We start from the raw sequence: 57,671 nt of genomic DNA, 5'->3' as shown, positions 1-57,671 counted from the left end.
ACGCCCACCGGCCGGTGGCTCAGTCGAGCGCGGCCACCGGTACGGGCGCACTCCGCTCCGGGAGGTCGGTCGTCGTGTCGCGTGCGCCGCGCTCCGTGGGCGCCGGTGCCGGTACCGGCTCTCCGGCGAGTGCGGCCTTGGCGCGGCCGATGTCCAGCAGACCCTCCCAGCGGGCCACGACGAAGGTCGCGACGCAGTTGCCGAGCAGGTTGGTGACCACGCGCATGGTGTCCATCAGGCGGTCCGCCGCGAGCAGCAGAGCCACCGCGCCCGCGGGGAAGGCGTGCACGGCGGCGGCGGTCGCCGACAGGGCCAGGAACGCGGAGCCCGGGACGCCGGCCATGCCCTTGCTGGTGAGCATGAGCATCAGCACGATGGTGACCTGCTGGCCCAGCGACAGGTGCACGTCGAGCGCCTGCGCCATGAACAGGGTGGCCACGGAGAGGTAGATCGACGCCCCGTCGAGGTTGAAGGAGTAGCCGGTCGGCAGCACCAGCCCGGTCGGCGCCTCGCCGGCGCCCGCGTCGCGCAGCTTCTGCATCATCCTCGGCAGCACGACCTCGCTGGACGCCGTCGCCACCGCGAGTGAGAACTCGGACCGGGTGTAGAGGAGGAAGCGCCACAGGCTGAGCCCGGTGAACACCTTGAGCAGCACGGCCAGGCCCACCACGAACAGCAGCGCGGCACCGTAGCAGCAGGCGATGAGGGCGCCGTACGAGGAGAGCGCCGACATGCCGTACTGGCCGATCAGGTAGGCGGCGGAGCCGAACGCGGCGAGGGGCGCGAGCTTCATCACGTACCCGACGACCCGGAAGATCACCTGACCGGCCTGGTCGACCAGTTGCAGGACCAGCGGGGTGCGGGTGTGGCCCAGGTGTCCGATCGCCGTCCCGCAGAGCACGGCCAGCAACAGCACCTGCAGCAGCTGGTTGTTGGCGAAGGCCCCGACCGCGCTGGTCGGCACCAGGTTCAGCAGGAAGCCGGTGAAACCGGGGAGTTGGGCGCCTGCGGTCTTCTGGTCCACGGCCGCGGCGTCGAGTTTCGGGTGGCCGCCGGCGAAGCCCTGCCCGGGTTCGAGGAGGTTGCCGGCGGCCAGGCCGACCAGCAGGGCGACCGTGCTGACGACCTCGAACCAGATCAGTGCCTTGACGCCGATCCGTCCGACGGTCTTGATGTCGCCGGCCTTGGCGATCCCGAGCACCACCACGCAGAAGACCAGCGGCGAGATGACGGCCTTGATCGCGTTGAGGAAGGCGTCACCGATCAGCTTGAGGTGGTGAGCGCCGTCCGGCCACAGGTTCCCCACCGCGATCCCGAGCCCGATAGCGGCGATGACCTGGGCGAACGGTGAGAGCAGCACGGCCACGGCCCGGTTTCGGGCCGGCGCGGATGCGTCGGTCATGCGAATCCCCTTCCCGGAAGAATTCCGTACAGCGGAATGAATCTTCCGCATCGATGGGCGTGTGGTGGATTCTGCTGGCCGTTCGTCACACCCCCACGTCCCCGGCGTTAAGGCCGGGTGTCGTGCGGGCCGCCGGGGTCTCGACTCCTCCCGAGGAGCCCGGCGGCCGCCGCCGCGGCAGCGACGGTCAGGAGGCGCCGGTCGCGAGGTAGGTGCGCCAGTCGCCGTGGTGGGTGATGTCCGTTCCGGTGGACGCGGTGTGCGGGTCGCACTGGAAGCCCAGCACCCAGGTGCCGTCGGCGAGTTCGATCCGCCCCAGCGACATGGGGGAGGGCAGGGCGGCCAGGAAGCGGCCGAGGGCCGCGGGTGAGAGGGTCCAGCGTTCTCCGGCGATCGGGCCTCCGGCGCCCGGGCCGACGCGGACCAGGCCGGGCTTCGGCGGGACGGTGGTCAGCGCGGTGAGGCGGTAGGCCGCGCTCGTGGTGACCTCGCCCGCGTAGCGTGCGCCGGTGTCGGTGAGCTGGTGGTTGAGGGGCTGGCCGCGCAGGTGGGCGCCGAAGACGGCGAGGTCGAGTCCCGTGCCGGGCAGGGGAGTCGGGGCCTGTTCGTCGGTGAGGCGGGCGGCGATGTCGAGGGCGGGCTGGTCCTCGAAGGCGCGGGTGATGACGCTGACGCCGAAGGGGCTGCCGTCGGCCTCGCCGGCCGGCACGGCGACGGCGGCGAGGTCGAGGAGGTTGACGAAGTTGGTGTAGGTGCCCAGGCGGGAGTTGACGGCCACGGGGTCGGCCTGGACGGCGGCGATGTCGGGGTGCTCGGTGGTGGTCGGCAGCAGCAGCGCGTCGTAGCCGGACAGGAGGCGGCGGGCGAGCGCCTTGTACCCGTCGAGGCGTTCCTGGTCGGCGGCCAGGGCGTGGGCGGGCAGTCCGCCGGCGGCGAGGATGATCCCGGCCACGGTCGGGTCGGCGGCCGACGGGTCACCGGCGATGAACTCGCCCACGGCGGCGTAGCGTTCGGCGACGAGCGCGCCGTCGTAGAGGAGGCGTGCCGCCTGCAGCAGGGGTGAGACGTCGATGACGGTGGCCTCGGCGCCGGCGGCCTCCAGGCGCTTGACGGCCGTACGGAACGCGGCCCGCGCCTCCGGCGAGAGCGGCGCGAGGTCCTCGTCCCGGGGGACCGCGAGGCGGGGGTGCTCCGGGGCCGACAGCCGTACGTCCTCCGGCCAGGCGCGGCTGAGCGGATCGCCCTCGTCGGGGCCGATCATCACGGCCAGGGCCCGCTGGGCCTCGGTGAGGGTACGGGCGAAGACGGTGACGGCGTCGTAGGAGCGGGCGGCGGGGACGACTCCGGTGGTGGGGACCAGTCCGAGCGTGGGCTTGATGCCGACGATGTCGTTGAGGGCGGCGGGGACGCGGCCGGAGCCGGCGGTGTCGGTGCCGAGGGCGATGTCGGCGATGCCCAGGGCGACGGCGACCGCCGAACCGGAGCTGGAGCCGCCGGAGATCTTCTCGGGGCGCAGCGCGTTGCGGACGGGGCCGTAGGGGCTGCGGGTGCCGACCAGACCGGTGGCGAACTGGTCCAGGTTCGTCTTGCCGAGGACGAGCGCGCCCGCGTCCACCAGCCGTTGCACGGCGGGCGCCGAGCGCCCCGGCGGGTAGGCGTAGTCGGGGCAGGCGGCGGTGGTGGGCAGGCCGGCCACGTCGATGTTGTCCTTGACGGCCACCAGGGTGCCGGCCAGGGGCAGTTCGGCCCCCGCGGCGATGCGCCGGTCCAGCTCGCGGGCCTCGGCCAGGACGTCGGTCTCGGGGCGCAAGGTGATCCAGACCTCGGGCCGGTCGGCTTCGGCGATGCGCCGGTAGGCGTCGGTGACGCGCTCGGCGCAGCTGACGGTCGGGGCCTGGGTCATGCGGTCTCCTCTTCCAGGACGGATTCAACGACGGATTCAACGACGGATTCCATGGTGGACTCCCTGACGACGGCCAGCGGGGTGCCGCCGTCGATCTGCTGGCCGGGGGTGACGAGCACGTCGGCGATGACGCCGCCGGCGGGGGCCCGGACCACCACCTCCATCTTCATGGCCTCCAGAACGAGGAGCGGCTGGCCGGCTTCGACCCGGTCTCCCGGCTGGGCCTCGACCTTCCACACGGTCGAACTGAGCGGCGCCTCGACCAGGACACTGCCCGGTTCGAGGGTCAAGGAAGCGGCGTCCTGGACGACCGCCTCCGGTGCCTCACGGGGGGCGAACTCGCCCGCCTTCTCCCACGCCTGGCGTTCCGCCTCGAAGGCGGCCGCCTGGCGGGTGCGGAAGGCCGCGATGCTGTCGGCGTTCTCGCGCAGGAACCTCTCGTGCTCGCCGAGGGAGAAGGTGCCGGGCCGGATGTCCAGGGCGGTGCGTCCGGCGGTGAGGTCGGCGCGGATGTCGAGGAGTTCCTCCGGGCTCACCGGGTGCCAGATGATCCGGTCGAAGAAGCGCAGCAGCCAGGGTTGGCCGTCGGCGAAGGAGCGGGGCGGGCGCAGGCCGCCCCAGACGGGGACGGTGCGGCCGATGAGCTGGTACCCGCCGGGGCTCTCCATGCCGTAGACGCACAGGTAGGCGCCGCCGATGCCGACCCCGCCCTCGGCGGTCCAGGTGCGGGCCGGGTTGTACTTGGTGGTGACCAGGCGGTGGCGCGGGTCGAGCGGGGTGGCGGCGGGGGCGCCGAGGTAGACGTCGCCCAGGCCGAGCACGAGGTACTGGGCGTCGAAGACCGTCCGTCGTACGTCCTCCACGCTGTCCAGGCCGTTGATGCGGCGGATGAAGTCGAGGTTCGACGGGTTCCACGGCGCGTCGTCGCGGACCGAGGCCGTGTAGCGGGCGATGGCCTCCTCGACGGTCGGGTCGTCCCAGGAGAGCGGGAGGTGGACCGCCCGGCTGGGCACGGTCAGGTCGGCGGTCGCGGGGAGCTGGTCCTCCGCCTCCTGGAGCAGACCGAGGAGGGTGCGCAGGGGGAGCACGTCGGGGTCGGTGTGCAGGTGCAGGGAGCGCACGCCCGGTGTGATGTCGACGAGCCCCGAGGGGCGCAGCGCGTGCAGGTGCTGGGCGAGGGCGTGGACGCGCATGCGCAGCGACAGGTCGAGCGTCATCGGGCCGTACTCGACCAGGATGTTGTCCTCGGCACCGCGCCGGTACGTCACCTCGGGGGTGGTGTCGGTGGCCGGGCGGCGGGCGATGACACCGTCGTCGCCGTCCGGGCCGGCGTTCGTCGGGAGGGTGAGCAGGGCGGGGGAGCGGCGCAGGGCGTCGGCGGTCGTCTCGCCGACGGGGACGAAGCGCACGGTGTCGCCGGGGCGCAGCTGTCCGGTCTTCCAGCGGTCGGCGCGGACGATGGTGACGGGACAGGCGAAGCCGCCGAGGCTGGGGCCGTCGGGGCCGAGGATGGCGGGCGTGTCACCGGTGAAGTTGACCGCGCCGACGGAGTACGCGGTGTCGTGGACGTTGGAGGGGTGCAGGCCGGCCTCGCCGCCGTCCGGCCGGGCCCATTCGGGACGCGGGCCGATGAGCCGTACGCCGGTGCGGGCGGACTGGGCGGAGACCTTCCAGTCCGTCTCGTAGACGGTGCGCAGGCCGTCGCGGGTGAGGAAGTCCGGTGCGGGGTGCGGTCCTTCGCTGACCGCGATCCGCCAGTGGGTGGTGAGGTGCGGGCGGTCCGCGGCCGGCACCGCCGAGGGGGCGGGGGCGTCGGCGGCGGGCGCGGCCGGGCGCAGGACGTCTCCGGCGCGCAGCGCCCGTCCGGCGTGCCCGCCGAAGGCGCCGAGCGTGAAGGTGGCGGTGCTGCCGAGGTAGTCGGGAAGGTCGAGGCCGCCGCGGACGAGGACGTAGGTCCGCATGCCGGGGCCCTTCGGGGTGCCCACGTCCAGGACCTGGCCGGCCGCCAGTTCCAGCGGCTGCCACTGCTCGACGGGCCGTCCGTCGACCCGGACCTCGGCCGGGGCGCCGGTCACGCAGACGACCGTCGGGTGGGAGAAGCGCAGGGCCGCTCCTTCCAGGGTGCACTCCAGGCCCGGCGCGCCCTCGGGGTTGCCGACGGCGGTGTTCCCGAGGCGGAAGGAGAGGTCGTCCATCGGGCCGCCGGGCGGGATGCCGACCTCCCAGTAGCCGGTGCGCCCGGGCCAGTCCTGCACGGTGGTCTGCGCGCCGCCGCGTACGACGTCTATGCGCGGTCGCGGATCGGTGATGCCCGCGAGGGTGGCGGTGGTGTGCCGGGCGGCCCGCACGTCGGGCGCCTGGCAGACCGCGCGGAGCAGGCCGAGGTTGGTCTCCACGCCGTCGATCCTGGTGTCGGCCAGGGCCCGCGCGAGGCGGTCGAGGGCCTCGGCGCGGGTGTCGCCGGTCGCGATGATCTTGGCGATCATGGGGTCGTACGCCGTGGAGATCAGCTGCCCGGTCTCGGCCCAGCCGTCGACGCGGACGCCGTCGGGGAAGCGGACCCGGGTCAGCAGGCCGGAGCTGGGCCGGTGGTCGAGGGAGGGGTCCTCGGCGTAGATCCGGGCCTCGACCGCGTGGCCGCGGGGGACCGGCTCGTGGAGGAAACCGGTCTCGCCGCGGGCCAGCCGCAGCATCCAGGCGACGAGGTCGACGCCGTGGGTCTCCTCGGTGACCGGGTGTTCGACCTGGAGGCGGGTGTTGACCTCCAGGAAGTACGCCTCCTGGCGCGCGGCGTCGTAGACGAACTCCACGGTACCGGCGGAGCGGTAGTCGACCGACGCGCACAACTCCCGTGCCGTCGTGTGGAGTCGGGCTCGGACGTCGGAGGGGAGGTCCGGTGCCGGGGCTTCCTCCAGGACCTTCTGGTTGCGGCGCTGGAGGGAGCAGTCGCGGTCGCCGAGCACGGCGATCCCGCCGGCGCCGTCGCCGAAGACCTGCACCTCGACGTGGCGGGCGCTGTCGACGTACCGCTCCAGGAAGACCCCGCCGTCACCGAAGCTGCCCTGGGCCAGGCGGGTGACCTGGGTGAACGCCTCCCGCAGCTCCAGCGGTCCGGCACAGGCCCGCATGCCGATGCCGCCTCCGCCGCCGGTGGCCTTGAGCATGACCGGGTAGCCGACCGTCTCCGCCGCGCCCAGGGCCTCCGCCTCGTCGGCGAGCAGGCCGCTGCCGGGCAGCAGGGGGACTCCGGCCGCCAGCGCGGCGGCCCGGGCGGTGTGCTTGGCGCCGAAGACCTCCAGCTGGGCCGGGGTGGGGCCGATGAACACCAGGCCGGCCGCCTCCACCGCGGCGGCGAAGGAGGCGTTCTCGGAGAGGAAGCCGTAGCCGGGGTGGATCGCCCCCGCGCCGGTGGCGAGGGCCGCCTCCAGCACCAGGTCGGCGCGCAGGTAGCTGTCGGCGGCGGGCGCCGGGCCGAGTCGTACGGCCTCGTCGGCCATCCGGACGTGCGGGGCGGTGCGGTCGGCGTCGGAGTACACCGCCACCGTGCGCAACCCGAGGGCGTGTGCGCTGCGCAGGATGCGGCAGGCGATCTCGCCGCGGTTGGCTACGAGCAAGGTGTCGAACACGATGGCGGCTCCTCCGGAGCGGGCGGCGGGGCGGTGGGGGCGGTGCTTGACGGGCTGCCGGTGTCGCGAGGTGTGTCTCTGGGCGTGTCGGGGTGTCTGTGGGTCAGACGGTGACCGGCTGTGCGGGCAGTACGTGGTCGCCGACCTTGTCGGTGCTCAGGCACAGCGAGCAGACGACCGCTTCGTGGGTCGCGCAGGCGGTCAGGTCGGGGCGCTCGTAGGGCTGGCGGCAGACGTGGCAGTCGAGGGTGACGGCGCTGGGGTTGCCCGCGGCGTCGAGCAGGGGCTCGTCGATGCCGTCGCCGGTGCGGCGCAGGTAGTACCGGCCCTTGGTGACGATCGCCATCAGCGGGGTGAGGACGAAGGCGATGACGGCGGCGGCCACGGGGGAGTACGGCTGCAGGGTGTCGCCGAGGGCGTGGAAGTACATGGCGATCGACAGGCCCGAGGCGGCGGTGAAGGCCACCACGCCGACCGGGTTGACGGCGTGGAGCATCCCGCGGCGGAACTCCGGCTGGAGCGGGGAGAGCTTCAGCAGGTACTTGTTGACGCCGATGTCGGTGGCGACGGTGACGACCCAGGCGATCGCGCAGTTCGAGTAGAAGCCCAGGATGCTGTTGAGGAAGCTGAACATGTCGGCCTCCATCAGGACGAGCGCGAAGCCGAGGTTGACCAGGACGAAGACCATCCGGCCGGGGTAGTGCTTGGTGACCCGGGTGAAGGAGTTCGTCCAGGCCAGCGAGCCGGAGTAGGCGTTGGTGACGTTGATCTTGATCTGGCTGATCACGACGAGGGCCACGGCGAGCGGGACGACGAGCCAGGACGGCATCATCGCGTCGAAGGCGCCCTTGAACTGCTGGATCGGCTCCGGGGCGGCGGCCGCGCCGACCTTGGTGATGATGTAGACGGCGAGGAAGACGCCGATGGCCTGCTTCAGGGCGCCGAGGACCACCCAGCCGGGGCCGGCCATGATCACGGCGGTCCACCAACCGCGCTTGTTGGCCTCGGTCTTGGGCGGCATGAAGCGCAGGTAGTCGATCTGCTCGCCGATCTGTGCGATCAGGGACAGGCAGACGCCGGCGCCGAGCAGCACGGAGGCGGGGTTGACGCCGCCCTCGCCGCCGGTGCCGGCGTAGGAGAGGAAGCGGTCGACGCTGCCGGGGTCGTCGGCGATCAGGTAGACCAGCGGGGCGACCATCAGCACCAGCCAGACCGGCGTCGTCCACACCTGGAGCTTGCTGAGCGCCTTCATGCCGAAGATCACCAGGGGGATCACCATCAGCGTGGAGACCGCGTAGCCCAGCCACAGCGGCAGCCCGAGGCCGAGCTTGAGGCCCTGGGCCATGATCGAGCCTTCGAGGGCGAAGAAGATGAAGGTGAAGCTGGCGAAGATGACGCTGGTCAGTACCGAGCCGTAGTAGCCGAAGCCGGAGCCGCGGGTGATCAGGTCGAGGTCGACGTTGTAGCGGGCGCCGTAGTAGGCGAGCGGGAAGCCGGTGACGAAGATGACCACGGCGGCCACGGCGATCGCCACGAGCGCGTTGCCGGTGCCGTGGGCCAGGCCGATGCCGGCACCGATGGAGAAGTCGGCCATGTAGGCGATGCCGCCGAGCGCGGTGGTCGCCACGACCATCGGGGTCCAGCGGCGGTAACTGCGGGGCGCGAAGCGGAGGGTGTAGTCCTCCAGGGTCTCCTTCGTCGCCTGGCTCTTCGCGGTGCCGGGTGGTGCGGTCGTCGTCAGCCGTGACTCGGCGGTGCTCATGGTCAGCCCTTCCGGCGTGCGGGTGTGTGTGGGGGATTCAGAGACGGTCGGCGTGCATGGCCATCTGGGTGATGGCGCGCTGGGCACGTTCCAGCACCACGGCCATCGAGTCGCCGACATGGGCGTGCAGGGCCCGGTAGCCCTCGTCGAGCCGTCCGTCGCGGACGAGTTCCATGATCTCGATGTGTTCGGCGATGGTCGTCTCGACCCGGTCCTGGGTGAGGAAGTCGTACATTCGCACTTGGCGGATCCGCTCGCTGACGGCCACCAGGGCGTCGGTGAGCGCGGGGTTGCCGGAGGCGCGGGAGAGCTCGGCGTGGAAACGCTCGTCCTGCACGACGAACCGCGGGTCGGGCGCCGGGGGGCACTTCCGCATCGCGTACCAGCGGTCCAGCTCGACGGTGATGACCGCCGGGTCGTGCCTGAGGGAGGGGTCCTCGATCGCCCGTGCGACACCGCGCAGCTCCAGGGTGACCCGGAGCTCGTAGAAGTCCTTCAGCTGCCTGAGGTTGGGGATCGTGACGAAGAAGCCGCCGTCCCCCCGCTCGATCAGCCCGTCGGACGCCAGCCGCGCCAGTGCCTCCCGCACCGGGGTCCGCGACACCCCGAACCGCGCCGCCAGCCGCACCTCGGCCAGCCGCTCGCGGGCACCGAACTCGCCGTCGAGCACGGCCGCGCGGAGCTTCGCGTAGACCGTCTCGCGCAGTGAGGGCGTGGGCGGCGCTCCCGCCGCCGGCGCGGCATCCGCCGGCACGGCATCCGAGGGCGTATACAGCTTCGCATCCATGAGCGGAGACACTAGGAACCGCGTGTTTCCCCAGGAGCCCGCGCGGGGTGAACGGCTCGTTACCGGAATCTCACCTGCACTCGCGCCCCCGGCCTGCCGACCGCTCCGAACTCCCGCAAGGCCTGCGGTCCCTGAGAAGCCGCTGGGGACGTGGTCGAGACACGCGTGAGGGCCGGGGCGCGTCAGCATCGATCCGATCGATGCTGATGCGCCCCGGCCCTCGGGGTGTGCGGGGTGTCCGGCTCAGCCGGTGTAGTACCAGAACTCCGGCTGGTAGCCCTCGAAGGGGTCCTGGACCGGCATGTGGAGGCCGTTGGCCACCTCGAAGATGGCCACGACGTCGTCGGTGTAGATCACCGGCTGGTGGTCGTTGACGTAGTCCTCGTAGGCGTACATGTCCTGGATGTCGTTGCTGGTGATCGTCTTGGCGATCAGTTCGTCCAGGTGCGGGTCCGAGTAGCCCCAGACGTTCGCTGCGGCGCCGGTGGCGAAGAGGGAGTCGCCGGTCGGGTAGAGCTGGGGGGAGTAGACCCAGCCGCCGTACATGACGGCGTCCCAGGCGCAGCCGTCCGGGTTGGCGGGGGTGCAGAGGGAGGCTTCGGTCTGGAGGTGGTCGACGGGCACCTCGGCGAGGTTCACGGAGATCCCCGACTGCGCGAGGTTCGTCCGGTAGGAGGCCATGATCCCCGGGAGGTCGGCGTTGCCGCCCTGGTAGTCCAGGTCGAACTCCGCCTTGTCGCCGGCGGCGATGTCGGCACCGCACTGCCCCGGGCCCGTCCCCGGGTTCCGGCACACGGCGGGCGTGGTGGTCAGGTCCCAGCCGTTGGCGGCCATCAGGCCGCGGGCCTCGGCGAGGTCGAACTTGATGGTGTGCTGCTGGGCGTTGGGGGACAGCGGGTTCCCGGCGGGGATCGCCGGCACGGCGCCGATCGTCGGGTGGCCCCAGCCCTTGCGGGCGCCGTCGATGACGCTCTGCTGGTCGTAGGAGTCCTGGAGCGCCTTGGTGAAGTAGGGCTGCCGGAACAGCTTGCCGTGCCGGGTGCTCCGGAAGTTGAGCTGGTAGTAGTCGATGGAGTTCAGGTAGGTCAGCGGTGCGATGTGGTAGCCCTGCCCGGCCAGCGGGTTGCCGGCCTGGAGGTCGTTCGGGTCGTACCGGGCCGCGTGGGACTTGGGCAGGATGCCGATCTGCAGGGCGTTCGGGCTGGACGTGCCGGCCTTCAGATCCGCGTACTGGGTCTCGGCGTCCTTGTACGGGACGAAGTCGACCTCGTCCAGGTACGGCTTGTGGACGCCGGAGTAGGCCTTGTTGCGGACGATGGCGTAGGCGCCGGACGCCGCGTCGTAGGACTTGAGCTTCCAGGGGCCGTCCGAGATCTGCCAGAGCGGGTTGGTCGCGAAGGTCTTCTTGTCGACCGAGGCCGCGCTCAGGTAGCGGAAGACCGGATCGCAGTCGGCCTTCAGCGTCGGGGCGTCCACCGCGTCGGCCGCGCATCTGCCGCGCGCGCCGTCGGGGCCGGTCACGTCCCAGGCCCGGGGCATCGGCGTGATCGTGGTCAGGACGTTCTGCAGCACCCAGGTCCGGTTGTAGGCCTGGTCGAAGGTGATCGAGATGCCGTGCTCGGAGACCGCCGTGGAGACCACGTTGTCCGGGAAGTAGTTGGTCGTCGTCCCCGCGATGGTCATCGGCGGCGTGTAGTAGCCGTCGTGCTCCTTCTCGGCCTTGGACATGTTGATCCAGAACTGGATGTCGCGGCCGGTGAGCGGTTCGCCGTTGCTCCACTTCCACTTCTTGAGCCCGACGGTGACGGTCCGTCCGTCGGCGCTCCAGACCGGGGCCTTGGCCGGCGACAGGTCGTCGTCGATGGCGATCCGGTCGTCCCGTCCGGCGAAGTACAGCGGACGGAAGAAGAACTGCTGGAACTCCCCGATGTTGATCGAGGTGACCTGGTTGACGTCCATGAACGGCCAGATCACGTTGGGGCTGTCGTTCGGCCGCTGCGCGATGCGGACCGTCCCGCCGTGCTTGGGGTGCGGCTTGGCGGCCGCCGGGCCGCCGGTGTCGTCGGCGGGGTTGGCGGCGGCAGCCGTGGTGGCCGCCCCGACGGTCACGAGGGCGACGGCCACGACACCCGCCTTCGCCAGGAAGCTGCGGACTCTGCCGATGTGCATGAGGACCTTCCGTTCGAAGCGGGACGCCGGGGTGGTCACGAGCCCTGCCGGATCAGCTGGGCCCGATGTCGGCGCCTTCGCCGGAGCGTCCCGCGTAGGCGCAGGACCCGTGCGGTGCCGCCGGGTGAGCCGTGTGTGCCACCGCTGCGTCGACGTCCCCGACCAGGACGGCGATCTTCTTGACCATGCCCCTTCATGCCCTCTCGTGAATGAATCCGTTTCCCGTACCTGGCATAGCCTCGTGCATGACAATCCCGGGCGGTTCCCGTTCCGATACCGCTCGGCGGGGATCGGTACCGGAGGGTCCTGTCCCGACGGTCCTGTGCTGAAGGGGCCGGAGCGTCAGACCGGGATGCGCCCCGGGCTGGGCCGGTCCGCGCCGTCGAGCACGGTGGCCGCCGCCTCCATGCCCTCCAGGGCGCGGGCCGCCTCGATCCGGTAGCCGATCGCACTCGCGTGCCGGTAGGCGTAGCGGTGCGCCTTCAGCGCCCCCTCGAAGTCCCGTACGGCGAACCGCACCCGGCCGACGATGTTCGCGACGGCCGCCTGGCGCACCGGGGTCCGGCTCGCCTCGGCCAGCCGCAGGGCGCTCTCGACCGACTCGGCGGCCGCCGCCGGATCCCCGCTCAGGGCCGCGACCTCGGCGCAGACCGCCAGCAGCAGGGCGACGTTGCCGGGGAGCTTCGACTCGTCCGACAGCGGTCTGGCCTGCTCCACGCAGGCCCGGGCCTGCGACAGTTCGCCGCAGCGCAGGTGGGCGACGGCCTTGTCGGTCAGGGCCGCGATCTCGATCTCGACCGCGTGCAGCCGGCGGCTGATCTCCACGGCCGCCTGGGCCGATTCGACGGACCGGCGGAAGTCGCCGCAGTTCTCGTGGAGCATGCTCAGCACGGTCAGCGATTCGGCGGTCTCCCGGTACAGGCCGGCCTCGGTGCCCAGCGCGATGCTCCGCTCCAGGTGCGGCAGGGCGGCGTCGTAGGCGCCCACGGTCGTCAGCAGCATCCCGAGGGTGCCCCGGCAACGCGCCTCGGCGTGGGCGTTGTTGATGGCGATGGAGGCGGCGAGCCCCTCCTCGGCGGCCGCGACCCCCTCCGGGAGCCGGCCGACCTTCCAGCAGACGGCGGCCAGGTTCGACAGGCTCAGCAGCAGCAGCGAGGAGTCGCCGAGCCGTCGGGCGCAGGCGACGGCGATCTTGGCGACCTCGTAGTAGTCCTCGAAGCAGCCGCGGAGGTTGAGGTGGTAGGCCAGGTTGCGGGCCAGGTAGGCGGCGTGCAGGTCCAGCCGCTCCTGCTCGGCCCGCCGGACCACGGCGATCAGGCTGGAGTGCTCGCGGTCGAGCCACTCCAGGGCGGCGCCGTGGTCCGGGAAGCGCGGCAGGTACGGCGACTCCGGCCGGAAGGTGGTGTCCAGCCGGCGCCAGTACGGGAACACCTGGGCGCAGGCGTCGTCGCTGGCCTGGCAGTAGTAGTCGAGCAGCCGCCGCAGGGCGATGCCGGCCTCGCCGTCCGCGTCGGGCAGCCGGAGCGCGAACGCCCGGACCAGGTCGTGGAATCCGTACCGGCCGTCGTTGCGCAGCTGCAGGAACCGTACGTCCATCAGTGATTCCAGCGCCGAGTCGGCGGCGGGCAGGTCGCGGGCGAGCAGGGCCGCGGCCGAGTGGACGTCGAGGGCGCCGCCCGGGTGCTGGGCGGTGAGCCGGAACGCGGTGCGGACCGGCGGCTCCATGGCGTCGTACGAGGACCGGAGGGTCGCCTCGACGCTGCGGTCGGTGCTGCTGAGTTCGTCCAACCGCCGGGTCTGGTCGGCGAGCCTGCGCACCATCCGGTCCAGCGTCCAGCCCGGGCGGTTCAGCAGCCGGGCCGAGGCGATCCGCAGGGCCAGCGGGAGGTGGCCGCAGAACTCGGCGAGGTCCCGGGCGGCGGGCAGGTCGGCGGCGACGAGGTCGGCGCCGAGGGTCCGGGTCAGGAACGCGGAGCTCTCGTGCGGCGAGAGCTCGCGCAGCGAGACCCACCGGGCGCCGTCGAGGTCCACCAGCCGGGCGCGGCTGGTGACGATCGCGATGCTGCCCGCGGTCGCCGGCAGCAGGGGCCGGATCTGGCCGACCTCCCGTACGTTGTCGAGGACGAGCAGGTAGCGGCGGTCGGTCAGGCAGTTGCGCCACATGCCGGTCCGGCCCGCGAGGTCGTCGGGTATCTCGTCCGGGCGCTTGCCGAGGGAGCGCAGCAGGATGTCGAGCGCGGTGTTCGCGCCGATGGGCTCCTCGCCCGGGCTGTGGCTCTGCAGGTCCAGGAAGATCTGGCCGTCCGGGAAGGCCGCGGCGATGGTGTGGGCCGCCCGGATCGCGAAGGAGGTCTTGCCGCAGCCGCCGATGCCGTCGACGGCGACGATCCGCCCGCCCGCCGTCCCGGCTTCGGCGGCGGCCGCCACGACCGCGGCCAGCTCCGAGGACCGCCCGACGAAGTCCGGCAGGTCGCTCGGCAGCAGGCGGGGAACGGTGGCGGGCTGCTGCGGGGGCTCGGCCGGCTCGGGCGCCGGCCGCGCCGCCGGGGTGGCGGCCAGGAGGTCCGGGCTGTCCTTCAGGACCGCCTCGTGCAGGCCGATCAGCTCCGGGCCCGGGTCGACGCCGAGCTCCTCGCCCAGCAGCCGCCGTACGGACCGGAACACGTCGAGCGCGTCGGCCCGGCGTCCGGACCGGTACAGGGCGAGCATCAGGTGGGCGTACAGCCGTTCCCGCAACGGGTTGGCCGCGACGAGGTCGCGCAGCTCGCCGACGAGCTCCGGGCCCTCCCCGGAGTCCAGCCGGAGCGCCAGCAGCTGTTCGAGGGCGGCCATCCGGCGCTCCTCCAGGGCCGCCGAGGCCGCCGAGATCACCGCGCTCCCGTGGTCGTCGAGGGAGGCTCCGCGCCACAGGTCCAGGGCCGTACGGAGTTCCTCCGCCGCCCGGTCGCTCCGGCCGTCGCCGAGCAGGGCCTGCGCCCGCTGGACGGCCGCGGCGAACCGGGTCGAGTCCAGGTCGTCGTCGTGCACGGCGATGCGGTACCCGGTGCCGACGGTCTCGATGAGCAGCTTGCCGCCGGGGAGCCGGGTGCGCAGGTTGGAGACCGCCTTGCGGACCTGGTGGGTGGCCGTCTCCGGCGAGGTCTCGCCCCAGATCCCCTCGACGATCCGGGCCACGGACAGGACCTGCCCCGGTGCCAGCAGCAGCAGGGTCAGGACCTTCTCGTTCACCCTGCCGCCGAGCGGAATCCGCCGGTCCCCGGCCCACACCTCCAAGGGCCCCAACAGCAGGTACCGAGGACTTCCCACAATGCTCCCTCCCCCCGCACGCGCCGTACCGTCGGGACAACTCTCCGCATCCTAAGGCCGTAGTGGATCAACCGAACGGGGTCTACCGCATTTTGCCCGGATTTGACGTGGGGCAACGTTCGGTGACCGGCCGGGGAATTGCGGGCGGCCTCCGGACGGGCCCGTGGCAATTCCGGCATATCGGCCGGAATGCCGAGTTCGGCAGGGTCGGTAGGTCTATTTTCGCGACCTGCGTGCCACAACCTGCCGCAAAGTCAAAAGTGTGAGGTTGCAGGGCCTTTGAGCCAATCCGTGCAGCCGTCGACCCATGTTACCTGGCGTTACAATTCAGGCTTTCCGCTGGCTCGCTCCGCCCGGCCGGGAGCGCCTCGGGAGCGCCCCGGGAGCGGCCCGGGAACGGATCGGGAAGCGGTCACGGCAGTCTTTTCCTCGGCGGTGCAGCGGCTGAACGCCGCCTCGGACGCATCGCACTTGCCAGCGGAGAAACCGAATGACTGCCGAGATCCTGGAAACACCCACGGACGCATCGATTCTGGACCCACTGCGGTTCAGGCTCGACGAACTCAGGGCCAACCGGCTCTACCGAGAATTCCTCCCGGTCGCCCATCAGGCGGCCCAGCCCGGCCACACCAGGCACAACGACCGCCTGGTGCAGGTCTGGTGCAGCAACGACTACCTGGGCCTGAGCCAGCACCCGGACGCCATCGCCGCGCAACAGGCCTCGGTCGCGCGGCACGGCACCGGCACCGGCGGGTCGCGCAACATCGCCGGCACCAGCGTGGCGCACGTCGAGCTGGAGCAACGGGTCGCCGAGTGGCACGGCAAGGAGCGTGCCCTGGTCTTCTCCAGCGGCTACGTGGCCAACTTCGAGTCGCTCAGCACCCTGATCGCCGCCACGCCCGGCATGGTGGTGTTCTCCGACGCGCTCAACCACCGGTCGCTGATCGAGGGCATCATCCGCTCCGGCGCGCCCAAGCAGGTGTTCGCGCACAACGACGTGGACGACCTGCGCGCCCGGCTGGAGGCGACCCCCGCCCACCTGCCGAAGCTCATCGTGTTCGAGTCGGTGTACTCGATGGACGGCGACACCTCGCCGCTGTCGGAGATCCTCGACCTCGCCGAGGAGTTCAACGCGCTGACCTGGCTCGACGAGACCCACTCGATCGGGGTGCGCGGTGCCTCCGGCGCCGGCCTCAGCGAGGAGCTCGGCGACCACCGGGCGACCTTCGTGCAGGGGGTCTTCGGCAAGTCCCTCGGCACGGTGGGCGGTTACGTGGCCGGCCCGGACGTCGCCCTGGACTACGTACGGTCGCAGGCCCCCGGGTTCATCTTCACCACGGCGCTGCCCCAGGCCTCCATGGACGCCACCCTCTGCACGCTGGACATCGTCCAGAAGGGGATCGAGCTCCGTGCCGAGCTGGACGCCAACGTCGCCCTGCTGAAGGCCGAACTGCGCGCCCGCGGCATCGAGTTCCTCGACGCCGACAGCCACCTCGTGCCGGTGATGGTGCGCGGGGCCGAGCGGGTCCGCCAGGTGGCCACGATGCTGCTGGAGCAGCACGACATCTACGTCCAGCCGATCAACTACCCCTCTGTCGCCAAGGGCAGCGAGCGCTACCGCGTGACCGTCGCCCCGTACCGGACACCGGAGCAGATCGCCCGGTTCGCCGAATCGCTGCACCACTGCCTGCGGGCCTTCGGCCCCGCGACCCAGACCCCGGAGGAATCGCGATGACCGCCAAGAAGCAGAGCAACCCGTACGTCGGCGCGGAGTTCACCGACGTCACCTACGAGGACCTGCAGGACCCGGTCCTGTGGGCGGACCTGATCGACTCGCTGCACGCCCACGACGTGGTCGTGGTCCGCTCCATCGACCTGACGCCCGAGCAGCAGATCGAGCTCGCCCGGCGGCTCGGCCGCCCCGTGCCGTTCGTGATCGGCAAGTACCGGCACCCGGAGTTCGAGGAGATCATGATCTCCTCCAACGAGCAGAAGGACGGCAAGCCGGTCGGCGTCGCCCGGGTCGGCAACTTCTGGCACCAGGACTCCACCTTCGTCGCCGACCCCGCGCCGTTCACCATGCTGCACGGCGTCAACGTGCCCTCCACCAGCGGGCACACCAAGTTCGCCAGCGCGGTGGACGTGTACGACCGCCTCCCCGAGGAGTGGAAGGCCCGGCTGGCCGACCGGACCGGCAACCACACCGTGAGCAAGCGGCTGCGCATCCGTCCGGAGCACGTCGGCCTGTCCGCGGCCGAGTTCCGGGCCCAGGCCGAGTACGAGCACCCGCCGGTGCAGCACCCCGTGATCGCCAAGGACGAGCGGACCGGCCGGTCCTACGTCTACGGCAGCCGGGAGTACATGGACGGCGTCGAGGGCTTCGACCCCAACGAGAACGAGGCCTTCTTCTCGCTGCTGGACGACCTGATCACGGACGAGAGCCACGTCTACACCCACCGGTGGACGCCGCACGACCTGGTCATCTGGAAGACCCGTACGACCTACCACATCGCCACCGAGGTCGAGCCGGGCGTCGGGCGCACCGTGCACCGCGTCAGCATCGAGGCGGCCGGCGGCGACGCGAAGCCGGTCGAAGAGCGGGTGCAGTGAGCGCCATCGCGGACTTCGCCGTCCGGTACCCCGAGGGGCGGGTCGACGTGCAGGGCCTGCACGCCGCCTCCGGGGTGCCGGTGGCCGACATCCTGGCCGTCACCCACGCCGAGGGGTTCCCCGGGCTGGGTGAGGAGGAGGCCTCCTGGGAGCTGGCGCGGGACGCGGCCCGCGCCGTCCTGGAGCGCACCGGAGTCGCGCCGGAGCGGATCGGCACCGTCATCTACGCCGGCTCGGGGGAGTGGGACCACCCGTTCTGGTCCCCGGCGGCCAAGGCCGCGCACGCGCTGGGCATCGAGCGGGCGCACTGCTTCGAGGTCGGCAACTTCTGCAACGCGGGTGCCACCGCCCTGCGGATCGCGGGCGACCGGCTCGACGCGCAGGGCTCGGGCCACGCCCTGGTCCTGGTCGCCGACCGGCTGAGCCGCCTGGTCGACCGCTCCGACCCCGCCAGCCTGGACCTGTTCAACTTCGGCGACGCGGCGGCCGCGGTCCTGCTCACCGCCGGGACCGGGCCCTTCACCCTCGCGCACTCCGCCATGCGCACCGACGGCAGCTGGGCCGACTACTACCGCGGGGAGCACCGCCCCGGCGGCGTGGTGATCCGGCAGGAGCCCCACCGGCGCGGCCTGGCGGACGCCTACGTCGAGAACTTCGGCGCCCTGGTCGAGGAGACCCTGCGGGCCCTCGGGGCCAAGCTCGACGACGTCGCCTACCTGCTGATCAACCACGGCGACCGGTGGATGCACCAGCGGCTGCTGGCCACCCTCGGCCTGCCCGAGGAGAAGTCGGTGTTCGCCTACCACCGGCAGGGCCACATGGGCGGCGCGGACACCCTGATCGCGCTGCGCGAGCTGGTCGACGAGGGCCGGGTGCAGGACGGTGACCTGATCCTGCTGGCCACCAGCGCGATGGGGTTCAGCTGGGGGATCACTGCTCTGGAGTGCCGACTGTCAACTTGACCCGGCCCTGAAGGGACCGGGCTTGTGGGTAGGGCGCGGCTGGCTGCCGCGTGGCCTCCCACGTCTGAGCCACCTAAGGGGTGGCTGGGACGCGTGACTCACGCCCCGCACTCCACGCAGCCTCGCCCTTGCGGGCGATGTTGCGGGACGCGTTCCGGTCGGCGTGGGCAACAACCCCGCAGGACCGGCAGACGAACATGGCCTGGGAGACCCGGTTCTTCTTCTCGATGTGATGGCAGTCGGCGCAGGACTGCGAGGTGTACGCCGGATCGACGTGGACCAGCGCCACACCGGCACGCTGCGCCTTGTACTGAAGGAAGGACCCGAGCTGATGGAACGCCCAGGAGTGGAGCGCGACCTGTTGGGGCTTGCGGAGCCGTGCCCGGTCGCGGATCCCGCTCAGGTCTTCGAGCGCGATACCCTTCCCGGTGCGTTGAGCCTCGGTCACGATCGTCTTCGCGATGATGTGGTTGGTGTTGGCGGCGTGCCGCTGTTCGGTGCGGTTGCGCTTCTTCAGCAGGCGTTTGGCGGACTTGGTGCCCTTGGCCTGCAGTTTCCTGCGCAGGTCGAGCTGACGCTTTTGGTGGCGGTTCAGCCCGCGCCCGGCCATCGGCTTCATGCCGTCCACCGTGGCGATGTTGACGATCCCGAGATCCACCCCGAGCCATCCGGTGGGCTCGGCCGCCGGCTCGGCGGGAACCTCGCACACCGCGATCAGGAAGAACATCCCGTCACGCTCGACCAGGTCGCTCTCGCCCTTGCGATACAGCCGAAGGGTCTCCAACGCCTCGGGCGAGCAGGCGAAGGCCAGGTCCTTCATCCGGCCGGCCGTGGTCCAGATCGACACCGTCCTCGCGTCGTACTGCCAGGACAGGCACCGGTCGTCGAAGGGCTGAGCCGCGTTCTCGCGGAAGAAGACCGGCTTGGACAGTGCCTTGGCCCGGCGCTTGGACCCTGGCTTGCCGAGGTTCCCGGCCCGGATGTTGGCCCTCAGCGTGGCGTAGGCGTCCACGACCTTCTTCACCACTCGCACCGCGGGCTGGGCCGAGAGGCCGAACTCCGCCTTGACCGCGCCGTACACCAGCTTCTGCAAGTCGTTGCGGGAGAAGACCCGGCTCTCGAACGCCGTGACCGACACCGCGTCAGCGGCCCGATTGCACGCACGCAGGGTAGCCCCCATAGTCGACGCCTGCTCAGGCGACGGTAGGAGCTTGACCCGCATGACGATCTTCACGCCCAGCAAGCTAACAGGAGGCACTGACAATGCACGCCGACCGGAAACGAAACGAACTCCGGTGCTCCGCGCCTACGACTCAAGGACCAATTCCTCCCAGGGCTGAAGCCCTGGGCTTCCTTGGAGATGCCAGGTGAAGATCCTGGTGATGCATCAGGTCCCGTACCGCAAGATCGACTACCACCTGGGGCTCGACCACGACGCCCACGACGTCACGTACTTCGGGACGGCCGACTCGATCGCGGAGATCCCGGAGCGGCTGCGCTGCGGGCGGGTGGTCCTCGACGGTCCGGACGGGCCGGCCGAGCAGATCATCGCCCGCACCCGCCGCGAGGACGGGTGGGAACAGGTGCTGGCCCTCTCGGAGTTCGGGATCCTCGAAGCCGCGGCGATCCGCGAGCACCTCGGCATCCCCGGCCCCGACCGCGCCGGCCTGGAACTGATCCGCGACAAGGTCGCGATGAAGCGGGCACTCGTCGACGCCGACGTGCGCCACCCCCGGTTCGTGGCGGCCCCGCCCGACTCGGGCCGGCTGCCGTGGACCGGCCGTACGGTCGTCAAGCCGCGGCTGGGCGCCTCCAGCGACGGGGTCACCATCCACGCGACGGCCGAGGAGGCCGTCGCCCACCACCGCGGCCTGCCCGACCGGGAGGGCTACCAGCTGGAGGAGTACGTCGAAGGCGAACTCCTGCACGCGGACGGGCTGGTGACCGCGGGCCGGGTGAGCGACCTGGTGGTCAGCCGGTACATCGGCAAGCCCGTCGACTTCGCCGCCGGGGCCCCCATCGCCACCGGACAGCTGCCGCCCGACCCGCGCCACACGGCCTTCACCGAGCAGGTGGTCGAGGCGCTCCGGATCGAGGCCGGCTGCATCCACCTGGAGTTCTTCGAGACGGCCGCCGGGGAGCTGGTGTTCCTGGAGGTGGCGAACCGGCTCGGCGGCGGCGGCATCGTCACCGCCCACCTGCGGCACACCGGGGTCCACCTGGCCCGACACGAGATCGCGATCCGGCTCGGCCTGCCGCGCCCGGACCGGCTGGCGCCGAGCGGGCGCTACCACGGCTTCGCCATCTTCCCCGGGCACCGGCTGGACCCCACCCGGCCCTGGCGGACCGAGGTGCCCGAGCACCTGCGCGGCCACCCGGCGCTGGACCGGCTCCACCTGCTCGAAGACCCCGGCACCGAGACCGAGGGCGGCACCGCCCGGATCACCTACCAGGAGTGGCAGGTCCCCGCCTTCATCGAGGCCTCCCACCCCGACCCCGTCGAACTCGCCCGATTCCTCGCGGACTGCACCCGTTCCATCCGGGTGAGCCAGCCCGAGCCCGCCCACACCCCAGGAGGTCCCAGGCCGTGACCGCCACCACCACCCCGACCCGCTCGGCGGCCGAGCCGCCGACCGCGAGCGCCGGGCCGTACCACCCGACCGATCTGCTGCTGGCCGTCGAACACGTCGAGCGGGCGCTGACGCGCGAGCCCGGCTCGCCGGCGGTGCGGGCGCTGCTCGACGCCGGCGTCGGCTTCCTGTTCCGGACGGAGGAACTGGCCGAAGGGCTCGACGAGCTCTTCGGCGGCGTGAGCCAGTACCCGTGGCGTCCGCTGACGGACAGTGACGACGTGATCGCCTTCTCGCCGGTCGGCACGGTCGTCCTCGACGACCCGGCCGTCCTCGACGGCGCGGCAGGCCACGACGACTCCGCGCCGGGCTCCGCGTCGGACTCCGGTCCGGGCTCCGCCGAGCCGGCCGTCCGCGGTCTGCTGCTGGCCTGGGCGTCCGGCGACGACGTCGTCGTCCGGACCGCGCGGCCGCACTGGTGGCGGACGGTCGAGGACCTGCTGCGGTCCCCGGGCTTCCCGCTGCCCGCCCTGCGGACCGCCGAGCCGGGCGAGACCTTCCCGGACGCCCTCGTGGTCGACGTCCCGCCGCTGCCGGCGGTCGGCGCCGGCACGCCGGACGCCGACCGCGACGCCGTCGACGCCCGGCGCCTCCGGCTGGACTGCGCCTCCGGCTGGGCCCAGGGGCTGTCCCGGCGCGAGTACCTCCCGGGCACCACACTGGCCCGGGCCCGGGCCGCGGCCGCCGACGGACTGGACGGCCGGGTGGCGGCCCGGCTGCGCTACCTCGTCGAGCGGGCCCGGCGCGCCCCGTACTACCGGGCGCTGGACCTGCCGCGGGTGACGGCTCGCGCCGACCTCCAGCGGCTGCCGATCCTGAACAAGTCGGACCTGGAGCGGCACTCCCTGCCGACCGCGCGCGACCTGTCCAGCGGCGACCGCCCCAGCGGCGAGGTCCTCCGCAGCGGCGCCACCGCCGGAACCCCCCGGTACATCGTCTACTCGCGCGCCGACTGGACCAACATGATCCGCGAGGCGATCCCCGTGCTGTACGCGCTGGGCCTGCGGCCGGGCGACCGGGTCATCAACACCCTGTTCGGCGGGGAGCTCTACGGCGGCCTGGTGACCAGCCAGAACGAGCTCTCCCGGATGCCGGTGGAGACCTACACCGTCGGCGGCACCGCGAGCGCCGACCACATCCTGATGCTGGTGCGCAGCTTCGACGCCAACGCCGTCCTGGGCATGCCCGCGCTGCTGCTGCCGGTGCTGCGGGCCGCCAAGGCCGCCTGCCCGGAGCTGCGGATCGAGAAGGTGCTGTACGGCGGCAGCCCGATGATGGAGACCGACAAGCAGTGGCTCCGCGACGAGCTGGGCGCCAAGGTGGTGGCCAGCATCCTCGCCGCCAACGACGGCGCCCAACTCGGCTACCAGTGCTCCGAGATGAGCGGGACGCTGCACCACGTCTGCGACGACTACAACCTGCTGGAGGTGGTCGACGAACAGGGCCGTCCACTGCCCGACGGCGAGGTCGGCGAACTGCTGGTGACCAGCCTGCAGAAGCTCGAAGGGCCGCTCATCCGCTACCGGATCGGCGACATCGGCCGCATCTTCCCGCACAGCTGCGGCTGCGGCCTCACCGGCCGGGTGCTGGAGTACCTGGGGCGCTCCGACGGGCAGATCAAGGCCCACGCCCAGACCATGCTCTACGCGGACATCGTGGCCGAGCTGGCCCCGTTCGAGGTCTCCCAGGTGCAGGTCGAGGTGGCCTCCAAGGACCGGCACGAGTCCATCGTGATCCGGACCGAGTCCGCCCGTCCGCTGGATCCGGCGGTGGTGAAGGCGCACCTCGAGTCGAAGTTCTCGCTCCTCGGCTCGCAGCAGGAATGGGAGACCGACGAGCTGCTGTTCCACTTCGCCGTGGAGTGCCTCGGGGAGGGCGAGCTGCCGCGCCACCCGGTCAGCGGCAAGGTCCGCGGCGTCATCGACCGGCGGGTGGAGTCGTGATGCCCCAGGAACCGGTGAGCGCCCTGCTCAACGCCGAACTCACCAGGCCGGACAGCCCGTTGCGGTCGATCGACCCCCGGCGCCACCCCGTGCTCGCCGACCTGAAGCGCGCCCGGTACCTCCCCCGGCCGCTGGTCTACCCCGAGTCGGAGCTGCGCGCCTTCGAGGCGGATCTGCTCGGCGCCGTCGAACTGCTGACGACCCTGCCGGCGCGGCTGTTCGACGGCGACGTCGAACGGACCTGCCGGGCGCTGGGCCTGGACCCGCGCAAGGCCGAGCTGGTCGGGGACTTCGAGAAGCAGCGCCCGCCGCGCTTCGGCCGGATCGACGCCTACCACGACGGCGAGGCGCTGCGGGTCCTGGAGTTCAACGTCGGCGGGTCCGTGGGCGGCCAGGAGTGGGTGCAGCCGCTGGCGGAGATGTTCTGGGCCGACGACGCGTTCCGCGCGTTCGGGACGGCGCACGGCCTCTACCACCTGCCCCAGACGACGCTGCTGGCCGGCGCGCTGCGGGCGGCCGCCGCCCCGGTCTGCCCGGGCCGCGACCCGGTCATCGCCATGGTCGAGGGCACCGGCGGCCTCGACCTCTACGCCGAGGGCTCCTGGTACCTGCTGCGGCGCCTGCTCCAGGCCGAAGGGCTCGACTGCCTGATCGGGGAGGTCCAGGACCTGGAGGTGACCGCCTCCGGGGTGCGCTTCCAGGGCCGGCGGGTGAACCTGGTGTACCGGCTGTTCGACCTGGACCAGGTCGTCGACGACCCGGACGCCTGGCGCACCACCGTCCGGCTGCGGGACGCGTTCCGGTCCGGTCAGGTCGCGCTGTGGGCCCCGCTGGAGTGCGACCTGACCGACAACAAGCGGTTCCTGGCGTACCTGTCGGACCCCAGGCTGCGCGGTCACATGTCGGCGGACGAACGGGCCCTGGTGGACCGGGTGCTGCCGTGGACCCGCGCCCTGGTGCCCGGCGCGCCGGGGCTCGACGAGGTGGTCGCGGACTGCCGTGATCGCCGCGAGCACCTGATCCTCAAGCCCGACGGGGGTTTCGGCGGCCAGGGCATCACCTGCGGCTGGCTGGTCTCCGACGAGCAGTGGGCCGACGCGCTGCGGCGCGGCGCCGCCGAGGGCGCGGTGGCCCAGCAGCGCGTCGTCCCCCGCGAGGAACCGGTGGTCAACACCGAGACCGGCCTGACGGAGTCCTGGGACGCGTGCCTGGGCCTGTACTGGGTGCCCGGCGGTCTGGGCGGCGGCGGCGGACGGCTGGTGCACTCCGGTGAACCGGCCGACGCCACCGACCGACGACTGGCCCCGATCCTCCTCTACCCGGACCAGGGCGCCTAGGCGCGTCTTGCGGATCTTTGCCGGGTCCGCGACGCCGGGGCACGCACCTCGCCGCGTTGTCGTCGGTCGCCGATGCTCCGCATCGCGTCCCTCCTCCGCCTTGCGATGCACGCACCCCAACGCCGCGGCCTGGTCCGACAAGATCCACAAGACGCGCCCTAGCCCCTGAGCCGTCCCGACCCCCGCTTCCGACTCCCGCCAGCCCACAACCCAGGACGGAGACGATGTCTTCCACATTCCGCGCCGTGCACCAGGTGGCACGCCCCGACGGCGTTCCCGGCGCCGAACACTTCGCCGTCGTGGAGCACCCGCTCCCGGCCGTCGAACCCGGCACCGCCCTGGCGGAGAACGTCTACCTGTCCGTGGACCCGTACATGCGGGAGCTCATGGACGAGGAGTGGCCGCTCCACGAACCGCTGGGGTACGGCCGGGCCATCGGCCGCATCGTCCGCTCCGAGGACCCCGACCTGCGGGTGGGCGACCTGGTGGAGCACGGGGGAGGGTGGAGCACCCACTCCCTGATCCGGCACGGGTACGGACGCGTCATCCGGCCCGCGGCCGGCGTGGCGACGACGACGTACCTGTCCGTGCTCGGCGCGACCGGCCTGACGGCCTACGTCGGCGTCCGGGAGATCCTCCGGGTCCAGTCCGGGGAGGCGCTCTACGTCTCGGCGGCCGCCGGCGCGGTCGGCGGCGTGGCCGGACAGATCGCCAAGCTGGCCGGCGCCGGGCACGTGGTCGGCAGCGCCGGCTCGGCGGCCAAGGTGCGGCACGTGGTCGAGCGGCTCGGCTTCGACGACGCCTTCGACTACCACGACGGGCCGGTGACCGAGCTGCTGGCGAACGCGGCCCCGAAGGGCGTCGACGCGGTGCTGGAGGGCGTCGGCGGCGACCACCTGGAGGCCGCGATCGCCGCCACCCGGGAGTTCGGCCGGATCGCCTGGGTCGGCTCGATCTCCCAGTACAACCACCCCGACCGGCCGCCCGCGGCGCCCCGGAACCTCTACGCCGTGTCGGACCGCAGCATCCACCTGCGCGGCTACCAGGTACGGCACTTCATGCACCTGCAGCAGGAGGCCCAGATCTGGCTGACGCCCCACCTCCAGGCCGGCCGGATCGTCGCCGAGGAGCAGGTGGTCGAGGGCTTCGAGAACGTCGTCGAGGCGTTCCTCGGGGTGCTGCGGGGCGACAACACCGGCAAGATGCTCGTCCGCGTCGGGGAGGAGTGACCGGTGCTCAAGGCCTTCGCGTCCTACCGAGGACTCCTGGCGCTCCCCGGGGCGCGCACCGTGTTCGTCGTCGGGCTGCTCGCCCGCCTCCCGTTCACCGCGGCCTCGATGGCCCTCGCCCTGCACGTCGTCATCGACCTGGACCGCGGCTACGGCGCGGCCGGGCTCGCGGACCTGATGCTGACGGTCGGCGGGGCCGTGGGCGCGCCCCTGCTGGGCCGCTCCCTGGACCGCTTCGGCGTACGGCCGGTGGTGCTGGTCACCGGCGCGGTCGACGCCGTGTTCTGGATCGGCGCGCCCTACCTCTCCTATCCGTGGCTGCTCGCGGCCTCGGTGGTGGCCGGGTTCATGGGGCTCCCGGTGTTCACGGCCATCCGCCGGGCGATCGCCACCAACATCCCCTCCGAGCACCAGCGGCAGGCGTTCGCCCTGGACGCGATCCTCGTCGAGGTCGTGTTCATGGTCGGACCGGCCGTCGCCGTCGGTGCCATCACCGCCGTGAACGACGCGACCGCGACGATGACCGGGATCGGCGTGCTCTACCTGGGAGCCGGACTGCTGCTCACCCGGCTCGCCCCGGCTCCGGCGGCCGGCGGGGCGGCGACCGGCCCGAAGGACCCGGAGGCCACGGAGCCGGGCGGGCGCAGCCTCTGGCTCCGTCCGGGCTTCCTGCTGGTGCTGGGCGTCAGCCTGGCGGCGAACCTCGTCCTGGCCGGCAGCGAGATCTCGATCACCGCCGTCCTGCGCGGGGTCGGCGACACCGAGTGGGCCGGGGTCTGCGTCGCGATCTGGTGCGCGGCCTCCATGTTCGGCGGCTTCTGGCACGGCGCCACCAGCCGGCCCTGGCGGCTGCCGCGGCTGATGCTGCTGATGGGGCTCACCATCGCCCCCGTCGGGATCGCCGGCCACGCGGGCTGGATCTGGCTCGCCGTGGCCATGCTCCCCTCGGGCTTCATGTGCGCGCCGACCCTCGCCTCCGCCTCCGAGGAGATCACCCGGGCGGTGCCGCCGTCGGTGGTCGGCCAGGCCGCGGGACTGCAGGGCTCGGCGATGACCATCGGCGGTGCCATCGGCGCGCCCCTGGCCGGGGCCGTCATCGACCACTCCGCACCGGCCTGGGGCTTCGCGGTCACCGGCCTGGTCGGGGCGTCCCTGGCGGCCGCGACGATCGCCTACCAGTACTTCGCCAGGCCGAAGCCGGCGGAGCCGTCCACCGATCAGGCCGACACCCCGGCGACGGTCTGATCGTTTCCCCCCGGGACGAGGCCGCACCTGCCCCCGCAGGTGCGGCCTCGTCGTGTCCCGCTCACCGTCCGGACGGCCGACCACACAGTTGGGCCTTTCGAACGGCCTCCGGCCAGGGAGAGGTCCGGGCCGGGTAGTTCGCATGGATGGCTCTGGATGCGACGTGCACCGGATTCGATGACCATTCGACGCAGAGGACGCCCGGTCATCTCCGCGCTGCTACCGGCCGCGAAGGTGGTGGCCGCCCCCGTGCACTGTCGGCCCCTCCCGGGCCGCGTCGACGACGGGCAGGACAGGTGAAGGAGGAGGCGTGGCACCTCTGGCTCGGATTCCGTTGGAGGGCGGGGGCTTCATCCTGGTCGAGGCGCAGGGTGGGGCTGAGGGGCCGGTGAAGGCCGGCCGCGTCGGTGATGCCATTCGTGACCTTCCGGGCAGCCTGCAAGAGGCCTTGGAACCGGTCACCGAGGCGGCCCGCGCCACACTCGACCAACTGCGCAAGATCGGCCCTGACGGGATCGCCGTCGAGTTCGGGATCGACCTCGCGGTCGAGGCCGGGGCCGTGATCACCAAGAGCGCTGCCGGCTGCCATCTGAAAGTGACCGTGATGTGGAAGCGGAATCGTCCCGGCGCTCCGAGCGACGAGAGTTCGGGCCCGTCCGATGAATAGCCATGACAGGGAGCCCGACAGCGGCCGTTCACCGGGGCTGCTCACTGCTACGGCCCAGGTCCTCGACCAGGCCGGCGAGGTGGCCGGGGCCGGCTTCCTGGTCGCCGAGGGCCTTTTGGTCACCTGCGCCCACGTCGTACGCGCCGCCGGAGCCGGGCCCGGCGGGAGCGTTCAGCTGGTCTTCCCCCATGCGGAAGGCGCGCCCGGGGTCGAGGGGCACGTCCTGGAGGAGGATTGGCGCGCCCCTGAAGGCGACGATGTGGCCGTCATCCGCCTGGAGAGCACCCCGGCGGGCATGACGGCGCTGCCGTTGGGTTCCTCGGCGGGTAGCCGGGGCCACCAGGTGCGATCGTTCGGGTTCCCCGCCCAGGCCCCACCGGGCGGGCACTTCGGCTTCGGTGTGGCCGGTGACCTGCTTCCGGCGACGGAGGGCAGGGGAGCGCACCTGCAGTTGACGGCGGCCAACGACCTGACGACCGGGTTCAGCGGCGGGCCGGTTCTGGACGAGGTGACCGGCCTGGTCATCGGCATGGTCACCGAGATCACCGCTCCCGACGCGTACGAACGGGGGCAGGGCGTCGCCTACGTCACCCCGACGGAGGTGCTGCGGGAGATCCGGCCCGAGCTGGCCTCGCAGGAGGTGTGCCCCTACCGGGGGCTGGAGCCGTTCACCGCGGAACACGCCCGGTGGTTCGAGGGCCGAAAGGACGCGGTACGGCAGGTGCTGGCGAGCCTGGCCCAGCAGCGGCGGCTGACGCTGCTGCTGGGGCCCTCCGGCTCGGGCAAGTCCTCGCTGATCCAGGCCGGTGTCCTGCCGGCGCTGGCCGCGGGCGAACTGCCGGGCAGCGACCGGTGGTTGCCGGTGATCGCCCGACCGCGGCAGGACCTGTCGGCCGAACTCGAACGCGCCGGACTGCCCGGGGCCGCCACGGACGGGATCGCCGCGGCCGTCACCCGCAGACTCACGGCCGATCCGACGTATCAGCGGGTCGTGCTGGTCGTCGACCAGTTCGAGGAGTTCCTCGTCCCGTCCGTCAACGGTCAGCAGCAGGACCGGCTGCGCGTCACCGACCAGCTCGCCGCGCTGGCCGACTCCTCCGCCCTGCTCAGCGTGATCCTGGTCATGCGCGATGACTTCTATCCCCAATTGGCCGCCTTGGCGCCGAAGTTGCTCGATGCCGCACTGCCGGGTCTGCTCAACCTGCCGGCCACCCTGAGCCGGGACGACCTCCGGGACATCATCGCCCTGCCCGCCCGGGACGTGGGCGTGCACTTCGAGTCCGGGCTGCCCGAGCGGATCACCAGCGACGTCCTGGCCATCAGCTCCGAGGGGGCCTCCACCGGTGAGGCACCCGTCACCGTCCTGCCCCTGCTGGAGCTGGCGCTGAGCCAACTGTGGCAGCGGCGCCAGGAGGGGTACCTCACCCATGACGCCTACCAACGCGCCGGCGCGGTCACCGGCAGCCTGACCACCTGGTGCGATTCGGCGCTCGACCAGCTGGCTCCCGATCAGCTGCCCATCGCACGGCGGATCCTGACCTCCCTGGTACGACCGGCGGAGCCCGGCTACCAGATCCCCGCCATCCGTGAGCAGCTCCCCCTGGAGGAACTGCGCGAACTGGCGGCCGGCACCGGCGGCGCCCCCGACGGCGACAGGGCCATCGACGCCGTCGTCGCCGCCCTCACCCGCCACCGCATCATCACCACCTACACGCCCCGCAGCTCCGAAGGCCCGGACGTCCCCGGCCGGCAGCCGGTGGCCGAGCTGATCCACGACGCACTCATCCGGGACTGGGGCACGCTCCACGAGTGGGTGGACCAGGACCACCGCTTCCAGGAATGGCTCGCGACCACCCGCAAACGGCAGGCGGGTTGGGCCGAGGGACACGACCCCGGCGACCTGCTCGGAGGCACGGCGCTCGCCGAAGGCCTCGACTGGGCACAGCAGCGCCACCTGCCGCATGACATCTCCGACTACCTCACCGCGAGCAAGGAGCGCCAACAGGCCGTCATCCGGCGCAGCAGACGCCTGAACACCGTCCTGGCCTCACTGCTCGTCCTCGCACTGATCGCCGCGGGGGGAGCGGTCTGGCAGTGGCGGACAGCGACTTCCCAACGGAAGGCGGCAGTCGCCGAACGCCAGGTGGCCTTGTCCCGTCAGCTCGCCACGCAGTCCGGCACCCTCATCGGCACGGACTCCGACCTCGCCTCGCTGCTGGCCATCGCGGCCTACCGCACCAGCCGCACCCCTGAATCCGTCGAAAGCCTGGAGAACGCTGCCGCTCTTCCGCTGCTGCGGCGGTTGACCGGACACGGTGATTACGTGAACTCGGTGGTGTTCAGTCCTGACGGTCGTACGCTGGCCACCGCCAGCGGCGACCAGACGGTGCGGCTGTGGGACGTGGCTACCGGCACTGTCCGCGAGACCCTCACCGGCCACACCGGCGCGGTGAACTCGGTGGCGTTCAGTCCTGACGGTCGTACGCTGGCCACCGCCAGCGCCGACCAGTCGGTACGACTCTGGGACGCGGCTACCGGCGCTGCCGGAGCCACCCTCGCCGGCCATACCGGCGTGGTGGCCTCGGTGGCGTTCAGTCCTGACGGCCGCACGCTCGCCACCGGCAGCTATGACCAGATGGTGCGCCTGTGGGACGCGGCTACCGGTGCTGCCCGGGCCACTCTCACCGGCCACACTGACGCGGTGCAATCGGTGGCGTTCAGTCCTGACGGCCGCACGCTCGCCACCGGCAGCTATGACCAGACGGTGCGCCTGTGGGACGCGGCCACCGGTGCTGCCGGAGCCACCCTCGCCGGCCATACGGGCGCGGTGAACTCGGTGGCGTTCAGCCCGAACAGCCGCACCCTTGCCAGCGGCGGCGACGACACCACCGCGCAGCTGTGGGACGTGGCCACCGGTGAGCTCGGCATGGTTCTCACCGGCCACACCGACGCGGTGAACTCGGTGGCGTTCAGTCCCGATGGCCATACCCTCGCCACCGCTAGCACCGACCAGACGGTGCGCCTGTGGGACGCGGCCTCCGGCGCTGCCCGTGGCACCCTCGCCGGCCACACCGAGGAGGTGTACTCGGCCGTGTTCAGTCCCGACGGCCGTACCCTCGCCACCGCCAGCAGAGACACCACCGTGCGGCTGTGGGACGTGGCCGACGGAAGGAACGTCGCCACCCTCACCGCCACTTCCAGCGCTGTGTGGTCGGTGGCGTTCAGCCCCGATGGCCGTACCCTCGCCAGTGGCGACAGCGAGAACACCGTGCGGCTGTGGGACGTGGCCACCAGTAGCGTCCGCACCACTCTCACCGGCCATACCAGGGGGGTGGGAACAGTGGCTTTCAGCCCTGACGGCCGCACGCTCGCCACCGGCAGCGATGACCGGACGGTGCGGCTGTGGGACGTGGCCTCCGGCGCCACCCGAACCCCCCTCACCGGCCACACCAAGGACGTGTACTCGGTGGTTTTCAGCCCTGACGGTCACACCCTCGCCACCGCCAGCGGTGACCAGACGGTGCGGCTCTGGGACGCGGCCACCGGCAAGAGTCGCACCGCCCTCACCGGCCACTCCGCCGCCGTGAACTCGGTGGTTTTCAGCCCTGACGGCCGCACCCTCGCCACCGCCAGCGGTGACACCACCGCCCGCTTGTGGAACGTCGTCCTGCTCCCGCCTGCCGAGGCCATCCAGAAGATCTGCCGGACCGTCGGCCGCGACCTCACCCCGGAGGAACGAAAGGCGTACCTGCCTGGCCAGTCAACGGACCCCGTCTGTCCGAAGAGCTGACCCCCGGTGTTCACGCCCCGGCGCCCCCGCCGCTGCGCTCGACCGGGATCCACAGCTGGGAGTCGGTCTCCGCGCCGATCTCCACGGGCCGCGTCCGCAGGAGCTCCGGACCCGGCCGGCTCGCGTACGGGTTCGAGGGGAACCACTGCGTGAACACGTCCCGCCAGAGCTCCTGGAGGGCGCGCGGATAGGGCCCGTGGTTGTCGAAGACCGCCCAGGTCCCGGCCGGTACGTCGAGGGCGTCGAGGTCCTCGGCGGCCGCGTCGGGACCGGTCACCACGCCGATCCAGTAGTCCACCTCGGCGCCGTCCTCCCGGCTGTCGGTCAGGTGTACCGCCGCCGACAGGATCCCTTCCGGCTCCCGGCCGGACAGCTCCTTCATCCGGGCGACCGCCCGCTCGTCCAGGCCCTCCAGGTGTGCCGTGGCGGCAGCGTTGACCCCCTCGTGCACGAGCGGGATCCGCGCTCTCCTGCCCACGAACCGGAACGGCTCCTTCTCCACGATCCGGTACCGCATCGCCGTGCTCCCCTCGACGACGACACGGAAGGACATGCGCGGCTGCGCCGTGAGCACCGCGCCCGTGCGCCGGGCCTCGCCCGGCCCGATGCCGTGCACCGACCGGAACGCCCGGGCGAACGCCTCGCCCGAGCCGTACCCGTACCGCACCGCGATGTCGAGCAGCGTCGGCTCCCCAGCCAGCACCTCGGCCCCGGCGAGCGTCATCCGGCGTCGCCGCAGGTAGACCGTGAGGGGCATCCCGGCGAGGGTGGAGAACATCCGGCGGAAGTGGTACTCCGACATCGCGGCGATCCTGGCCGCCTCGGCGATGTCGACCTCCCCGTCGAGACGGGCCTCCAAGTGGTCCAGCGCCTGGTTCAGCCGCTCCAGCACGCGCATCCGTCCTTTCGCGCCGCCCGACCGAACCCCGACCGAATCCCGACCGAACCGGTGCGGGAACTGTCGGACGGGAGGCCCCGGCGCTGCCCGAGGCTGGTACCCATGATCGATGTTAAGGGACATTGCGAGCCGCGCTTCGCCGCCGTCCATGCCGCTCTCGCGGCGTCGCTCGGCAAGGACGACGTGGGCGCCTCGGTCGCCGTCTACCTCGGCGGAGAGCCGGTGGTCGACATCTGGGGCGGGTACGCCGACGCGGACCGCTCGGCCGCCTGGGAGCGCTCCACCCTCACCGGCGTGAACTCCACGACCAAGAACATGGCCGCCCTGTGCGCGCTGATCCTGGCAGACCGCGGCGAACTCGACCTCTCCGCGCCGGTCGCCGCCTACTGGCCCGAGTTCGCCGCGGCCGGAAAGGAGCACGTGCTGGTACGGCACGTGCTGTCCCACTCAGCGGGGCTGCCGGACCTGCCCGGGCTGACGACGGTCGAGGAACTCTACGACTGGGAGACCGTGACGGCGGGGCTGGCCGCGCAGGCGCCCGCCTGGGAACCCGGGACGGCCGCCGGCTATCACGCGCTCACCTTCGGGTTCCTGATCGGCGAGATCGTCCGCCGCGTCACCGGCCGCAGCCTCGGCGCGTTCTTCGCCGAGGAGGTGGCCGAGCCGCTGGGCGCGGACTTCCACATCGGGCTCTCCGCCGAGCACGACCACCGCGTCGCACCGCTCATCCCGCCGCCGTCGCTGACCGACGAGTACGCGGCCAGCGCACCGCCCGGGCCGGACGGCGCACGCCGGGAGGTCACCGGCGCCGTGATCCGGGTCAAGGACGCCAACTCGGTGGCCTGGCGCCGTGCGCAGATCCCCGCGGTGAACGGCTTCGGCAACGCCCGGTCCGTTGCCCTCGTCCAGTCGGTCCTGGCGAACCGGGGTACGGCGGGCGGCGTGCGGCTGCTGTCCCCGCGGGGGTGCGAGCCCGCGTGGCAGGAGGTGTTCCGCGGTGAGGACCGCGTCCTGGGGGCGCCGATGTGCTGGACGGTGGGCTTCGGCAAGTTCGGCAACACCTTCGGCTGGGGCGGCTGGGGCGGCTCACTGGTCGCGAGCGACCCCGACGCGCGGATGACGGTGGCCTACGTCATGAACCAGATGATCGACCGGGACCGGCACGAGGACAACCGCGGTATGGAGATCATCATGGCCGCCTACAGCGGACTGCACTGACACCCATGTCCTGACCGGGACGACTGGACTTCATGGACAGGTGTCCAGCTATGATGGACACCTGTCCATGAAGTGCCGCCCCTGTCCATGGGGCGCCCGTCCGCGAAGTCCGGGAGCCGATGATGCGTGTGACCGCCGATGTCCTGGTGGCCCTGGTGGCCGCCCTGCACGGGTACATCCTGGTGCTGGAGATGTTCCTGTGGGAGCGGCGGCCGGGCCGCGAGCTCTCCGGGTTCGACGCCGCCCTCGCCCGTACCACCGCGCCGCTCGCCGCCAACCAGGGCCTCTACAACGGCTTCCTCGCCGCCGGGCTGGTGTGGGGCCTGGTCGCCGGCGGCTCGACCGGCCACCAGGCGCTGCTGTTCTTCCTGAGCTGCGTGGTGGTGGCCGGACTGTACGGCGGTGCCACCGCGAACCGCCGCATCCTGGTGGCCCAGGCGCTGCCCGGGGCGCTCGCGCTCGGCGCCGTGCTGCTCGCCGGATGAGCGCCGCCCAGGACCCCAGGGCGGAGCGCACCCGGGCCAGGCTCCGGCAGGCGCTGTTGGAGGAGTGCGCCGAGCGCCCGCTGGCGGAGGTCGGCGTCGCCGCGCTGGTGCGCCGGGCCGGGGTCGGCCGGGCCACCTTCTACGTCCACTACGCCGACCTGGAGTCGCTCGCGGTGGACGCCTGCGCCGACATTGTCCGCGAGGCCGTGGACGCCCTGCACGCCTGGCGCGGCGTGGCGGACCCGGACGCCCCACCGTCCGCGCTCACCGAGTTCTTCGCCGAACTGGCGCCGCACGCGGCGCTCTACCGGGCCCTGCTGGCCCCGGGCGGCGGCGGACCGCTCGGCCTGGTGCTCACCCGCGACCTGCGCGAGCGCAGCCGCGCCGAACGGGCCCTCGCGGGCGCCCCGGAGCCCGAGCTGGTGGCCGCCGCGGTGGCCGGCACCTTCACCGCTGTGCTGGGGGACTGGCTGCACGGCCGGATCGAGGCCACCCCGGAGCGGATCGCCCACCAGGTCTGGCGGCTGCTGATCTCCCTCCACCGCACACCGCGGCTCTGAGCGGCGGCCGGACCTCACATCATGTCGCCCGGGGTGAGCCCCGGCAGCAACCAGCTCTGGAACGGCGCCAGTACGGCCAGTACGAGGAACGCCACCCCGCTGACCCGGGCCAGCAGCGGACCGCGCCGCCACAGCTTCTCCAGGAAGATCACCACCGCGATCCCCGCCATCGCCGCCACGTTCATCACCCCGAGCGGCACCAGCACCACCATCAGCGCCCAGCAGCAGCCCAGGCAGTACCCGCCGTGGTGCAAGCCGACCCGCATGTCCCGCACCGGGGGCCGCCAGCCCGCGTAGCGCATCAGCTGGGTCATCGGGCTGCGGCAGTGCCGCAGGCACACGTACTTCAGCGGGCCCAGCTGGTACAGCCCGGCCAGGGCGAACGCCGCCGCGCCGATCCACTTCCCGGCGTCCGGATCGCGCTCCACCAGGTGGCCGGTGAGCGCCAGCCCGCCGTACGCCAGCAGCCCGAAGGCCGTCCACACCAGCAGATAGCCGCCCAGGAACTCCGTCGTGCGCACCGCCCGCTCCGCGCCGCTCGACTGCCGGCCGATGCCGCGGGCCCAGGTCACCGCCACCGGCGCCACCGACGGAAGCATCATCGCGGCCATCATCGCCAGCCACAGCACCAGGAAGAACGGCAGCGCCATCCCCATCGTGCCGGGCTCGATCCCCATGCCCCGGGCCTGCCCGACGGTGAACACCCAGGCCAGCGCCGCGATCACCATGATCAGGCCCCACGCCACGGCCAGATCCCTGGCGGGCATCAGCACCCCGGTCCGCAGCGGCTGCTTCTCCACGGTCACGGTACGCATGCTGATCTCCTGCCTGGTCCTTCCAGGACAGCACACCTGCGCCGCCGGCAAAACCCGGAGGACGGGGCGGCGCCGGGGCACGGCCCGTCGTTCCGGGTCCTCGCGGGTGGAGCCGGCCGGTGCCGCCGGTGCCGCCGGTGCCGCTCCTTCAGATACTTCAGCTACTTCAGCTCGAACAGGAGCGAGCGGACCTCGGTGCTTCCGGTGTTGTGCGTGGAGTGGTCCACGGCCGGGAACCACATCGTCTCGCCGGCCACGAGCGGGACCTCGACGGTTTCACCGGACTCGTCGGTGAAGGCCGCCTGCCCGTCCGCGAGGTTGTAGACGAGGTTGTCCCGGTGGTGGTGCATGGCTGTCGTCGTACCGGGCTGAAGCCGGGCCTCGAGCAGACGTACCCGGTCGTTCTCGAAGATGACCTTGTACACATCGGGTGCCACCTGCACAGCGTCAGCTGCCACGGGGTCCTCCTGACTGAGGGAGAAGGGTCGTTGACCTGCTGTCGACGGTAGCCCCGGGCACCCGGCCGTGCACGGCGGGCAGCCCCGGCGGAGTCGGGAGCCGACCTGCCCGTTCCCACCTCGAACGGCCTACGCACGCCGCTGACAGGCGCCGTCGCGGCACTGCGGCCACCTACGCTCGCAACTGTGTTCAACCTGCCCCAGGCGCTCAAGCGCCTCGTGATCGGCCGGGCGATGCGCAGCGAGGAGCTGGGTGAGACGCTGCTGCCCAAGCGGCTGGCGCTGCCGATCTTCGCGTCCGACCCGCTCTCCTCGGTGGCGTACGCGACCGGCGAGATCCTGCTGGTGCTCACCCTCGGCGGCACCGCGTTCCTGTACCTGACCCCGTGGATCGGGGCGGCGGTCATCGCGCTGATGGCCGTCGTGGTCCTGTCGTACCGGCAGGTGGTGCACGCCTATCCGAGCGGCGGCGGCTCGTACGAGGTGGTGTCGACGAACCTGGGGGCGAGCGCCGGTCTGGTGGTGGCGGCCTCGCTGCTGGTCGACTACGTGATGACGGTCGCGGTGTCGGTGGCCTCGGGCGTCGACAACATCATCTCGGCGTTCAACGGCCTCGCCGACTACCGGGTCGCATTGGCGCTCGGCTTCGTCGTCCTGCTGACGGCGATGAACCTGCGGGGCGTCCGCGAGTCCGGCAAGGCCTTCGCCGCGCCGACGTACCTGTTCATCGGCGGCATCCTGCTGATGGTGGTCACCGGCGCGGTGCGGGTGGTCTTCGGCGACGACCCGCAGTCACCCAGCGCCGCGTTCGGCGTCAGCGCCCAGGACGGCAAGGGCACCCTGGCCGGGTTGGGGCTGCTGATGCTGGGCCTGCGGGCGTTCGCGTCCGGCTGTACGGCGCTGACCGGGGTGGAGGCGATCTCCAACGGCGTCCCGGCCTTCCGGAAGCCCAAGTCGAGGAACGCCGCCACCACGATGGCCGTCATGGGCCTGACGGCGGTCGTGATGTTCGCCGGCGTCACCGCGCTCGCGATGACCACGCACGTGCACTACGTGGACGACGCCTGCCGGCTCGTCGGGCTCTCCGGGGACTGCCACGGCTACACCCAGCAGACGGTCATCGCGCAGCTGGCGTCGACCTTCCTCGGCGGCGACCACAGCCTGCCGTTCTACTTCATCCAGGCGGTCACCGCGCTGGTGCTGGTCCTGGCGGCCAACACCGCCTTCAACGGCTTCCCGCTGCTGGCCTCCATCCTGGCCGAGCACCGCTACCTGCCCCGGCAGATGCACACCCGCGGCGACCGGCTGGCCTTCTCCAACGGCATCATCGCGCTCGCCGTGGTGGCCGGTGCCCTCCTCTGGTTCTACGACGCGAACGTCACCAGCCTGATCCACCTCTACATCCTGGGCGTCTTCACCTCCTTCACGCTGTCCCAGATCGGCATGGTCCGGCACTGGAACGACGTCCTGCGCACCCGGACCGCCCCGGCGGTGCGGGGTGCCGCCCAGCGCTCCCGGGTGATCAACGGGGTCGGCGCCGTCACCACCGCACTGGTGCTGGTCATCGTGCTGATCACCAAGTTCACCCAGGGCGCCTGGCTGGCCGTGGTGGCGGCCGTCCTGCTCTGGCTGATGATGCGGGGCATCCGCCGGCACTACGACGCGGTCTCGGACGAGCTGGCGATCGTCGACCCCCGGGAGGAGACGGTGCGGCCGTCGAAGGTGCACGGGATCGTCCTGGTGTCCAAGCTGCACAAGGCCACGCTGCGGGCGCTGGGCTACGCGCAGGCGTTCCGGCCGGACTCGCTGGAGGCCGTCACGGTCTCGGTGGAGCGCGACGCCACCAGGGAACTGGCCGCGAGGTGGGAGGAGTTCGAGGTGGCCGTCCCGCTGAAGGTGCTGGACTCGCCGTACCGGGAGATCACCAAACCGGTGGTCCACTACGTACGGGAGTACCGCAGGGGCAATCCGCGTGACGCGGTCGCGGTCTTCATCCCGGAGTACGTGGTGGGGCACTGGTGGGAGCAGCTGCTGCACAACCAGTCGGCGCTGTGGCTGAAGAGCCGGCTGCTGTTCACACCGGGCGTGATGGTGATCAGCGTGCCGTGGCAGCTGTCGTCCGCCCCCCGGGCCGACCACCCGGCCCGCCGGGCACCCGGTGCGGTCCGACGCGGCGAGCCGACGCCCGGGAGCGACATCCCGGAGCCGGAGAGGATCTGACCCGCGGTCCCTGCCCCGCCGTTCCCCCAGGTGGGTGTGGCCGTCCGGAGCGCACCCGGTAGGTTGGCGGCTCGTCGACGGTGGGTTTCCGGAGGGTGGTGGGTGATGGTCTCGCGAGCGGTGGTGGACTGCGCGCTGTACGAGGACGGCCGGCGGCTGCCGGGGCCGGTCGAGCTGTCGGACGTGCTGGAGCGGATCGGCGAGAAGGACGGCCGGTTCGTGTGGATCGGCCTGTTCGAGCCGACCGCGGAGCAGTTCGCCGAGATAGCGGCGGCGTTCGGGCTGCACCCGCTGGCTGAGGAGGACGCGGTGCGCGCGCACCAGCGGCCGAAGCTGGAGCGGTACGGGGACACGCTGTTCCTGGTGCTGAAGACGATCACGTACGTCGAGCACGAGAAGGTGACGGCGACCAGCGAGATCGTGGACACCGGGGAGATCATGGTGTTCGCGGGCCCGGGGTTCGCGATCGTGGTGCGGCACGGCAGCGCCAAGGGCCTGACCGGGGTGCGGCGCGACCTGGAGGCCACGCCCGAGCTGCTGGCACTGGGGCCGGCGGCGGTGCTGCACGCGGTGGCGGACCACGTGGTGGACGGCTACCTGGAGGCGGCGGACTCCTTCGAACGGGACGTGGAGGAGCTGGAGGCCGCGGTGTTCTCGGCCGAGCGGACCGACGACTCCGCGCGGATCTACCAGCTCAAGCGCGAACTGCTGGAGTTCAAGCGGGCCGTCGCGCCGCTGACACTCCCGCTCCAGCGGCTCTCGGACGGTTCGCTGCCACAGATCCCCGCCGCGATAGCCGCCTACCTGCGGGACGCCGCGGACCACCACACGCAGGCGAAGGAGCGGATCCTGGCCTTCGACGAGCTGGTGTCCAGCATCCTGGACGCCGGCATGGCGCGGTTGTCGATGCAGCAGAACACGGACATGCGCAGGATCAGCGCCTGGGCGGCGCTGGCCGCGGTGCCCACCATGGTGGCGGGCGTGTACGGCATGAACTTCGACTACATGCCGGAGCTGCACTGGACCTTCGGGTACCCGGCGGTGCTGCTCTTCACCGTCACCGTCTGCGTGTTCATCTTCCGGGCGTTCCGCCGCAACGACTGGCTGTGAGCCCGTCGATCTGACCCGTGGCCGTCCCGAGGCCGGCTTCACCCGCTCGGGTCGTCCGAGGGGTGGGGGCGGAGCGTCCGTCCTTACGGTGGAGCGGCAGATTCGCGGGCGTGCCCCGGGCACCCGAGCGGAAGGACCGCACATGCCGCTCGGCCCCGTCGACCCGCAGATCGCGGCACTGATGAACCGGTTCGGAGTGGCCGGGCCGCCGCCTGCCACCGCGCCCACCGTGGAGGAGATGCGGGCGGGCAACCGGATGCTCTCCCTGGCGGTCACGCCCAGCCCGCCCCTCGACGTCGCCTCGGTGCGGGACGAACGGCTGGCCGGAGTGCCGGTGCGGATCTACCGGCCCGAGGCGGCCGGTGCGGCGCCGACGGTCGTGTTCTTCCACGGCGGCGGCTTCATCGTCGGCGACCTCGACACCCACGACGGGGTCTGCCGCCGGCTCTGCCGGGACCTGGGCGCCGTCGTGGTCAGCGTGGGCTACCGGCTCGCCCCCGAGCACCCCTTCCCCGCCGCCTACGACGACAGCCTCGCCGTGGCCCGCCAGGTCGGCGACCACCCCGCGGACTTCGGCGGCGGCCCGCTCGCCCTGGCCGGGGACAGCGCCGGGGCCAACCTGGCCGCCGCGGTGGCACTCGCCTTCCGGGACGAGGACCGGCCACTGGCGGCGCAGCTGCTCGCGTACCCGATCACGGACCTGCGGACCGGCCGCGACTACCCGTCCAGGACCGAGTGCGCCACCGGCTACCTGCTGACCACCGACGAGGTCGAGAACGACATCCGGCTCTACCTGGCCGACGACCCGGGCGCCGGCGAGCGGGCCCCGGCCTCCCCGCTGCTGGCCGAGGACCTGCGCGGCCTGGCCCCGGCCGTGGTCGGCTGCGGGGAGCTCGACCCGCTGCGCGACGAGGGCCTGGCCTACGCCGACGCCCTGGCCGCCGCCGGCGTCCCGGTCAGCAGGCACCGGTACCCGGGGCTGATCCACGGCTTCATCAACTACGACACCCACTCCCCGGCGGTCGACGCCGCCGTCACCGAGATGTACACCGAGCTCGGCGCACTGCTGAGGGCGGCGCGCCGATAGGGCGTGTCTGCCGGAGGGGCCGCGGCGCACGCCGCGGCCCCTCCGGTGGGGTGGGGGTCAGGAGGTGGTGAGGGCGGTGTCGTCGAGGACGAAGCTGGTCTGGAGGGAGGAGTCCTCGGTGCCGGTGAACTTGACGGTGACGGTCTGGCCGGCGAAGGAGGAGAGGTCGTAGCTGCGCAGGGTGTAGCCGTTGGCGGCGTTGACGTTGCTGAAGGTGGCCAGGGTGGTGGAGCCGGCCTGGACGGTCAGCTTGTCGTAGGCGGTGGAGCCGGACTCGGCCGTGTCGATGTGCAGGTAGAAGCTGAGGGTGGCCTTGCAGCCGGCCGGGACGGTGACGGACTGGCTGAGCGTGTCGGTGTGGGTGGAGCCGTAGCCGTTCAGCCAGGCCTTCCAGCTGCCGCCGTGGGCGGGCTCGCCGGTGGAGTTGTCGATGACGCCGCTGCTCGCGGTCCAGGGTGAGGCGCTGCCGGTCTCGAAGCCGGGGTTGCCGAGCAGTTGGGTGCCGGTGCAGCCGCCGCCGGTGCCGGTGACGGTCCAGCCGAAGGTGGTGGAGCCGCTGGCGCCGGTGGAGTCGGTGGCGGTCACCGTCGTGGTGGAGTTGCCCGCGGTGGTCGCGGTGCCGGTGATCAGGCCGGTGGCGGAGTTGATGGACAGGCCGGCCGGCAGGCCGCTGGCGCCGTAGCTGAGGGTCTGGCCGGTGGCCGAGTCGGTGGCGTGGATCTGCAGGCTGACCGAGGAGCCCTGGGCGGTGGTCTGGTTGCCCGGGTTGGTGACGGTGACGGTGTTCCCGCCGGTGGTGCCGGAGGTGAAGGCGGCGGTGCCGTTGGGGGTGCCGAGGCCGGTCGGGCCGTCGTAGCCCGCGCCGGCGGTGCACAGGTAGGAGGGGGAGCAGCTGCCGTTGGCGCCGCTGGTCACGTCGTAGAGCGAGCCGGTGTGGGCGTACGGGTAGGAGGCCGGGGTGGTGCCGGCGGCCGGGGTGCCGGCGAGGGCGTAGACCGCGGCGATGATCGGGGAGGAGGCGCTGGTGCCGCCGTAGACGTTCCAGCCGGAGCCGCCGTAGGTCTGGTAGACGGCGACGCCGGTGGCCGGGTCGGCGACGGCGGAGACGTCGGCGACGGTGCGCTTGGCGCAGCCGGTGTCGTGCTGCCAGCCGGGCTTGGGGTCGTAGGCGGAGCAGCCGGAGCCCGCACCGTTGCCGCCGGCGCTGGTGCCCCAGACCTTCTCGCTCCAACCACGGCTGGTGGAGGCGCGGTTGAGGCTGGTGCCGCCGACGGCGGTGACGTACTGGGAGGCGGCCGGGTACTCGACGCCGTACCCGGAGTCGCCGGAGGAGACGGTGATGGCGACGCCGGGGTGGTTGAAGTAACTGGCGTCCGAGGTCGGGTCGGTGGAGTCCTCGGAGCCGCCGTAGCTGTTGGAGACGTACTTGGCGCCCAGCGAGACGGCGGTGTTGACGGCGGCGCCCAGGTTGTCCATGGAGGCGTCGTCGGACTCGACCAGCAGGATGTGGCAGTTGGGGCAGACGGCGCTGACCATGTCGACGTCGAGCGAGATCTCCCCGGCCCAACCGCTGTCGGCGCTCGGGTAGGTGCTGCCGCCGCGCTGGTCGACCTTCTTGAAGCAGCCGTTGGCGGTGGTGCAGGCGGGCAGGCCGTACTGGGAGCGGTAGGCGGCGAGGTCGGACTCCGCGTTGGGGTCGTCCTGGGCGTCGACGATGGCGACGGTGGCGCCGGAGCCGGCCGAGGCGGGGAGGTTGTACGCGGCGGCGAGGTCGCTGGGGCCGTAGCCGGAGGGTGTGATGTCCGGTGCCAGGGTGGCCTGTTGGGCGATGTCGGTACGGGCGAGCGCGAGGCAGGCCATCTGGCCGGGGTGGCTGGGGGCGGCGCACAGCCGCTTGGTGGCGACGCCGGCGTGCGGCGCGCTGGCGGCGGTCGCGGTGGTCGTGGCGGTCGCGGTGGGGCCGGTGGCCGCGAGCAGGCCGGTGGCGGCCATGGCCAGGGCGGGCAGGACGGCGAGGAGCTTGCGGGTTCTGGGCAGGCGCGGCCTGCCGGGGGTGTGGAAGCGCAAGGTTCGACCCTCCGTGGGGGTGAGGGCGCGGCCGGTGCCGGCAATGGGGGTGCTCGCCGGGACGGGCTCGGGCCCGTGCTGACGGATCACGGCATGTGCGGGCCGGTCCCGGCGGATGGCCGTGGACCGGCTGGTGCCTGCGCTGTACGGGATGCGGGGGATCCCCGGTGGAAGCGGAATGCCAGGGGCATGACAGCTGAGGGGATGCCGAAGGTCGCACCGCCGACAGTTCCTGTCGCGCGGCGTGCCCATGACGTTACTGACGGGTTGTCGACGCGCTCAAGGTGCCGTTCGCAGGCTTTACCGGGCTTTGCCCATGAATTGCCCAACGGGTGAAGCGGGTTGGCCTCCGGTGTCCAGAGCGCGGGGCGTGCCGGCGCGGGCGGGGTCGTGGGCGGGGTCGCGGCCCTTGCGGCCGGCCGCCGACCGGTGGCTCCCGGGCCGCGGGCTCGTCAAGGTTTGGCAATGATTTTCATATCGTTGCCATCGGGGCTTGAGGATGAAAATCGTTTCCATCTAGGCTGCTCCCGTAGCCCGCCCGTCCCGAACCACGAGGTGTTCGTCATGCCTTCCCCCGCTTCCCGCCGCCTGCTCAGACTCGCCGCCGTCGCGGTCGCCACGCTCGCCGCCGTCAGCGCCTGCTCGACCGCACCGGCCAAGAACGCCTCCTCGGAGGGGACCGCGGCAGCCGCTGCCGGTGGCTCCGGCAAGGTCATCCAGGTCGCCGCCGCCGAGAACTTCTGGGGCTCGCTGGCCGGTCAGCTCGGCGGTGACCACGCCAAGGTGACCGACATCATCAGCAGCCCCGACGCCGACCCGCACGACTACGAGCCCACCGCCGCCGACGGTCGCACCGTCGCCGCCGCCCAGTACGTCATCACCAACGGCATCGGCTACGACGCCTGGTCGGACAAGCTGATAGCCGCCAACCCGGCCGCCGGCCGCACCGCGCTCAAGGCCGGCGACCTGCTCGGCCTCAAGGAGGGCGACAACCCGCACCAGTGGTACTCCCCGGAGAGCGTCCACAAGGTCGTCGACCGGATCACCGCCGACTACAAGAAGCTCGACCCGGCCGACGCCGCCTACTTCGACCAGCGCAAGGCCGACCTGCTCGGCAAGACCCTCGCGCCGTACGACCAGCTGATCGCCCAGATCAAAACCACCTACGCCGGCACCCCGATCGGCGCCTCCGAGTCGATCGTCACCCCGCTCGCCGAGGGCCTCGGCCTCAAGCTGCTCACCCCCGAGAAACTGCTCGACGCCGTCAGCGAGGGCACCGACCCGACCGCCGCCGACAAGGCGACCGCCGACGAGCAGATCAGGAGCAAGCAGATCAAGGTCTACGTCTACAACAGCCAGAACGACACCCCGGACATCAAGGCCCAGGTCGAGGCCGCCAAGGCCCAGGGCATCCCGGTCGCCACCGTCACCGAGACCCCGACCCCCGCCGGTGCCGCCTTCCAGGACTGGCAGACCGCCGAACTCCAGGGCATAGCCGCCGCGTTGAAGCAGGCGACCGGCAAGTGACCACCGCGCCGATCGACCACGCCACGGTCACCGAGCCACCGGCCCCCGCCCCCGCTCCGGTCCTGGAGCTGCGCGGCGCGGCCGTGCGGACGGGCGGCCGGACGCTCTGGTCGGACGTCGATCTCACCGTCGGGGCCGGGGAGTTCACCGCCGTCCTCGGCCCCAACGGGGTCGGCAAGTCCACCCTGGTCAAGACGCTGCTCGGCGCCGTGCCCAGCGCGGCCGGCACCATCCGCGTCCCGGCCCGTACCGACGTCGGCTACCTGCCGCAGCGCCGCAGCTTCGACGCCGCGGTGCGCATCCGGGGCATCGACGTGGTCCGCCTCGGACTGGACGGGCACCGCTGGGGCCTCCCGATCCCCGGCGTGCACCGCGCCCGCCGTCGGGCCGAACGCCGGCGCGTGGACGAGGTCATCGAGTCGGTCGGCGCCACCGGCTACGCGCACCGGCCGATCGGCCGGTGCTCCGGGGGCGAGCAGCAGCGCCTGCTGCTCGCCCAGGCCCTGGTCACCCGCCCCCGCCTGCTGCTCCTGGACGAGCCCCTGGACAGCCTCGACCTGCCCAACCAGAGCGCGATCGCCGCGCTGCTCGGCCGGATCTGCCGCGAGGACGGGGTGGCCGTCGTCATGGTCGCCCACGACGTCAACCCGATCCTGCACCACCTCGACCGGGTCGTGTACCTGGCCCAGGGCCGGGCCGTCGCCGGTCCGCCCGCGGAGGTGATCACCTCCGAGACGCTCACCCGCCTCTACGGCGCACCCGTCGAGGTGCTGCGCACCGCCGCCGACCGGCTGGTCGTGGTCGGTGTGCCCGAGGACTGCCGGAGCTGTGGCCCGTGCTGCTAGCCGAGACCCTCGCACCCGCCTTCTCCTGGAACCCGGTCGCCGACCTCCGGGAGATGTGGGCCTACCCGTTCATGGTCAACGCCTTCCGCGCCGGGGCCGTGGTCGCCGTCGTCGCCCCCGCCGTCGGCTGGTTCATGGTGCTGCGGCGCCAGACCTTCGCCGGCCACACCCTGTCGGTGGTCGCCTTCCCCGGCGCCGCGCTCGCCACCCTGCTCGGGATCTCCACCACCCTCGGCTACCTCGGCGCCTGCCTGACCACCGCGCTCGTCATCGCGGCGCTGCGCGAGCGCGGCCGCTCCGGCGGCGCCGAGGAGTCCGCCGCCACCGCCACCGTCCAAGCCTTCGCGCTGGCCTGCGGGTTCCTGTTCGTCACCCTGTACAAGGGGCTGCTCGGCGGGCCGCAGGCGCTGCTGTTCGGCACCTTCCTCGGCATCACCACCGGTCAGGTCGGACTGCTCGCCGCCGTCGGCGCGGTCGTCCTCGCCCTGCTGGCCGTCATCGGCCGCCCGCTGCTGTTCGCCTCGATCGACGGGGACGTCGCCGCCGCGCGCGGTGTGCCGGTACGGCTGCTCGGCGCCGGGTTCCTGCTCCTGCTCGGCGCCGCCACCGCCGAAGCCGGCCAGATCACCGGCAGCCTGCTGGTCTTCGCGCTGCTGGTGATGCCCGCCGCCACCGCGCAGGTGCTCACCGCCCGACCCGTCCTCGGCCTCGCACTCGCCGTGGCGTTCGGCCTCGGCGCCTGCTGGCTGGGCCTGATCGCCGCCTTCTACCAGCCCTACCCGCTCGGCTTCTTCGTGACCACCTTCGCCTTCGCCGGCTTCCTCCTCGCCCACCTCGGCCGGGCACTGGCGGGCGCGCTCGGCCGGGCCGCGCCCCGGACGGGGGTGCCCGCGTGATCACCGCCCTCCACCAGCCCTTCTTCCAGCACGCGTTGCTGGCCGGCACGGCCATCGCGCTGGCCTCCGGACTGGTCGGCTACTTCCTGGTGCTGCGCGCCCAGACCTTCACCGGGGACGCGCTCGGCCACGTCGCCTTCACCGGCGCGATGGCCGCCCTGGCCGGCGGGTTCGACCTGCGGCTCGGCCTGTTCGCCGCCACGGTCGGCGTCGCGCTGCTGCTCGGCGTCCTCGGCAGGCGGGGGCGGCCCGACGACGTCGTCATCGGCACCCTGTTCTCCTGGATCCTGGGCCTGGGCACCTTCTTCCTCACCCTGTACACCACCCACCGCAGCACCACCCAGGGCAACGCCGGCATCAGCGTGCTGTTCGGCTCCGTCTACGGGCTGGACAGCGCCCGGACCACCGCCGCCGTCCTGATCGCCCTCGCGGTCGGCGCCGCCGTCCTGCTGATCGCCAGGCCGCTGCTCTTCGCCACCCTGGACGAGGCCGTCGCCGCCGCGCGCGGCGTCCGTACGGGCGCGCTCGGCCTCGGCTTCCTCGCCCTGGTCGGCGTCTGCGCGGCCGAGGCCACCCAGGCCGTCGGCTCGCTGCTCCTGCTCGGCCTGCTCGCCGCACCCGCCGGTACGGCACTGAGGCTGACCGACCGGCCGTACCGGGCCCTCGGGCTGTCCGCCGCCCTCGCCGTGCTGGAGCTGTGGAGCGGGCTGATGCTCAGTGCCGTCGTGCCGCGACTGCCGCCGAGCTTCGCGATCATGGCGGTCGCCGCGGCCTGCTACGCCGGGGCGTCGCTGGTCCGTCCCCGGTCCCGTTTGACCCGCACCACCGTCGCCCGCAGCACCGTCACCCGCATCGCCACCGTCACCCGCACCACCGAGGAATGAGGAACCACACCCGTGACCACCGGCACCACCCCCGTACGCCCCCTGCCCGTCACCGTCCTCTCCGGCTTCCTCGGCGCGGGCAAGACCACCCTGCTCAACCACGTCCTGCACAACCGGGCCGGGCTGCGGGTCGCCGTCATCGTCAACGACATGAGCGAGATCAACATCGACGCCGCCCTGGTGCGCGACGGCGGCGCGGCCCTGTCCCGGACCGAGGAGCGGCTGGTCGAGATGACCAACGGCTGCATCTGCTGCACCCTGCGGGACGACCTGCTGGAGGAGGTCGACCGGCTCGCCCGGGCGGGCCGCTTCGACTACCTGCTGATCGAGTCCAGCGGCATCTCCGAGCCGATGCCGGTCGCCGCGACCTTCTCCTTCGCCCGCGACGACGGCGCCACGCTCGCCGACCTCGCCGCGCTGGACACCATGGTCACGGTCGTGGACGCCGCCAACTTCCGGTCGGAGCTGGCGAGCGGCGACGAGCTGACCGCACGCGGGCTCGACCAGTACGAGGGGGACGAGCGCACCGTCAGCGACCTCCTGATCGACCAGGTCGAGTTCGCGGACCTGATCGTGCTCAACAAGCTCGACCTGGTGGGGGAGCCGGACGCCGTACGGCTGCGGGCCGCGCTCACCCGGCTCAACCCGTCCGCCCGGATCGTCCCGGCCCGCTTCGGACGGGTCGACCCCGCCGAACTGCTGGGAACGGGCCGCTTCGACGTCGAACGGGCCCAGCAGGCCCCGGGCTGGGTCGCCGAGCTCAACGGCGACCACATCCCGGAGACCGAGGAGTACGGCATCTCCAGCACCGTCTTCCGCGCCGACCGCCCCTTCCACCCGGGCCGGCTCTGGGATTTCGTCACCGCGGACCTCGACGGCGGCGCGTACGGGGGTGTGCTGCGCTCCAAGGGCTTCTTCCGCCTGGCCACCCGTCCGCACATCACCGGCCTCTGGTCGCAGGCCGGTTCGGTGGCCCGGTTCGAACCGGCCGGGGTGCACGCGGACGGGCAGGGGCAGGAACTGGTCTTCATCGGCACCGCCCTGAAGGCCGACGCGCTGCACCAGCGGCTCGCCGCCTGCCTGCTGGCGGACGGCGAGCCGGTCGAGCCGGGCGAGGACCCGTTCCCCGACTGGGAGGGCGGTGACGACGCGTGCCCCGTGTGAGGGGCTACCCGTCCGAGGGCGGCAGGTCCCGGTACGGGGCGCGCGGCTGCGGGACGGCGTGCCGGTCGGCGACGTCGATGCGCGGCGCGGAGGTGGCGGGGACGTCCGGGGTGGGCTTCCAGGTGCCGGTGAGGTCGACCCAGCTGTCCGTGGCCGGGGCCGGGCCGGTGGCGTGCACCAGGACGCGGAGCCGACGGGCGTCCGCCGCGCAGCAGCTGACGACCAGGCGGTTGAGGTACCACTCGCCGGCCTGCGCGCCGGGGGAGACGAAGCCGGTGAGGCGGACCTTGCGGCCGGCCAGGCTCTTCTGCGGGTCCCGGCTGCGGCCGATGAACTCGGTCAGGGACATCGGGGTGGGCACCGACACCGAGGCACCGGCGGTGTCCTGGGCGTTCTGAGCGTTCTGGGCTCCCTGGCCGGGCGCCGATGCGGCGATGTCGGCGTAGGCCGCCGGCTCGACGACGGCGTCCGTGCCGTCCCGGTTCGCGCTGAACGAGCCGAGCGGGGGCGGGGTGAGGCAGAGCAGCAGCACGGCGGGCGCGGCCAGCAGCCACGCCACCCGCGGGCCGTGCCCGTGATCGTGCCCGTGCTCGTGCCCGGGCCCGTCGTGCTCGTGCCCGTCGTGCTCAGCGGGCCGGTGCCAGACCGCGTTGCCCTCGGCGTCCCGGCCGAAGCGCATCACCGGCTCCCGGCGCCGCTCCGTCAGCCGGCGCGCCACGCCCGCGATCCCGAGCCCGACCAGGACGATCCCCGAGGCGATCAACGGGAGGCGCAGGCCCTCCTTCACGTACTGCAGGAACACATCGCTGCCGACGGTGATCCGCAGCAGCGCGGCGCCCACCAGGGCGACGAGCAGGGAAGGGGCGAGGCCCCGGAAGGTGGCTTTCACCGCAGCGCGCCTCCGATCAGGATGCTGGCGAGGACGGCGACCACGAAGGTCGCGGAGGAGAACCGGACGGCGAACGCGCGCCCGAAGGCGCCCGACTGGAGCGCGATGAGCTTCAGGTCGACCATCGGGCCGACCACCATGAAGGCCAGCCGCGCCGTGGGGGAGAAGCCGGTGAGCGAGGCGGCGACGAAGGCGTCCGCCTCCGAGCAGACCGCCAGCACCACCGCGAGACAGGCCAACGCCGGTACGCCCAGCCAGGGTTGGTCGGCGAAGACCCGCAGCACCGACGGCGGGACGAGCACGTTGAAGGTGGCGGCGGCCGCGGCGCCGACCACCAGGAAGCCCCCGGCCTGCAGGAAGTCGTGCTGGAAGCCGCGCCGGAACTCCTCCAGCGGGTTGCGCGCCCCTTCACCGTGACCGGCCGGCCCCGTGGGCAGCCGCAGCCACTCGGGCCGGCCGAAGGCCACCCAGAGCCAGCCCATCACGACCGCCGTGAGCAGCGAGGCCAGCAGTCGGGCCAGCACCATCTCCGGTTTGCCGGGGAAGGCGATCGCGGTGGCGACCAGCACCACCGGGTTCACGGCGGGCGCGGAGAGCAGGAACGCCAGCGCTGCGGCCGGGGTCACCCCGCGGCGCATCAGACTCCCGGCCACCGGGACGGACGCGCACTCGCAGCCCGGCAGGACGGCCCCGGCGACCCCGGCCACCGGCACCGCCAGTGCCGGATTCCTCGGCAGCACCCGGGTGAACACCCGCTCCGGGACGAACGCCCCGATCGCCGCCGACACCACGGTGCCCAGCACCAGGAACGGCAGGCCCTGCACCACGATGGCGACCATGACCGTCCGCCAGGTCTGCACACCGCCCGCGTCCCACACCCGTACCAGGGCGGCCGTCGCCCCGGCCACCGCCAGTACCCCGATCAGCAGCGCGGGCCTCCGGCGGGGCGGGGTTTCCGCCGCTGCCGCCGGGATGTGCCGGGCGCTGCCGAGACTCGTCTCCACCAAGGTGACCGCCCCTCAGCCCGCTCGCCGCCGATGCGCGGCGAAACCTGTCTGCTCACCGTCATGTGGGGAGCGGGGACAGAGTAGCGGTGATAATCATATTCATCTAGGTCTTCCGCTGCGGCCACTTCGATGGGTAGCCTGCGTCGACTGCCGCGTTCCGCTTCGGGTCTGGTCGCGCTGGGGTGATCCCTGCGCCGGAGGTCGAAATCACACCTCAGGTAAGATCCAAGGTCCCCGACGAGCTCGGCGAGTTCGAACCGGCTCTGGACCTACTTCAGCCCCGCCGAGCAGATCGCCCCCGGTGAGCGCACCGGCCGCTTCCGGACCGGCGGCGACCAGCCCGTCCTGGACGCCGACGGCCGCAGCCGGATCTCGGTGGAGGACGCCGCGGTCGCCCTGGTCGACGAGGCCGAACTGCCCCGCTTCGTCCAACGCCGGTTCACCGTCGGCTACTGATCAGGACCGGGTCGGCGGCGGGCCGAGCGGCGGGCGGCGCGCGAAGAGGAGCGCACCCGGCACGCTCTCGTCGGGGTCGGTCAGGAGGTGGGCCTCGACCGTGAACCCGGCCTCGCGCAGCCAGGCCGCCACCTGCTCAGGGCGACGGCGGTGGACGTGGACCTTCATCGGGTGACCGCCGTAGCCCTGGGTCTTCAACCGCGACTCGGAGCCGACGTGGAACCCGAGCAGCAGCGGCGCACCGGGGCGCGACACCCGCCGGAAATGACCGAAGACCGTGGGGACGGCCTCGTCGGGGATGTGGATCAGCGACCAGCAGGCGAGCAGGCCGGCGACCGACTCGTCGGCGAGGTCGAGGTCCGTCATCGAGCCCACCTCGAACCGCAGACCGGGATGGTCGCGCCGGGCCACGTCGATCATCACGGGTGAGAGGTCGACACCGAAGGCGTCGAGACCCAACTCGCCCAGATGGGCGGTGATGTGACCCGGGCCGCAGCCCACGTCCGCCACCGGCCCGCCGCCGGTGGCGTGCACCAGGTCGGCGAACAGCGCCAGAGCCGCCCGAAGGTACGGTGCCCCGGCCAGAGCCTCGCGGATGTAGTCGGCATAGCTGACGGCGACGGTGTCGTAGGAGGTCCGGGTGTCCGTCAACCAGGAGTCGGCGTTCATGCCCGGCAGAGTAGCCCGGTGGCCGAGGTCGATGCAGAGCCGGCGGACCACTGCCGAGAACATACCGGCTTCGCTGCGGGGCGCACTCCCGGCGGCCCGCACCCTTGACGTGGCAATCCTGCGGGAAGAGACTCCGGAGAGGACATCCTCGAACGTGGGCGGGAGAGCCGTGAAGCGTGCGGAGCGGGCTGCCGATGGCGCGGCCCATGCCGTCCGGCTGCTCCCGGTGCTGACGTGCCGTCGCCACATCGATCTGCAGCGGGTGTGCAGCAGCATGGCATGAGCCCGTGCTCCCCGCGGCCCGGCGGCCGTTCCCGTCGGAGTGGACCGGGCCGTCGCCCCTCCTGAGTCCGTCCTTCACCCCCACCCTCATCCGTCGTACGCGCCTCCGCGTACCTCGACGCCCGGGAGACCCATGTCCGCCCCGTTCCCCTCCGCCGTGCCCGCCCTCCGCGGGCGGGTCGGCCGCGATGCCCGCAGCGGGTACTTCCCCGTGCCGCACCGCTACCGGCTCCACCTCGCGCTCTCCTGTCCGGACGGTCTGCGGATCGCCGTCACCCACGGCCTGCTCGGCCTCGACGACACCCTTCCGATGAACCTGCTGCCGGCGGTTCCTGACACGGACGGCGGCGGGTACTCGGTGCTCCGGCCGCTCTACGAGGCGAGCTCGCACCGGCACCCCGGGCCGGCGACCGCGCCGGTGCTCAGCGACGACTGGAGCGGACGGATCGTCAGCACCGACCCCGCCGAGATCCTCACCGACCTGGCGCGGCGCTTCGACGGGGCCGGGGCCGACCTCCACCCGTCCGGCGCCGAGACCGCGATCGAGGCGGTGGGGCTGCTCTGCGAGCGGACCGTCAACGCCCCGGCCCAGCGCGCCGGCCGGGCCGACGCCGCTCCCGCCGAACGTGCGGCGGCCCTGCGCACCCTGCTGGACGGGCTGGCCGTGGTCGAACGCCGTCTGGACGGCCGGGACCACCTGCTGGGTGCGGGGCCGACCTTCGCGGACGTACAACTCTGGGTCACCCTGGTGCAGTTGGACACCGTGCACCGCTGGCACCTGGACGCCGCCGCCGTGCGGCTCATCGCCGAGCACCCCCGGGTGTGGGCCTACGCCCGCCGGCTGGCCGGACACCCCGCGTTCGGCCGCCACCTCGACCTGGCCGGCACCGCCCTCCGCCACCACGCCCGCTGCCAGGGCAAGGAGGCCGCGGGAGCGGCGATGCAGATCGTCGACTGGGCGGAGCACGCCCAGCGGTGGGTGCTGCAGCCGGGCTGAGCGCGGGAGGGGTTCAGCCGGGCCCGGCTCCGTTCAGCTGGCGAAGGACTCCGCGTAGGCACCGAAGGCGTACATCGCTTCGAGGCTGCCCGGACGTGGTGGGTCGGTCGGGTCCCAGCCCAGCTCCCGGTCCTGGATCACCTGGGTGAGCAGGGGGCGCCAGCGCGGGTCAAGGGTTTCGCGCGCCCATTCCAGTGCGCCGCGCTTGGAGGCCACCTCGCCGGTGTGCAGGGTGAACAGTGCCCGGCAGTAGGTGGTCACGGCATAGCGCTGACTCCAGGCCACGTCGAAACGGGCCCAGGTCCGCAGGTCTTCCATGAGGCCCGGCAGCATCTCGCGCATCGATTCGCGCAGGGCCTGGGGTGGCACTGCGCCGACGAGGTCGGTGACCGGGGGGCCGGCGAGGGTGATTCCGTGGTTCCTGAGGATCCAGCGGGTGTGCGGGCTGTTGCAGTGGGCGTCCCAGATCAACTCGCGGTGGCCGTGGTTGCAGAACAGCCACGGTGTTCCGAGCCCGGCGACGGCGCGCAGGGACGTGGTGTCCGCGTAGGAGCCCTCCAGGTGCTTGGTCCAGAAGCCCGGACGGGTGGGAATCTCGTCGTGGAGCCGGCGGAGCTCTGCCTCTGTGGCCCCGGCGGGCAGGACGGTAGTGGCGACGATGAAGTCGCAGTCGCTGTGCAGGTCTCCGGCGCCCAACGCGAAGGAGCCCTGCAGGTAAGCACCGACGAACGTGTTGCCGAGGATTCCGCGGACCGCGTGGACGAACTCGTCCAGGAGCGCGTCTAGCTCCCGGTATGGGGTGAACATGGGGGATCTCCATACCCGTTGAAGTGGAAGGGGCTCACGGGCGCGGCGGAGATGAACGGGATGTACCGCCGCGTTCAGGCGCGGCGGATCCGCCCTGCGGCGAAGCAGTACGACGTCATGGGATGGACGGTAGCCGTCGCCCCCTTTACTGGGCAATCGAGATTCCAGCGGGCGGATCGCGTCTCTTTTCGGCAAGCGGTAAAGATCTCGTGTCAGAAGTCAGCCTTTGCCGGATTTCAGCTTGAGTTGGCCTCCGGTGTGCCCGGTGTTGGCTTGGTGAGGGCGAACAGGCCGGGCTCGGGTTCGGTGAGGATGCCGCGGGTCACCAGGCGATTGAGCTTCGCGCGGGTGCCTTCGGTATGCCGGGGTTCGGCGCCGAGACCGAGTGCCTGGCAGACGTCTTTGGCGCGGAGCCTGTCCGTGGCCTTCTCGATGGCGGCCAGGATCTCGTGGTATCCGGGCGGCAGCGGCTCCGGAAGCGGGATGCCATCCTCGGCAGCCAGTCCCACCACGGTCGCGCGGGTGATCTCCAGACGTTTCAAGGTGTCTTCGGCAGCGGCGAGTTGTTCGGTGAGCTGGGCGATCTGGTCACGCAGCCGTTCGGCTGTCTCGCGGACGAGCTGCTGCCTGGTCTCGATCTTGTCCAGAAGTTCCCTCATCGACGCTCCCGCCGGTTACGGGTGCTGGATGCCAGGGTGGCGGGTCGCGCCAGGTCGGGGTGGCGGCGCGGGTGAGGCGGCGGAGCATGACGTCGGTCATGGACCAGTGGGATCACCGCCACCGAACTGGCCGGCTTGGCCTCGTAGTCCCGTGCAAGCCTGCGGTGGAGCATGAGAGTGCCCAGGGTCTGCTCGACCACCCATCGTTTGGGCTCCGGCGTGAATCCTCTCGCGCCGGGCTCCCGCTGGACGATCTCGACGTCGATGCCGAGGGCGGCGCCGTGGTCGACGACCGCGTTCTTGAACCCGGCGTCCGTCCATGCCTTGGTCACGGTGTGAGCACCGGCAGGTTGCTGCTACCTGATCCTGGCCGGTGGGGAAGCGGCGGGCGCCGCGGCGCGAGCATGACGGCGACACCCGTGCATCGCGGGTCCGTCACCGGGCATGCGCCATCGGAGTGGTTGTCGTGGTGTCCTGCGCGGTTTGCCGTGGGTGGCGCGGACATGGTGAAGCATGACTCGTAAGAGAACCGCGCTGCTGTGCGCCGCCGCGTTGCTGGTGTCCTCCGTCCCTCTCATCGCGGGCGCGGCCGGACCCGCCGACGCCGCCGGCGCCACCAGGCACCGTGGGTCCGAGTGCGTGGCCTCCCCGGATCCGGTCGACGGCCAAGGCCGCGCCATCCGCGACGTCGTCGAGAACGCGCGGCGCGATCTGAACCTGCGGGCGGTCATCGCCCGGGTGACCCAGCACGGGCGCGACCTGTGGACCGGCGCGGTCGGTCCGTCGATGACCGAGGTGCCGGCCCGCCCGGACATGCGCTTCCGCGCGGGGTCGGTCGGCATCGCGTTCATGGGCACGATCCTGTTGCAGCTCGTCGACGAGAAGCAGGTCAGCCTCGACGACCCCATCTCACGCTGGCTTCCCGAGATCCCCCACGCGGACGAGATCACCCTGCGCGAGCTCGGCGACACCACCAGCGGCTTCCGGGACTACGTGACCGACCAGGGCTTCCTCGCCGACCTGGAGGCCCATCCGTTCAAGCAGTGGACGCCCCAGGACGTCTTCCACTACGCGGACCTCGACGTCCAGCTGTACGAGCCGGGAACCAACTTCAGCTACTCGCACGCCAACTTCCAGCTGCTCGGCCTCGCGCTGGAGCGGATCACCCACACCCGGCTCGACCACCTCCTGGAGCAGCGCATCTACCGCCCCCTGGGGCTGCACGCGACATCGAACAGCTACACCCCCGACATCCCCACCCCCGTGCTGCACGCCTTCACGCACGAACGCGGCACGTACGAGGAGTCGACGTTCTGGAACCCCTCCTGGACCACGGCGCCGGGCGCGGTCATCAACATGAACATCTGTGACCTCGCCCGGGCGGGCGCCGGGATCGGTTCGGGGCAGACGCTCTCGCCCGAGGGCTACCAGACCCTGCTCGACCCGGGCACCGTCGGGCTCGGCCAGGCGACGCCGACCTGCCCGAAGGACGTCTGCATGCCGCAGACCCAGGACATCCACTTCGGGATGTCCGCGCTCGTCGTGCACGGCTGGATCGTGCAGAACCCCTCCCTGTCCGGCTACGCCGCGATCATGGCGTACCTGCCGTCCGAGGACCTGTCGATCGCGGTCTCCGGCACGTATTCGCCGACCACCGACCAGCAGGTGCAGAACCTGACCACCACCATCGCGGAGGAGCTGTCCCGCCTGCTGGTGCCGGACCAGCCCCTGGGCTGAGCCCGGTCGCCGCAACGGCGGCGGCTCCCAGGTCTGGACCCGGGCCAACGGCACCCTCACCCACGGAGGCAAGTGCCTCGACGTCACCGGCCGGGGCACCGCCAACGGCACGCCCGTCGAACTGTGGGACTGCAGCGGCGGCGCCAACCAGCAGTGGACGTCCCGACCGGACGGCACCCTCGCGAGCCTCCGGTCCGGCCGCTGCCTCGACGACCCCGCCTTCGCCACCGCCGACGGCACGCCGCTGGGGATCTGGGACTGCAACGGCGGGGACAACCAGCGGTGGACCCTGCCGTAGTCCGCAGGTGTGGTTGGCTTTTGATTCCCTGTTCCAGTGACTGGCCGTCACTGCGGGCGACGGTGCACACGAGACCGACCGCCAGGAACGCGAGGGTCTCACTGACCGCGCTCAGCCCGATGACGTACCACCACTCGCCGCCGAACCAGTCCGGCGGCGGGCGGCCGTCGGTCGGGGCATCAGCGGGATCCGGAGGTCAACGCTCAGAACCCGCCAGAGGCTGGAGGGCAGCACGGTCAGCGAGATCGCGTAGGCGAACCGCACCTACGGACAGCCGATCCTCTGATCCGAGGAGGGGCGTTGCTGATCTGTCGGGCATAACACCACCAAAGCGGCATGACTATAAGCCATCCAGGGGATCAGACATGCCAAAACGCCCACTCACTGGGCGTTTCACCCATGAAAGCGCTGGTTGATGCGGGTTTTCGAGCCGTCCGGTCGGAGCCCTTGGCGCGACTCCCGAGGCAGAAGTGACGGGCGTGGCACCTGCGCACGAAAGCCCGCCGAAGATGCGCACTCCGTCCTGTCTCATTCCAAAAGGCCGGCCTCGATGGCATCTGTCCGCGCAGATGCGCGGACCATGGCCAAGACGACGATCCCGCAGTATGCCGTCATCATGACGGTTCGTCGACCGTATCCGAGCGACCTGTCCGACGCCCGCTGGGCACTGATCGAGCCGACCCTGACCGCCTGGCGCCAGGCCCGCACCGCACGAGCCCTTGCCTTCGGCCGGCCGCCCGAACACGACCTGCGCGACCTCCTCGACGCGATCCTCTACGTCGACCGCACCGGCATCCCCTGGCGCTACCTCCCGCACGACTACCCACCCTGGGAAACCGTCTACGCCTACTTCGCCAAATGGCAGCGCGACGGCGTGTTCGCACAGCTCAACGGCCTTCTACGACGCCTGGTCCGCGCCACAGAAGGCCGCGATCCGGAGCCCACGGCCTGCATCGTCGACTCGCAGAGCGTGAAGACCTCCACGAACGTCCCCGCCTCGACCCAGGGCCCCGATGTCGGGAAGCGGATCGTGGACAGGAAACGCAACATCGTCACCGACACAATCGGCCTCCTGCTCGTCGTGCTGGTCACCGCCGCAAGCGTCCAGGACAACGCCGCCGGCCGTCAGCTCCTGACCCGGGTGACGGCCGAGCACCCCACCATACGCAAGGCCTGGGCCGACATGGGCTACAAGAATGCCGTCGTCGAACACGGCGCCGCCCTGGGCATCGACGTCGAGATCGTCCGCCGCGACCCCGCGATCAGGGGATTCGTCGTCCAGCCCCGTCGCTGGGTCGTCGAGCGGACCTTCGGGTGGTTGATGAACCACCGACGACTGGCCCGCGACTACGAGGCCCTACCCGCCCGCTCCGAAGCCATGGTCCACGTCGCGATGATCGGCCTCATGACCCGCCGACTCACCGGAGAATCCACCCCGACCTGGCGCGGAACCTGACCCCCGAAACCAGGGACGAAACGCCCAGTCAGAGCACGTCCGCCAGGAACTGCCGCAGCCGTGGGCTCCGAGGGGTCTCGAAGAGCTCCTCGGGCGGGCCGGACTCGACCACGCGGCCGCCGTCCATGAACGCGACACTGTCGGACACCGAGCGGGCGAAGCCCATCTCGTGGGTGACCACCACCATGGTCATGCCCTCGCGGCCGAGGTCGGCCATCAGCGCCAGCACACCCTTGACCAGCTCCGGGTCCAGCGCGGAGGTCGCCTCGTCGAAGAGCATCACCCGGGGTGCCATCACCAGGGCACGGGCGATCGCGACCCGCTGCTGCTGCCCGCCGGACAGCCGGCCGGGGCGGACGTCGGCCTTGTCCCGCAGGCCGACGAGGTCGAGCTGGCGGTACGCGGTCTCGGTCGCCTCCTCGCGGGACAGCCTGCTCAGTTTGCGGAGCGGAAACGTGAGGTTGCGCAGGACGCTCATGTGCGGGAAGAGGTTGAACTGCTGGAAGACCATGCCGACCTGACGGCGCAGCAGATCGGGGTCGCGCCGCAGGACGCTCTCGCCGTCCAGCAGGACGTCGCCGCGGTCGGGTTCCAGCAGCCGGTTCATCGCCCGGAGCAGCGTGGACTTGCCGGAGCCGGACGGCCCGATCACGGAGAGCGTGTGTCCCCTGGGGACGTCGAGGTCGACGCCGCGCAGGATCGGGGTTCCGCCCAGGGAGAGGTGGAGATCCCGGGTCGCCAGGCTGACCGGGGAGAAGGACGTACCGGTGCGGGTCGCCGCGGTGCCGGTTACTGCGGTTTCGGTGAGTCGC

43 protein-coding genes and 3 pseudogenes (1 of these 46 running past the window's edge) are annotated in these 57,671 nt (G+C 72.1%); 26 read left to right on the top strand and 20 right to left on the bottom strand.

The annotated features are described in order from the left end of the window. Positions 1-19: 19 nt before the first annotated feature. From ACYP53_RS20305 to ACYP53_RS20270, 8 genes are all read right to left on the bottom strand, one after another. The gene (locus ACYP53_RS20305) at positions 20-1,402 is read right to left on the bottom strand and encodes a cation:dicarboxylate symporter family transporter (protein ID WP_459648395.1); all 1,383 of its coding nucleotides are present in this window, start codon (positions 1,400-1,402) and stop codon (positions 20-22) included. Between the two features lie 187 nt (positions 1,403-1,589). Beyond that, positions 1,590-3,305, bottom strand: a complete 1,716-nt coding sequence (gene atzF / locus ACYP53_RS20300) for an allophanate hydrolase (RefSeq protein ID WP_459648394.1) — start codon at positions 3,303-3,305, stop codon at positions 1,590-1,592. Next, positions 3,302-6,931: an urea carboxylase gene (uca, locus tag ACYP53_RS20295; protein ID WP_459648393.1), complete on the bottom strand. Its 3,630-nt coding sequence runs from the start codon at positions 6,929-6,931 to the stop codon at positions 3,302-3,304. The genes atzF and uca overlap by 4 nt, the downstream gene beginning before the upstream one ends. Positions 6,932-7,034: 103 nt before the next feature. Further along, a complete protein-coding gene (locus ACYP53_RS20290) occupies positions 7,035-8,693 on the bottom strand; it encodes a purine-cytosine permease family protein (protein ID WP_459648392.1) in 1,659 nt (552 codons plus the stop codon). A gap of 37 nt (positions 8,694-8,730) precedes the next feature. Beyond that, a complete protein-coding gene (locus tag ACYP53_RS20285; RefSeq protein WP_459648391.1) occupies positions 8,731-9,480 on the bottom strand; it encodes a GntR family transcriptional regulator in 750 nt (249 codons plus the stop codon). A gap of 243 nt (positions 9,481-9,723) precedes the next feature. Continuing rightward, entirely contained in the window at positions 9,724-11,649 is a 1,926-nt protein-coding gene (locus ACYP53_RS20280) for an ABC transporter substrate-binding protein (protein ID WP_459648390.1), read from the bottom strand. Positions 11,650-11,701: 52 nt separating this feature from the next. Further along, positions 11,702-11,836, bottom strand: a complete 135-nt coding sequence (locus ACYP53_RS20275; RefSeq protein WP_268256537.1) for a hypothetical protein — start codon at positions 11,834-11,836, stop codon at positions 11,702-11,704. Positions 11,837-11,991: 155 nt separating this feature from the next. Next, positions 11,992-14,877, bottom strand: a complete 2,886-nt coding sequence (locus ACYP53_RS20270; RefSeq protein WP_459648389.1) for an AfsR/SARP family transcriptional regulator — start codon at positions 14,875-14,877, stop codon at positions 11,992-11,994. 568 nt (positions 14,878-15,445) lie between these two features. Between ACYP53_RS20270 and hemA the strand changes: the two genes are divergently transcribed. The 3 genes from hemA to ACYP53_RS20255 are packed head-to-tail and all read left to right on the top strand — an operon-like array spanning position 15,446 to position 18,527. Continuing rightward, positions 15,446-16,690: a 5-aminolevulinate synthase gene (gene hemA / locus ACYP53_RS20265; RefSeq protein ID WP_459648388.1), complete on the top strand. Its 1,245-nt coding sequence runs from the start codon at positions 15,446-15,448 to the stop codon at positions 16,688-16,690. After that, on the top strand, positions 16,687-17,565 hold the full coding sequence (locus ACYP53_RS20260) for a TauD/TfdA dioxygenase family protein (protein WP_189914330.1): 879 nt from the start codon (positions 16,687-16,689) through the stop codon (positions 17,563-17,565). Before hemA ends, ACYP53_RS20260 begins: the two co-directional genes overlap by 4 nt. Next, on the top strand, positions 17,562-18,527 hold the full coding sequence (locus tag ACYP53_RS20255; RefSeq protein WP_459648387.1) for a 3-oxoacyl-ACP synthase III family protein: 966 nt from the start codon (positions 17,562-17,564) through the stop codon (positions 18,525-18,527). The genes ACYP53_RS20260 and ACYP53_RS20255 overlap by 4 nt, the downstream gene beginning before the upstream one ends. 73 nt (positions 18,528-18,600) lie before the next feature. Here ACYP53_RS20255 and ACYP53_RS20250 read toward each other — a convergent pair whose 3' ends face one another. Further along, positions 18,601-19,761 (bottom strand): RNA-guided endonuclease InsQ/TnpB family protein, encoded by a 1,161-nt coding sequence (locus tag ACYP53_RS20250; protein ID WP_459648386.1) that lies wholly within the window; start codon positions 19,759-19,761, stop codon positions 18,601-18,603. A gap of 148 nt (positions 19,762-19,909) precedes the next feature. On the opposite strand from ACYP53_RS20250, the gene ACYP53_RS20245 reads away from it, so the two are divergent. From ACYP53_RS20245 to ACYP53_RS20215, 7 genes are all read left to right on the top strand, one after another. After that, a complete protein-coding gene (locus ACYP53_RS20245) occupies positions 19,910-21,118 on the top strand; it encodes an ATP-grasp domain-containing protein (RefSeq protein WP_459648385.1) in 1,209 nt (402 codons plus the stop codon). Continuing rightward, on the top strand, positions 21,115-23,100 hold the full coding sequence (locus tag ACYP53_RS20240; RefSeq protein WP_459648384.1) for a phenylacetate--CoA ligase family protein: 1,986 nt from the start codon (positions 21,115-21,117) through the stop codon (positions 23,098-23,100). Before ACYP53_RS20245 ends, ACYP53_RS20240 begins: the two co-directional genes overlap by 4 nt. Next, the gene (locus ACYP53_RS20235) at positions 23,100-24,437 is read left to right on the top strand and encodes a hypothetical protein (RefSeq protein ID WP_459648383.1); all 1,338 of its coding nucleotides are present in this window, start codon (positions 23,100-23,102) and stop codon (positions 24,435-24,437) included. Before ACYP53_RS20240 ends, ACYP53_RS20235 begins: the two co-directional genes overlap by 1 nt. 224 nt (positions 24,438-24,661) lie before the next feature. Beyond that, positions 24,662-25,666, top strand: coding sequence for a zinc-binding dehydrogenase (locus ACYP53_RS20230; protein ID WP_459648382.1), 1,005 nt, complete (start codon positions 24,662-24,664; stop codon positions 25,664-25,666). 3 nt (positions 25,667-25,669) lie between these two features. Continuing rightward, positions 25,670-26,911, top strand: a complete 1,242-nt coding sequence (locus ACYP53_RS20225; protein ID WP_459648381.1) for an MFS transporter — start codon at positions 25,670-25,672, stop codon at positions 26,909-26,911. Between the two features lie 310 nt (positions 26,912-27,221). After that, on the top strand, positions 27,222-27,578 hold the full coding sequence (locus ACYP53_RS20220; protein WP_459648380.1) for a CU044_2847 family protein: 357 nt from the start codon (positions 27,222-27,224) through the stop codon (positions 27,576-27,578). Further along, positions 27,571-31,368, top strand: a complete 3,798-nt coding sequence (locus tag ACYP53_RS20215) for an nSTAND1 domain-containing NTPase (protein WP_459648379.1) — start codon at positions 27,571-27,573, stop codon at positions 31,366-31,368. Before ACYP53_RS20220 ends, ACYP53_RS20215 begins: the two co-directional genes overlap by 8 nt. 10 nt (positions 31,369-31,378) lie before the next feature. On the opposite strand, the gene ACYP53_RS20210 is transcribed toward ACYP53_RS20215, so the two are convergent. Beyond that, on the bottom strand, positions 31,379-32,260 hold the full coding sequence (locus ACYP53_RS20210) for an AraC family transcriptional regulator (RefSeq protein ID WP_459649797.1): 882 nt from the start codon (positions 32,258-32,260) through the stop codon (positions 31,379-31,381). A 108-nt stretch (positions 32,261-32,368) separates the two neighbouring features. On the opposite strand from ACYP53_RS20210, the gene ACYP53_RS20205 reads away from it, so the two are divergent. The 3 genes from ACYP53_RS20205 (at position 32,369) to ACYP53_RS20195 (ending at position 34,529) form a co-directional block, all read left to right on the top strand. Next, the gene (locus ACYP53_RS20205; protein ID WP_459648378.1) at positions 32,369-33,484 is read left to right on the top strand and encodes a serine hydrolase domain-containing protein; all 1,116 of its coding nucleotides are present in this window, start codon (positions 32,369-32,371) and stop codon (positions 33,482-33,484) included. 122 nt (positions 33,485-33,606) lie between these two features. Beyond that, positions 33,607-33,969 (top strand): DUF1304 domain-containing protein, encoded by a 363-nt coding sequence (locus ACYP53_RS20200; protein WP_459649796.1) that lies wholly within the window; start codon positions 33,607-33,609, stop codon positions 33,967-33,969. After that, positions 33,966-34,529, top strand: coding sequence for a TetR/AcrR family transcriptional regulator (locus tag ACYP53_RS20195; RefSeq protein WP_459648377.1), 564 nt, complete (start codon positions 33,966-33,968; stop codon positions 34,527-34,529). Before ACYP53_RS20200 ends, ACYP53_RS20195 begins: the two co-directional genes overlap by 4 nt. A gap of 14 nt (positions 34,530-34,543) precedes the next feature. Here ACYP53_RS20195 and ACYP53_RS20190 read toward each other — a convergent pair whose 3' ends face one another. Both ACYP53_RS20190 and ACYP53_RS20185 read right to left on the bottom strand, forming a co-directional pair. Continuing rightward, positions 34,544-35,344 carry a DUF2182 domain-containing protein gene (locus tag ACYP53_RS20190; protein ID WP_189914321.1) on the bottom strand — a complete coding sequence of 267 codons (801 nt, stop codon included), beginning with the start codon at positions 35,342-35,344 and terminating at the stop codon, positions 34,544-34,546. Between the two features lie 161 nt (positions 35,345-35,505). After that, on the bottom strand, positions 35,506-35,802 hold the full coding sequence (locus ACYP53_RS20185; RefSeq protein WP_189914320.1) for a cupin domain-containing protein: 297 nt from the start codon (positions 35,800-35,802) through the stop codon (positions 35,506-35,508). Positions 35,803-35,988: 186 nt separating this feature from the next. Here ACYP53_RS20185 and ACYP53_RS20180 point away from each other — a divergent pair, with 186 nt between their 5' ends. The 3 genes from ACYP53_RS20180 (at position 35,989) to ACYP53_RS20170 (ending at position 40,219) form a co-directional block, all read left to right on the top strand. After that, complete coding sequence (locus ACYP53_RS20180; protein WP_459648376.1) at positions 35,989-38,022, top strand: APC family permease; 2,034 nt, start codon at positions 35,989-35,991, stop codon at positions 38,020-38,022. Positions 38,023-38,127: 105 nt separating this feature from the next. Continuing rightward, positions 38,128-39,132, top strand: coding sequence for a magnesium and cobalt transport protein CorA (locus ACYP53_RS20175; RefSeq protein WP_189914319.1), 1,005 nt, complete (start codon positions 38,128-38,130; stop codon positions 39,130-39,132). A gap of 142 nt (positions 39,133-39,274) precedes the next feature. Beyond that, on the top strand, positions 39,275-40,219 hold the full coding sequence (locus tag ACYP53_RS20170; protein WP_459648375.1) for an alpha/beta hydrolase: 945 nt from the start codon (positions 39,275-39,277) through the stop codon (positions 40,217-40,219). 57 nt (positions 40,220-40,276) lie between these two features. Here the strand turns inward: ACYP53_RS20170 and ACYP53_RS20165 are convergent, their stop codons facing one another. Continuing rightward, entirely contained in the window at positions 40,277-42,211 is a 1,935-nt protein-coding gene (locus ACYP53_RS20165) for a putative Ig domain-containing protein (protein ID WP_459649795.1), read from the bottom strand. A gap of 639 nt (positions 42,212-42,850) precedes the next feature. Here ACYP53_RS20165 and ACYP53_RS20160 point away from each other — a divergent pair. From ACYP53_RS20160 to ACYP53_RS20140, 5 genes are read left to right on the top strand one after another with little or no spacing between them, the layout of a single operon-like run. Beyond that, the gene (locus tag ACYP53_RS20160; RefSeq protein ID WP_459648374.1) at positions 42,851-43,813 is read left to right on the top strand and encodes a metal ABC transporter solute-binding protein, Zn/Mn family; all 963 of its coding nucleotides are present in this window, start codon (positions 42,851-42,853) and stop codon (positions 43,811-43,813) included. After that, positions 43,810-44,658 carry a metal ABC transporter ATP-binding protein gene (locus ACYP53_RS20155; RefSeq protein ID WP_459648373.1) on the top strand — a complete coding sequence of 283 codons (849 nt, stop codon included), beginning with the start codon at positions 43,810-43,812 and terminating at the stop codon, positions 44,656-44,658. Before ACYP53_RS20160 ends, ACYP53_RS20155 begins: the two co-directional genes overlap by 4 nt. Continuing rightward, on the top strand, positions 44,649-45,554 hold the full coding sequence (locus tag ACYP53_RS20150) for a metal ABC transporter permease (RefSeq protein WP_459648372.1): 906 nt from the start codon (positions 44,649-44,651) through the stop codon (positions 45,552-45,554). The genes ACYP53_RS20155 and ACYP53_RS20150 overlap by 10 nt, the downstream gene beginning before the upstream one ends. Further along, positions 45,551-46,438, top strand: a complete 888-nt coding sequence (locus ACYP53_RS20145; protein ID WP_459648371.1) for a metal ABC transporter permease — start codon at positions 45,551-45,553, stop codon at positions 46,436-46,438. Before ACYP53_RS20150 ends, ACYP53_RS20145 begins: the two co-directional genes overlap by 4 nt. Before the next feature lie 12 nt (positions 46,439-46,450). After that, the gene (locus tag ACYP53_RS20140) at positions 46,451-47,602 is read left to right on the top strand and encodes a GTP-binding protein (RefSeq protein WP_459648370.1); all 1,152 of its coding nucleotides are present in this window, start codon (positions 46,451-46,453) and stop codon (positions 47,600-47,602) included. Positions 47,603-47,606: 4 nt separating this feature from the next. Here the strand turns inward: ACYP53_RS20140 and ACYP53_RS20135 are convergent, their stop codons facing one another. Both ACYP53_RS20135 and ACYP53_RS20130 read right to left on the bottom strand, forming a co-directional pair. Next, complete coding sequence (locus ACYP53_RS20135; RefSeq protein WP_459648369.1) at positions 47,607-48,491, bottom strand: TIGR03943 family putative permease subunit; 885 nt, start codon at positions 48,489-48,491, stop codon at positions 47,607-47,609. Then, a complete protein-coding gene (locus ACYP53_RS20130) occupies positions 48,488-49,498 on the bottom strand; it encodes a permease (protein WP_459648368.1) in 1,011 nt (336 codons plus the stop codon). The genes ACYP53_RS20135 and ACYP53_RS20130 overlap by 4 nt, the downstream gene beginning before the upstream one ends. Before the next feature lie 252 nt (positions 49,499-49,750). Here ACYP53_RS20130 and ACYP53_RS20125 point away from each other — a divergent pair. After that, a pseudogene (locus ACYP53_RS20125) lies at positions 49,751-49,954 on the top strand (NAD(P)-dependent oxidoreductase); the annotation flags it as partial. Here ACYP53_RS20125 and ACYP53_RS20120 read toward each other — a convergent pair. Further along, on the bottom strand, positions 49,955-50,623 hold the full coding sequence (locus ACYP53_RS20120) for a class I SAM-dependent DNA methyltransferase (RefSeq protein WP_459648367.1): 669 nt from the start codon (positions 50,621-50,623) through the stop codon (positions 49,955-49,957). Between the two features lie 415 nt (positions 50,624-51,038). Between ACYP53_RS20120 and ACYP53_RS20115 the strand changes: the two genes are divergently transcribed. After that, a complete protein-coding gene (locus ACYP53_RS20115) occupies positions 51,039-51,902 on the top strand; it encodes a glutathione S-transferase C-terminal domain-containing protein (protein ID WP_189914312.1) in 864 nt (287 codons plus the stop codon). 33 nt (positions 51,903-51,935) lie between these two features. Here the strand turns inward: ACYP53_RS20115 and ACYP53_RS20110 are convergent, their stop codons facing one another. The 3 genes and pseudogenes from ACYP53_RS20110 to ACYP53_RS20100 form a co-directional block, all read right to left on the bottom strand. Then, a complete protein-coding gene (locus ACYP53_RS20110; RefSeq protein WP_459648366.1) occupies positions 51,936-52,709 on the bottom strand; it encodes an aminoglycoside adenylyltransferase domain-containing protein in 774 nt (257 codons plus the stop codon). Positions 52,710-52,945: 236 nt separating this feature from the next. Further along, positions 52,946-53,368, bottom strand: a complete 423-nt coding sequence (locus ACYP53_RS20105) for a hypothetical protein (protein WP_459648365.1) — start codon at positions 53,366-53,368, stop codon at positions 52,946-52,948. Positions 53,369-53,414: 46 nt separating this feature from the next. Then, a pseudogene (locus tag ACYP53_RS20100) lies at positions 53,415-53,700 on the bottom strand (IS5/IS1182 family transposase); the annotation flags it as partial. 181 nt (positions 53,701-53,881) lie between these two features. Here ACYP53_RS20100 and ACYP53_RS20095 point away from each other — a divergent pair. From ACYP53_RS20095 to ACYP53_RS20085, 3 genes and pseudogenes are all read left to right on the top strand, one after another. Next, positions 53,882-55,105, top strand: a complete 1,224-nt coding sequence (locus tag ACYP53_RS20095) for a serine hydrolase domain-containing protein (RefSeq protein WP_459648364.1) — start codon at positions 53,882-53,884, stop codon at positions 55,103-55,105. Between the two features lie 25 nt (positions 55,106-55,130). Beyond that, positions 55,131-55,403, top strand: a pseudogene (locus ACYP53_RS20090) (ricin-type beta-trefoil lectin domain protein); the annotation flags it as partial. Positions 55,404-56,019: 616 nt separating this feature from the next. Next, the gene (locus ACYP53_RS20085; protein WP_459649794.1) at positions 56,020-56,859 is read left to right on the top strand and encodes an IS5 family transposase; all 840 of its coding nucleotides are present in this window, start codon (positions 56,020-56,022) and stop codon (positions 56,857-56,859) included. A gap of 28 nt (positions 56,860-56,887) precedes the next feature. Here ACYP53_RS20085 and ACYP53_RS20080 read toward each other — a convergent pair whose 3' ends face one another. Beyond that, positions 56,888-57,671, bottom strand: partial view of an amino acid ABC transporter ATP-binding protein gene (locus ACYP53_RS20080; protein ID WP_308437534.1) — the 3' portion only. Its footprint extends 11 nt past the window's final position; only the last 784 of its 795 coding nucleotides appear in the window; its start codon lies beyond the right edge, outside the window; it ends in the stop codon at positions 56,888-56,890.

The sequence above is a fragment of the Kitasatospora sp. Ki12 genome (assembly GCF_054601375.1).
The sequence above is the reverse complement of the archived record's forward strand: the minus strand, read 5'-3'. Positions and strand labels throughout refer to the sequence as shown.

Coding starts and splice junctions, on each gene's coding strand:
- ACYP53_RS20305 (WP_459648395.1), bottom strand. CDS start 1,402: ATGACCGACGCATCCGCGCCGGCCCGAAACCGGGCCGTGGCCGTGCTG.
- atzF (WP_459648394.1), bottom strand. CDS start 3,305: ATGACCCAGGCCCCGACCGTCAGCTGCGCCGAGCGCGTCACCGACGCC.
- ACYP53_RS20290 (WP_459648392.1), bottom strand. CDS start 8,693: ATGAGCACCGCCGAGTCACGGCTGACGACGACCGCACCACCCGGCACC.
- ACYP53_RS20285 (WP_459648391.1), bottom strand. CDS start 9,480: ATGGATGCGAAGCTGTATACGCCCTCGGATGCCGTGCCGGCGGATGCC.
- ACYP53_RS20280 (WP_459648390.1), bottom strand. CDS start 11,649: ATGCACATCGGCAGAGTCCGCAGCTTCCTGGCGAAGGCGGGTGTCGTG.
- ACYP53_RS20275 (WP_268256537.1), bottom strand. CDS start 11,836: ATGGTCAAGAAGATCGCCGTCCTGGTCGGGGACGTCGACGCAGCGGTG.
- hemA (WP_459648388.1), top strand. CDS start 15,446: ATGACTGCCGAGATCCTGGAAACACCCACGGACGCATCGATTCTGGAC.
- ACYP53_RS20260 (WP_189914330.1), top strand. CDS start 16,687: ATGACCGCCAAGAAGCAGAGCAACCCGTACGTCGGCGCGGAGTTCACC.
- ACYP53_RS20245 (WP_459648385.1), top strand. CDS start 19,910: ATGCATCAGGTCCCGTACCGCAAGATCGACTACCACCTGGGGCTCGAC.
- ACYP53_RS20235 (WP_459648383.1), top strand. CDS start 23,100: ATGCCCCAGGAACCGGTGAGCGCCCTGCTCAACGCCGAACTCACCAGG.
- ACYP53_RS20230 (WP_459648382.1), top strand. CDS start 24,662: ATGTCTTCCACATTCCGCGCCGTGCACCAGGTGGCACGCCCCGACGGC.
- ACYP53_RS20215 (WP_459648379.1), top strand. CDS start 27,571: ATGAATAGCCATGACAGGGAGCCCGACAGCGGCCGTTCACCGGGGCTG.
- ACYP53_RS20205 (WP_459648378.1), top strand. CDS start 32,369: ATGATCGATGTTAAGGGACATTGCGAGCCGCGCTTCGCCGCCGTCCAT.
- ACYP53_RS20200 (WP_459649796.1), top strand. CDS start 33,607: ATGCGTGTGACCGCCGATGTCCTGGTGGCCCTGGTGGCCGCCCTGCAC.
- ACYP53_RS20195 (WP_459648377.1), top strand. CDS start 33,966: ATGAGCGCCGCCCAGGACCCCAGGGCGGAGCGCACCCGGGCCAGGCTC.
- ACYP53_RS20190 (WP_189914321.1), bottom strand. CDS start 35,344: ATGCGTACCGTGACCGTGGAGAAGCAGCCGCTGCGGACCGGGGTGCTG.
- ACYP53_RS20175 (WP_189914319.1), top strand. CDS start 38,128: ATGGTCTCGCGAGCGGTGGTGGACTGCGCGCTGTACGAGGACGGCCGG.
- ACYP53_RS20170 (WP_459648375.1), top strand. CDS start 39,275: ATGCCGCTCGGCCCCGTCGACCCGCAGATCGCGGCACTGATGAACCGG.
- ACYP53_RS20165 (WP_459649795.1), bottom strand. CDS start 42,211: ATGGCCGCCACCGGCCTGCTCGCGGCCACCGGCCCCACCGCGACCGCC.
- ACYP53_RS20160 (WP_459648374.1), top strand. CDS start 42,851: ATGCCTTCCCCCGCTTCCCGCCGCCTGCTCAGACTCGCCGCCGTCGCG.
- ACYP53_RS20120 (WP_459648367.1), bottom strand. CDS start 50,623: ATGAACGCCGACTCCTGGTTGACGGACACCCGGACCTCCTACGACACC.
- ACYP53_RS20115 (WP_189914312.1), top strand. CDS start 51,039: ATGTCCGCCCCGTTCCCCTCCGCCGTGCCCGCCCTCCGCGGGCGGGTC.
- ACYP53_RS20110 (WP_459648366.1), bottom strand. CDS start 52,709: ATGTTCACCCCATACCGGGAGCTAGACGCGCTCCTGGACGAGTTCGTC.
- ACYP53_RS20105 (WP_459648365.1), bottom strand. CDS start 53,368: ATGAGGGAACTTCTGGACAAGATCGAGACCAGGCAGCAGCTCGTCCGC.
- ACYP53_RS20095 (WP_459648364.1), top strand. CDS start 53,882: ATGACTCGTAAGAGAACCGCGCTGCTGTGCGCCGCCGCGTTGCTGGTG.
- ACYP53_RS20085 (WP_459649794.1), top strand. CDS start 56,020: ATGACGGTTCGTCGACCGTATCCGAGCGACCTGTCCGACGCCCGCTGG.